Here is a 57671-nt window from a genome sequence, read left to right as displayed (position 1 = left end):
GCATTCACTGGATCAAGGATGGAATGGAGCGTAAGGACTTGAACCTCGAGGCGCTGGTCAAACGCAATCCGGAAGTGGTATTAGTTGACGGGCTTGCCCATCGCAATCGGGAAGGAGCACAGTTTCCGACACGTCTGGATGACATCCAATTTTTGCTGAATCATGGCATCAGCGTAATCACAACCGTCAACGTGTACGAACTCGACGGCGCGACGGAACTGGCGAGAAAATGGACCGGTGTCGTGGTGGAGGAAACCGTCCCGGCAAACACATTGGAGATGGCGGATGAAGTCCAATTGATCGACGTATCGCCGGAAACGATACTGAAACGGCTGGAGGAGGGGCATGTCAACGGTGACTCCTCGCCCATGTTGTTTGAGCGAAGCAACATCGGAAAATTACGGGAGCTGGCTTTGCGGCTAGTGGCGGAAGATGTGAACGATTCCCACGAAAAATACCGCATGGAGCAAGGTTTAACCGGGCCTTCCGGAGTAGCGGAACGCATTCTCGTCTCGGCGCAATACCATTGGAACGGATCCATTCATGTCCGCCGCGGCCAACAAATTGCCAAACGCTTGGGTGGAGATTTGATGATCGTCACATTTGTCCATCCGAAAAAAATGCTGTCTCGCGAAGCAACTGCATTTAAGCGTTCCCTCTTGAAATTGGCCGATAAAATAGGAACTAAATTCGAAGAACTCACCTTGGCAAGTAGACGGAAGCTTCCCGGCATGTTGGCTCGTTACGCAACCTTGCATCAGGTAACGAGAATTGTACTCGGCCATTCCAAGCTAAATCGCTGGCAGGAGCTGTGGCGGGGATCGATTACAAACGGCATCCTTAAAAAATCGAGACATACGGATATCTACTTCGTTGCGGATCGTGCTGAAAAGGAAGGAGAGCGGATACTGCCGACCAAAATGCTGACGGAAGGTCGGTCGGATGATCGCTACCGCAGGCTAAGCGATCAGGAAGTGGAGCGAAAAATAGGGGAAATCCGGAGAGGACGATTCAAGGTGCTCATCGGCGCCGCCCCCGGGGTCGGGAAAACGTATGCGATGCTTCGCGAGGGGAACGATTTGCAGAAGAAAGGCATTGACGTCGTCATCGGACTTCTCGAAACGCATGGACGAAAAGAAACGTTAGCGCAAGTCGGTTCGCTGCAAACGATCCCGCGGGCGAAGTTGGAGTATCGTGGAGCGAATCTGGAAGAACTGGACGTCCAGTCCATCATTCGCCGCAATCCGGAAGTCGTACTCGTGGATGAACTGGCACATACGAACGTGCCCGGCAGTAAAAACAAAAAAAGATTCGAAGATATTGTAGACATTTTGAACGCAGGCATTTCCGTTATTTCGACGATGAACGTACAGCATTTGGAAAGTTTGAACGATGCGGTTGAACAGATTACCGGCGTGCGAGTTCGGGAAACCCTCCCCGACCACGTGTTGCGCATGGCCGATGAAGTCGAGCTCATTGATGTCGATCCAAAAACGCTGCAGCAACGAATGCGGGAAGGAAAAATCTATGCGCTAGATAAAGTGGATCAAGCCTTGAATCATTTCTTCCGAATGGGCAATTTGATTGCTTTGCGTGAATTGGCGCTACGGGAAATCGCTGACGATGTGGACGAACGATTGGAAGCCTGGGAAAGAAACGATTCGCTTCGCGGACCTTGGAGAAAGCAGGAGACGGTCTTCGTCGGGGTAACATTAAGCACCAATGCTGAGCGCTTAATCAGGCGGGGGTTTCGAATTGCTTATCGTTTGAAGGCTGACTGGGTTGTAACGTATGTTCACGATCATGCTGAGGTTGCTGATGAGTTGAAAAAACGCATCAAAGTGCTGGAAGACTTGACAGCGCGGTTGGGCGGTAAGTTTATGATGCTGTTTGCCCGGAGCCGAAGGCAGATTCCATACCTTTTGCTGAATAAAGCCAACGATATCCAAAGTACGCAGATGATTGTCGGGCAATCGAAGCGGACCTTGTGGGAAAAAATATGGAAACGATCCGTAATCAGGCCGATTCTGCGTTATGGACGCCATATGGATGTGTTGGTGATTGCGGATATTGAGGCTTGCTATTATCAAGATGAAGGGTAACATAGCTTATCGTCTCATGAAAAATAATTACGTTTTAGCAGATAGTTAATGGAAAAAAGTTAATAGATGTTAACGAAAAGGAGTTGGGAATGTTGCCACTTTGGAAAGTGAATGGAACTTCGCTATATTATGAAGTTTGTGGTCAAGGAACATCCCTCGTCTTTATTCATAGTCTTGGACTAACACATGAAATGTTTGAAATTCAAAAAAATTATTTTAAACAATCGTATCAAACTGTGTTCCTTGATCTGAGAGGAAACGGACAGTCTGGAAATTTGAAAGTTCCGGTTGGAAGAGTTATAGAAACCCAGTGTGAGGATCTAAGTCTCCTCCTGGGGTATTTGGGAATTAAAAAAGCTGTAATTGTTGGCGTTTCCTATGGTGGAATCATTGCTCAGAAATTCTCGAATTTGTATCCAAACCAAGTAAGCGCAATCGTGATTTCAGACTGCTTGAGTATAAATGTCAGGACAACTATGCTTGGCAAATTCGTCTCCATGATCGATCTCATCAGTTCGCTCTCGTATTATTTGCTAGGTGAATTCTTTTTACGCTCGATGAAGATCACTTATTATAAGTGGGACTTGGCTTATCGTGCAATTCGAAAAGGAATGCTGCAAAAAAGATCTGGAGAATGGTATAAACAGCGTCTGGCGGTCAGGGGGATTGATTTCACCCCGTTCTTGCCGCAAATTAAAGTGCCCGCGCTTTGTATTGCGGGGGACCATTCCTATCCAGTTATCAGGCAAATGAATGAAACTGCAGGGCTGTTGTCCAATGCTCGTTTACAAGTCATTGAGGATTCCTGTAACCCAAGCAACTTGTGCCAACCACAACGATTTAATGAGCTTGTCCAATGCTTTTTAGAGGATAATCATTTGAACAAAGGTGCTAACAATTATATGCAAGGGTATTAAGTCCCCTTTTGAAAGGAGTTTATGCACGGCGCCAAAAAATGTCGTTTTGTAAGTTCAATTTCATCGAACAAATGACCTATAACCGGCTGAGTTCGAGATGAAAAGGAGCGTTTGGACAAAAAACGTATGACAGCACCAACATAAAAACAGACTATCTTTCTTCTCGCAGCGGTGTTGCCATGTGAGATGGAGCTGATATTATGTGCTCTCAGATGCCTGCAATGTCAGGCAGCGGTCTCTTTATGTGTCTGTCCTACTAGTACGGTTTCTAACACATCAACGATGGATATCATTTTCAGACTTAGTCGCAATGGAGTGTTGGAATGCTCTGCGGCAAGGTCTTTTTTGTTTTTCACGAAAAATAAACAAACGTTTGAAATGGAACGTTGGCTGTCGTTCTCCCCCCTCTGTTTTGGTTTGCCAACAAACCAAAATGGAGGGACTTGAATGAAAAAGATGAATTTGCGGAATATGTATCCTTTTTTTAAGACGGATGTATGGGTCGATGTAGATGAAGAAGTTGCCCATGAAATCCGCCGCTTCGACTTGGAAGAAAGCGCCTACAGGCTGCGAACGTATCGCCATCGGGCCTATTTTTCGCTTGATCGCAATGACGGGATTGAGCAGCATGTTTTATTTCTTTCGATTTCACCGGAGGAGTATTACGAGCGCAAACTTTCACGGCAGCAACTTTATGAAGCTATGTGCCAATTGCCGGTGAAATCCGCCAGACGGATCTATGCCCATTATTTCTTGGGCATGAGCAAAGTCGCTATTGCCAGAGCCGAGCATGTCGATGAGCGGGCGGTTCGTAAATCTATCCAAAGAGGCTTGAAACAAATGGAATACTTGCTCAAAAACATGTAATTGTTTCGTCGGAGGGTCCGATTTTCCTGCCAAAATGAACTGTTATATAGAGGACCATGTTCAGTCAGCGGCTGGTTGCAACCAGCCGCTCATTTTCCATGAAAGGGGTTTGTAGCGATGCATTCGATTCGATTTCGAGATGAGGAACACGAGAGATTTTATGTTCAGATGCTGGATGAAAGGAAATGCAACGACGGGTACCATCGGGCACTTTTCTATACATTGGGCATTTCCCGGGAAACCAGAAGTTATATCCGCGATTTGTATGATTTTTCCAATAGCGGCATTAAGCCCGAAGGTCTTTCGGCCCCTTGGCAAACCGGCAGTTCCATTCGAGTGTGTCGGCTCGCCTTTAATTTATGGAACGGCTGGACCGAAGCAGGCGGCGAACGTTACTCCACTCCCCACGAATTATTCGATTGCAGCTATGCCCCCTACTTTTTTGAAGCGATTCGTCTTCGTTATCCCGAATATTGCCGAAGTCACGAGAGAACGATCAATCGGCTGGCCGAACAAATTCGCTGAATGGCTGCCAACGACGGGAGTGGAATGGGACGATGAAGGAAATTAAAACGAGGAGTGTTGTTAAAGACATCAAACGTCTGGACAGATTCCCAAACGTGTTGCATCGTGTAAGGCGTTCAAGCGATCGTGCCAAGCGGCAAGTTGAGAATGACAAGACGACTTCCTCGTCTCCAGTTGAATATGCGCAGCGCCATTCCGCAGCGGCTACGAAAAAAACGATTCGTGCCCAAATGGGGATGAGTCTGCGTATCAACAAGAGATTGATCCGGCACATTCTAAAAAGGCGGCCGTTGCCAGATGGTGATTCTGTCACAAGTCAGAGCCCGATTGATGTTAATGCGGAGTCTTCGATTGCGCGTACACCGCGACTTGCCCGTAGCATACGTCTCCGTAAGCCGGTTAATGGAAAATACGTCTTGTCTTCTGGCTCGCATTCAGGAAAACAACGTTTTATACGGAGCCGGGTCAATGCCCGGCTTCTGCATTGTTCTCGAACAGGCAGCTTTCCTGAACGGATGCAAAAACGGGATATCGGACATCCAAAACCGGCCGGGAAGAAGGAAACATTCTCCGGCGCGGTATCTCGTTCAGCAAATGGACGCGTGAAACCGTTAACCCGAGTCCCCTCTGCTATATCAAAACAATCAGGTTATACGATCAAACGGAAAGTACGAAATTTTAAGACATTATCGCCATTTATAAAAAATGGGCATCGGCTAGAGCACGTTAACAATCATTCGGATGCCCAAACTGAAGGGAAAATGAATGCCGTCAATGAAGCACAGCGGGCTGCGCAGATGGCGATGTCTGCCCACCGATCCATTCAAACCGCGCGAGCCATCGCGAGATTGAATCGCCTTATCATTAAAATGGTTGTAAGAGCCACCGCCTTGCTTGTCAATGGATTGACGGCGCTTTTGGGGATCAGCGGTTCGGTAATTGTAGTTTTGTGCATTGTCATGGTGAGCGCGGCGGTTATTTCCTCTCCTTTCGGTATCTTTGTGTCAGTTGAAAATACGGATGCCGATGTAAAGCCGCTTACCCGAATCGTTCAGGAAATAGACGATGAATTTGCCGCCCGGCTGGCAGAATTACAGCGATCCGCTGGAAATGTAGACCGGGTGGAATTTCATTATCCCGGCAGCGCGGACAACACTCGAATTGATAACTGGATGGACATTATCGCCGTCTTTGCCGTGAAGACCGTCACGGATGCGGAAAACGGAATGGATGTGGCCACGCTTGATGCAACAAGAATCGGTATCATCCGATCGGTGTTTTGGGATATGAATTCGCTGGAATCTCGTGTTGAAACGGTAGAACATAAGGAAACGGTTACGGTAGAACATGAGGACGGGAGCACCAGCGAAGAGACGATTACCCGATATGAGCGCATTTTGCATATTACCGTCACTAGCCATACTGCGGAGCAACAGGCAGATATATACCGCTTTACAAATGAACAGATAGAATTAATGAAGGAAATGCTGTCCGAGGAGTTCCGCCCGCTTATGTTTGCGATACTTGGAAAAGATGCGGATATTGGCTTGACGCCGGAGCAGCTTGATTTGGTTCAACAGCAATTGCCCGAAGGGGAACTGGGCAGTGAAGCCGTCAAGTTGGCGCTGACTCGTCTAGGCGATCCGTACAGCCAACCAAAGGCCGGTCAGGACCACTTTACGGATTGCAGCTATCTCGTCCAATGGGTTTATCGTCAACTGGGTATCAGCTTGCCGCGAACCGCTGCGGAGCAGGCCAGATTTTGCGTGGAGAATGGTCTGACAGTAAGCGCGGCCGACTTGGTTCCAGGTGACCTTGTGTTTTGGAGCTACGAGCGTAATGGCAGATTCATGGATATTACTCATGTCGGCATTTATGCGGGAGACGGCAAAGTAGTGGACGCTTCCTCCACTCGGGGACAAGTGGTTTATCGCGGGCTGTTCGATTCGGATAAACAAGTGCTGTTTGGCAGGCCTCACATTGTAGGCTCAAAATGATTGCCTGGTGGAATCGGCTTGTTATTACTATTGTTAGGAATTCTCCAACCTTGGTACTATAACGAAGTTTATCGAATCATTCGTTGCGCTTCTTCCAAGCGCGGGTTCGTTTTTTAGTGGATAAATTGCAGGAATTTAATTTAAGGCTGTCGAATTTACGTACTTACTCAACTTTCGGTGCCACCAAGCCCAAGTTGTAAAATGTAGAAGCATAGGCAAGGGTTGCTTCATGGATAATTCAGGGGATGACCTTAGCCCCCTCATTGTCGTCGGGGGCAAAATAAATCTGCCCTTAACAGAATTTACGGCGGTTCAGCAGATTAGGAGACAAATAACATGGCAGTGAAAAAGAGCGAACTTTACAGCTCTCTATGGGCGAGTTGTGATAAATTACGGGGCGGCATGGACGCTTCTCAATACAAAGACTATATTCTGACGATCCTGTTCGTAAAGTACGTTTCCGACAGGTTTAAGGGTGTGGCTTATGCGGACATTGAGGTTCCTGAAGGCGGCAGTTTCGATGACATGGTTGCCCTTATAGGTAATAAGAACATCGGCGAGGAAATGGATAAAGTCATTGCCAAACTCGCTGAAGCAAACGGATTGCGCGGAGTTATCGACAACGCTCATTTTAACGATGAGACCAAGCTGGGCAAAGGCCAAGAAATGGTGGACAAACTCAGCGGGCTGATTTCCATATTCCGCAGACCAGAACTGAATTTTTCCAGTAATCGTGCCAACGGCGACGACATCATCGGAGATGCTTATGAATATCTGATGCGCAACTTTGCGACTGAGAGCGGAAAGAGCAAAGGACAATTCTACACGCCCGCTGAGGTTTCACGGATTCTCGCGAAGGTTATTGGCATTGACCGGGCGACAAAAAGAGACACATCCGTATACGACCCGGCATGCGGATCAGGCTCATTGCTTATCAGAGCGGCTGATGAAGCGCCTTTTGAAGTGGCCATCTACGGCCAAGAGAAGGACATCGCTACTGCGGGTCTCGCTAAAATGAACCTTGTGTTGCATAACAAAGCCTCTGGAGAGATTGCCGGCAACTACAGCACTTTTTCCGACCCGCAGTTTTTTGAGGATGATGACGAGAAAACTACGCTTCGCCGTTTTGACTTTGTGGTCGCTAATCCTCCGTTCTCCACAAAGAACTGGACAGACGGACTCAAAGAGTACGGTCGCTTTGACGGATATGGCGACAGGCCTCCGGAGAAAAATGGCGACTTCGCGTGGTTGCTTCATATATTAAAGTCGCTGAAACGTAATGGAAAGGCTGCCGTAATCTTACCCCACGGCGTCCTGTTTCGTGGCAACGCCGAGGCGACAATCCGGCAGTCTATAGTGGACAAGGGATACATTAAAGGAATCATAGGTCTGCCCGCCAACTTGTTTTATGGAACGGGTATTCCTGCTTGCATTATTGTTATTGACAAGGAAGGAGCAGACGAGCGCGATGGCATCTTTATGATTGACGCAAGCCATGACTACATTAAAGATGGCAACAAGAACCGTCTGCGTGAGCGGGATATTTTTCCATCTATAACGAGGTATTATCACAAGGGTCTATTGGGGTTGTTATGGGCTCATTAATAATTTTTTTAATTTAATATGCCTCTAAGACCGATGTTGAAAAAAACCGCACCTACTACTCCTATCGCTGCCAAGAGTGAGGACATCGGAGCTTCAAATGGTCACTCTAGTTTTTTCACGCTTTGGATCATGTTCAAAAAAGCCCGTTTATGAAGGTAGGCTTCCTGAATCTTTAACATGGTTTGTCTGGCGTGAAAGGTGAATACACCTGCTGCCTGAACGATTTCCCTACGAAATCTTTGGATCGTGTAGCTTTTCATCGGAGTTGGGCAATGATCCATCTTAAAAAGCTCAAACAGATTGTACGCAAATAATTTGATCAATAAATCCAGTTCATTGGCTTTGAATGAGCCGGTAGGGATTCGGTTGATAGAGAACCCGTACTTGGCTTCCTTAATGTAATTTTCCATGCAGGCTCTTTGGTTGTAAAACCGCCATATATCAATCGGAGTCCAATCCATCGTATGGACCATTGCTTCATGTTCCCAGATAAAGTCTACAAATTGTACTTGATCCATTTCAAAACGATCAGCTTTTCGGATCACGGAAACACGCCTTGGCTTATTCCAGGAAGTTGCTTGATATTCAATCGTCTTTCCTTCAATGACGATGTCTTCATCGACAAATCGAATCCATGGACCGGGATCTGTATAAACGGCTTTGGCTAAACGGCTCGTCCATTTCAGTTTTCCAACGTAGTCAATCTGCTTTCCTTCCCAAAAGCTATAAAAGTCCTCTCCGGCAAAGCCTTTGTCAAACCGCCCATAAGAGACGGATTGGGACTCAGAGAGCAGATTCAACGTCTCTTTTGCCAGCTCAATGGCATTGTCGGCAGTATGTCGGTTTCCGGGCCGCAGAGCTGCATTCAGGCATAATCGGGTCTTCCCTTCATATACAAGCAAGGGATGGTAGCTTTTACGGCCCGGTTTATGAGAGTTTGGCCCTTTTTTAGCCAGTTCCTGATTTCCATAAACGGTTTCGATGGTTGAGTCAAAATCCAAAATCAAGGATGATGGCAGGGCAGGTTCAATGATATCGTGCATCAGCTCTTTGACATCAAGCTGTACATTGAATTTCGCGAGAGACCTTAAGTCTTTGCCCAGTAAAGTATGATGCGGGCACTTGCCACCCATAAACTGTTGGATCATGGCATCCTTCTGCATGGAACGAAAGTGGAAGAGACGTGTACAGGACGCGACCCATCCAATGATCAGATAGATAATAATCTTACGAAATGGGAATTGCGAATTGCTTTTTTTGATTGGGTCAAAACACCGAAAAGTGTTTTCGATTTCCATTTGTTTCAGGAACTGAAGGAAGGGCAGCAATCCCGCTATATTGGTTGCGTTTTCCAAGTTAAAGTTAACTTTTATATTTGATAGATTTGTGATAAACTTCACCTTAAAGGTGCTCCTTTCTTTGGGATTGTAGTTCTCGCAAACTCAATTATACCAAAGGCTGGAGCCCTTTTTGCATTTAGTAACTAGATTTTACTTTCGTAATTCAGGATAAAAGAAGTTTTTTATATTATAGAAGGGAGCGATTCTTAGTGAGTTTAATAAGAGTTCCAAAATTCCTGAAGTTTTTGGTTAATTTATTGTTTATATCGATTTTCACCTTTGTCGCATATAACTTTTTTGTTAGTGGGAATATTTTTAATGGGGTTATATTTTCAGTAGCAGTTGTAGTAAGTTTTGGCTTTTTAACCAAAGAAGTCGTAGTTAATATCAAAAAGAAAAGCATGTTTAATAAAGAAGTAGTTTTAGATAAGTTTATTATTGAAAGGATAAAAACATCATTAAGTTTATCATATCTCTATTTAATCACTCATTTAAGTATCTCTATTTTTGCATCTAAAGCTAACGATTTTGCTGCATTTAAAGTATCGGTAACGTTTGCTTTGTTAGTGAGTTTTATTATATTTATGTTCTCTCAAATATTTCAAGCGTTTATTTATTCTAGTAAAGATATTCACAGTTAACTGCATTTTTGAAATATAAGCGATTCAATTTCCCTTGTATTCATTCAGTGTATTTGTTACACTGTATGTATATAATTATCATTGAGCTACTCGTTTTGTAGAAGTCGTCACACCTTTGTTTCTTTCTCAAAGGAGATTCGACACAAATTTTTTCGCCTTTGTATTCTTCCAAAAAAGAAATGGAAGGCGGACTCTTAGTGAGTGGGAATTGCATTTTTGCAAACTAAATAAGTTTTGATATTTTCGCGTTTCGGCGCGTCAATATATAAAAAGTCGATTGTTTCCTTCGGGATTCATCGGCTTTTTTGTGTTTTCAAAATTCATGAAAGGAGGATAGGCCCTCTGTATGCAGTTTATACAGAGGGGTCTTCCTTCTGTGTTGCATATACGGCGAACAAAATGACGATTGAATGCAACAATCAGCATGAATGTAAACGAAAACGTGAGCGATGGGAAGAATTGCAACAACGGTTCTGTCCTCTCGGTCAGAAGGAATTGGATCGGTTTCTGGAAAAAATCGAAAAAGGAAAGGCGAAAGTCGTTTTCGACAAGCACTTTCAAAAAAGAAGTCTGGAACGTTCTGTTTCGGAAGTCGATGTGAAAGAAATCATTTCTTACGGTTGGGTGATCGAACGAAATAAGACAACAAAGTCAAAATCCATAGTGCTGCTTGGCTATGTCGGTCGAAATTTTCGCCCCCTTCATGTCGTTTTCGATATGGTAAGCGATGATCTTTGGGTGGCTGTTACAGCATACAATCCGAAGTCACATGCATGGAAATGGAACGATCGATTCAACAAGCGGATATGCTTCTGCAATCCCGAAGACGTGGAATGATGGGAAGAAAAAACAAAAGGAGAAGGTTTCAATGACAGAAAAATACTTGGTCGTGCAACTGGATGAACGGGAAAAGACAATCGCAAAGCTAAAAGCAAGCCTGTATGCTCTCTCGATTGACGAAATGGTAAAGCAATCCGTCAACGACATGCAGGGAAGCGTTCCCACTATTACTTGCTCCTATTGCAATGGACAAACAACCGTTACCCGTAAAAAACCGAAACAACACACCGAAATTGTTTGTGGCAAAGAACAGGTAATCCAAATTATCAATTATCCTCAAAATTACTGTGAAGTTTGTGATGCGGAATATGATGATATGGATGTTTCTATTCATTTGAAGAAACTTATCAAGTTTGAAATTTTAAAATCCATTCGCTTAGAACAGCCACTACCGGAAGAACTCGACTTTGAAGAGCTTCTGAAAATGTAAGCTGACTAATGCAAAGGTAAATAGGTTTGGTATTAAACGTGTTTCAATGGCCCATTGCTATTTGGATACGTTTTTTCTTTTTAAAAATTAATTATGGAGAGGATGGTTTGATATGGCACTTGATTTAGGTAATGTGACTGCGGTTCAAAATGTTGGAGAGGAAGAAATTCTTGGTCACCTGATGTGGTTTTCTGTTGGCAAGCAGCTCGTCAAACGGGATGATTTGCTAACAACCCTTACACAATCGGGCCTAGAAGAAAGTTGGATGCCGAACCCTATACGTTCAAGTGATGCGTTTAGGAGGGCAACTAAAGAGATTGAAACAAAAAAGTCTACGGCGACAGCCAATGTATTTGAAAATTACCTTATCCGCGAAGTGTTTTCCGATAAGGACCAAATACAGCGCAACATCGTTGTCGAAACAGTAGACCAATCAGGAAAACGGTTGGACTATGATAGTCAAGCGGGCGTCATCACGCTGAATAAGAAAGATGATTCACTGACATTCGTCACGTCAAATGACATGGCAAGGGAATTGTCCGAGGAAGCTGAAAAAAAGTTCCAAGTATATAAAGACTATTATTCGGCTCAACAATTACGTGTCATGGTCAGCAAGATCTTGCAATCTCTTGCTCCAACGCCAGTACGTCCAAATGGGGGGATTGTGCGACTTGTTCTGCAATAACTACTAAAAGTAGGAAATGCAGGGGCTGTCTCATCTGACAGTCTAACTTCTAACTCGATGGTTGAAATGAGGAAACCATGTTTTCCGAAGCGACCACACTAAGATTACTGCGTGCGTTCATCATGACAGAAAGATGAAGGTGCGAAGCCAGTTAAAGTCGGTTGAAGGTTACCGTAAATGACAGCAACATCGTCATACGAAATTCCTTTAGCGGTAAAGGATGTAACAGATAGACCGGGTGTCTACAAAATATCTATGGTGAGAATGACCAACGTTGGTCTGACAAAGTTTCGAATGAAAGGGTCTATACCGTTATAGTGTCGAAAGGCATTACTCGTCTTGTGCGAGGTAAGTCGACGAAGAGTAAGATGATTCCTATGAAGTTCGTCCAGCAAACAATGGTGCTGAAAAGACTTACAGGCTCAAAGAAACCACCTACGGATATATGTACAGATAGAGTTAGAGGAACGAGGAAAGCAAAGAACATCATGCGATAAGGGCTGTCACCCTTAGATGGTTGCTATAAGGCATCATTAGCCGAAGTGCATTTATCTTTGTGAGAGTAGGGGCATGAACTGTTGAAGCTGCTGTAATGGCGGTGGAGGAATAGCCCCAAGTCTTTTGAAACTTTACTGATATTCTAAAAAGTTTATTGCAAGGATCGAGTAAGAAAATGGGAAATCATTCCGAGAAAGGAGTGATCCATTATGCAAGCACAATTACGATATTGGGATTACTACGGTATGTCTGATACGTTCGACAGATTGTACAAGGGAAGCAAAAATGGAGAATCTTTTGACCGTCTATATGACGTCATCACATCAAGAGAAAACATCCTTCTTGCTTACCGGACAATCAAAACGAACAAAGGGTCAAAAACGGCAGGTGTAGACGGTAGAACCATTGATGACTTCAAAGGCTTCACAGAAGAAGAAATGGTAGATTTCATCCGAAAACGCCTTTCAAACTACCAACCTATGAAAGTAAGACGAGTTTTCATCCCCAAACCAAATGGTGACAAACGCCCTTTAGGAATTCCGAGCATGAGTGACAGAATCATACAACAAGCCTTCAAACAGGTTCTTGAACCGATATGCGAGGCAAGATTCTACAATCACTCCTATGGATTCCGACCGCTGCGATCTACACACCATGCGGTAGCAAGGGTCAACCACTTAATCACCCATAACAAACTGCATTATGTAGTAGATATCGACATCAAAGGTTTCTTTGATAATGTCAATCACACACTACTAATCAAACAGTTATGGAACATGGGAATAAGGGATAGAAAAGTGTTACGCATTATCAGCAAGATGCTAAAAGCGGAAATTGACAAAGAAGGCGTACCAACCAAAGGAACGCCACAAGGCGGGATACTTTCCCCTCTATTGTCAAATGTCGTCCTAAATGATTTGGACCAATGGGTCGCAAGTCAATGGGAATCCTTTCCTTCAAGAACAAGTTACTGCTCAAAGAGTGCTATGTTCCGTTTCCTAAGAAAAGGGAGACTCAAAGAAGGCTTCATAGTCCGATATGCAGATGACTTCAAGATTCTATGCAAGGACTGGAAATCCGCTCAAAAGTGGTATCACGCTGTTAAACTCTATCTCAAAGACCGGTTGAAACTCGATATATCACCAGAAAAATCACAGGTGGTCAACTTACGAAAAAGGGAATCGGAATTTCTCGGATTCTCAATAAAAGCGGTAGTCAAAGGTAATAAGAGAGTGGCGAACTCCCACATCAGCAAGAAAAAGAAGGAGAAGTACGTCGCGGAAGGAAGGGAAAGAATCAAGAAATTGAAAAATTCCCCTACTGCAAAAAACGCACAACTCTTCAATAGTTGGGTGCTTGGCATTCATAGCTACAGCAGAATTGCCACTCATGTAAGTATAGATTTCAATGAAATCGCACACCGATTAGCCCACACCCTTCGAAAACGTTTGAGAAATAGAGGAAAGTTTGGAAAACCAAAGAATCCTTCCCCAACTTATGAAAGGTACTATAAGAAAACCTATAATACCTTTGAAATAAGTGGTGTCCATCTGTATCCAATAGGGGATATAAAAAACTTTTGGGCTGCAAACTTCAACCCAAAGCTAATTCCCTACGATTCAGAGGGTAGAAAACTAATCTACCGAAAACTGAAAGATGAACTCATGGCAGAAATCAGGAAACTTATGGAGTCCAATATCCCAAACAGAAGCGTGGAATATTTCGACAATAGAATCAGTCGATACAGCATGAAAAATGGTAAATGCGAGATTACAGGTGAGTTTCTGCCTGCCGAACTTGTCCATTGTCACCATTATGTACCTATTAGTTTAGGCGGAACCGATACATTCGGGAACCTAAGAATCCTAAACAAATTTGTACACAAGCTAATCCATGCTAAAAACACTCAAACCATTGATAAATACCGAAGATTAATCAATCCAGATAAAAAGCAGTTAAGACGGATCAACACATATCGTGAAAAGTGTAACTTAGAACCTATCAGATAAAGCCGAGAAAGATGGAGCGCCGTATGAAGGGAAACTTTCACGTACGGTGTGGGCCGGGGGAAAAGGTGGAGATAACCTCAAAACCTTACCTATCGGCATTATTTCATTCCAGATTCCCATACCGAAGGACTGAACAAATTGGTGAAATTCACGTCTTCCCTTGAAAACAGCGAAGGATTCAAAGTGCCAATCGTTAACACTTATGACAATCAACAGATGGTCAATAAGAAGTTAAGCGAGCACTTGGAAAACATTCTATCAGAATGTCGTTCCAGTGAGCACTTGCGGAAATCACAAGTAAAAGACTTAGTGAATCAAGCGAATGCAGTCATTAAAGACTATCGTAACTATAAAAACATCGTTCAAAACGAAGCCGATCAATTTGAGGAAAGAATTCTCCTAATTAAATCGGAAGTGACGAAACTGATCGAAAACATGGAATGAGTTTTCAATTAAAAATTTGATGAAGGAGTTGATTCGAATGAAAACGAGACTCTATTACTTGGAGATCACTCCATATGTAAGAAGGGTGCAAAACTATTTGAAATCTAATGGGATTGCCTATAAGGAGCAATACCTCCCAGGGAAGCCACTTACAAAGGAGCAATTGCATGAGATTCTGCGGTATACGACCAAAGGTGTGGAAGAGATTTTGGCAACCCGTTCGAAGGCGTACCGAGAGTTGGAAACACAAGGATTTGATTTCGAGGGTCTTACGATTAGCGGTTTGATCGAACTGTTCAGGCAGCATCCAACTGTATTAAAGTCCCCAATCCTTGTAGGAAAGCATACAACTATCGTTGGCTATAACGAGGAAGAAATGTCGGTGTTGAAGCCAAGGATGCGTAAGCAAAAAGCCTTTAAAAGCCTTTTACAGCAGGGGTTAGTAAGCTAAAAATAAAAAAGTAAAGGAAGGATCAACATGTCAAATGGACCAGAATTCTATCAGACAAAGTTGGGAAGAAAATTTTATGAAGCGGATTTTCCAAAATTCGTTTCAAAACTTGATTCTATGGTGGAGGAAGTTAAGAGAGCAAATGACCTGAAAGAACGTGAACTGGATCTATTGGAAAAATCAATGGAACTAAAACAAACATCTGAATTGGTTGCATTGACGAAAATCACTTTTGCTGTTGAAAAACTTGCAACGATGCAAGAAGAACTTTTTGAGTATCAACAGAAACAGTCCGCGGCATTGCAAGAGTTGGCTGAATTAAAAAGAGAAAAAGGGATTTGATTAAAAAAGGGAGTGTTCATGAAGCACTTCCTTTTTGTCTTTTTAAAAATACATTTATAAGGGAGATTTATGAAAATGACAAACAACTTCTCAAAATTGATAGATATAAAAAATGCGCTTAATGCGAAATATTTCGAACGGGAGAAGGAAATTGAAGCCATTTTGATTGCACTTCTTTCAAAACAACACATGCTGATGATCGGGTCGCCCGGTACTGCAAAATCGGCATTGGCGGCAGATTTGGCAAAAATCGTTCAGGGTATGGGCTATTTCCAGTGGTTGCTCACTCGTTTCAGTACACCCGAGGAATTATTCGGAGCATTAAGCCTGAAAGACTTGGAGAACGGCGTTTATAAGCGTAACACGGCGAATAAGATGCCAGAAGCGCACATTGCTTTCCTTGATGAGATTTTCAAGTCAAACAGTGCCATTCTAAACAGCTTGCTAACGCTGATTAACGAGCGAGTCTTCTACAACAATGGTCATCCGATTACAGTTCCACTTATGTCCGTTGTCGGCTCTAGTAATGAATACCCGGAGGAAGGCGAAGGACTTGAAGCGTTGTTTGACCGGTTCCTGCTTCGCTTTGAAGTAGACTATATCGGGGACGACAACAACTTCATTTCCATGATGAAAGGTAACGGGCAAAATCAACCGTTGCCATCTCTTACAATGGAGGAATTGGTTAATCTGCAATTCTTCACAGAAATGGTGAGTGTACCGGATGAAGTCTATGTGAAATTGGCGGAAGTCCGATACCATCTGAAAGATGAAGGCATCCGTCCTTCCGACAGACGTTTCAAGCAATCATTATCGGTTTTAAAGGCGAAAGCGTTAATTGCACAACGCCAGCACGTCATCACCGATGATATTGTATTCCTTGAAAACTCCCTTTGGGAATCACCGGATCAGAAAGAATTGACTTCTAATATCGTCCGTACGCTTGCACAAGATACTGTGCTGCGAGCTATCGAAAACGCAGATCAGGAGGCCAAAGAAATTTTGACGAACTTAAATCAAGCACCTTCCACCGAAGCTAGTCTGGAAGCTGTGAAGAAAGTCAAAGTCCTGTTAAGCGAACTTGAAAACCTGAAAGCGAAGAATCCAACCCGTAATGTGCAGATTCAGGAAGCCATTGACCGGGTTACAGTTATCCATAGGGAAATTGCAAGTAGTGTACTTGATCCGATTAACTGATTGTAAATTAAGTTAGAGAGGTTTTTTCCTCTTAATATAACTTAATACGATAGAGATATGATGCAAAAGGTGTTTGGTGAAATCCAAATGCCTTTTGTTGTTAAAAAAGGAGCCATTATCACATGAGAACATTAGGTGAAACTTTAAGGGAAGCACGTATTAAAAAGGACATGACAATAAGGCTATTAGCCAAAGTTTTGAATGTCAGGGAACATTATATTTCTGACATTGAAAGGAATGTAAGAACTCCTGCTGAACTTCTTTTATTTAGGATGTCTGATGTGCTAGAAATAGATATTAACTATCTATTAATGCTACTAATAAATCAAAAGGTTTCTAGCTTAGAAATAGCTTCTTTAAAAAAAAGTAGATACTCAAAAAATTAATTTATATAAACAGCTTCACGAACAACATCTTAATATAGAAAATATATTCGATGTTGATAAAACTTACTATTATAAAGGTATTCGTTTAACTAAAAAAGATATTCAAAAGATGTATAGATTACTAGATGTCCTGTTAGATGTTTCGGAAAACAAAAAACCACAAATTCCAAATTTTGAAGAATTGACGGAAATAGTGGAATCAAAAATAAAGATTAGTTTATTGCAATCCGAAAAAGATGTTTTGATTGAGAAAATAAAAGAATTGACGACGGCGATTGATATTATTGAAAATAAGGAGTGAGTGAGTTGGAAAAAGCTAAATTCAGTCGATATAAAGATGAATCCGTTCTTAATACGGATTCCTTTGACAAAAGACGTTTCAATTCCTTATATGACATGTCGAAAGGATTGCGACAATTAAATGAGAAAGCTGATATGCCAGGATTTGAACAATTGCTTGGAGACATTTGGGCGGGCCTGTATAAAATGAATCCTGTTTTAAAAGAAGAAGTTCCAGATAAGTTGCAACAGAACAAAACCATCATGGAACGGATAATGAATGATGAAAATTTCGAGGATCATCGGGTTCATACAAAATTAGACGATCTGACAGCGGCAGTTGGAACGGTTAAATTTGGTGAGGAAACTTACGAATGGATTGAGGAACAAAAGCGGCAAAACGAGGAAATGCAGAAGTTGATGGAGGAAATTCAAAAGATGCAACAGAATAACCAGAATGGCAAACAGGATGAAAATATCAACCAAGCCATATCTGAATTGAATCAGCATCTTCAAGACGCTTTCAACAACAACGGATATTCTTTCAATCAGGCTATGGCGAAGGCAATGCAACAGACCAATGACATCAAGAACGATGTAAAGTCGTTGTTAGGCGGTACTAGTGCAGGGAATCAAAATGCCGAACTCAAAAAGGTTCCATTGCGCGATCAAATTAGGCTTGCCGAAGCATTGTCGAACGATTTAAGGGTCAAACGGGTTGCGGAATGGGCAGGGCGAATGAAGATGATCGCTCGGAAGAAGCAAAAGTCCAAGCATACCGAATCCATAGATCGTAGCGGTGTAACGTTAGGAAACAGCGTGGAACGACTGCTGCCTGTAGAACTTGGCATGTATATGAATCCGAAAACTAAAAAGGATTTTATGCGCCGATTCGTGGAAGGTGAAACTCTCCAATACGAACAAAAAGGGAATGAGGTGTTAGGCAAGGGTCCAATTGTTCTTTGTTTGGACCAGTCAGGAAGCATGGAAGGTCTGGATATGCAATCAAAAGGATTTGCTCTTGCTTTAATGTCGATTGCTAAAAGACAGAAGCGCGACTTCTGTTTAATCCGATTCTCAACAAGAGTCTATATAGAGGAATATCCAAAAGGAAAAATTTCAATTGATGATATGGTTTCGCTCGCTACCAATTTTTTAGGTGGTGGGACAAACTTTGAAAAACCTTTGAATCAGGCATTATCGACTATCAACAAAAGTCGTTTTGAAAAGGCTGATGTGGTATTTGTCACCGATGGCGAAGCGAGGGTAAGTGATGAATTTCTGGATAGGTTCAACAAATCTAAGAAAGAAAAGAAATTCAATGTGCTGTCGCTTGTTATCGGCAATCCCCGCAAATCGGTCGATGCTTTTTCCGATAAGGTTGTAAATATTGCAGATTTCGAGGACGAAGGTGCGTTTTCAGCGTTTGAAATATAAAAGGGAGGGAAGAGTAAGTCATATAAGACACATTTTGTTAGAAAAGTTGAGTCTTATATGATACAATACGCATACAATGAATATTAAAGAACATAACCTAATAATGATCAATGATGAAAATGGGGAGGACGTTGTTGGGGATTTTTTGAATCATCTTTATCAGAAATCAAAAGAATCTGATGAGGCAAAGCTGCATCTGATGTTTCTCAACAGTGCATTCAACCTATTAAGCGTTCAGCCATTAGACACACTTATAAAAAGAAGGACAGAAATTACAATCACTTTCAATGGGGAGCAAAGGACAAGGCGTTATCATTTAGTCAAGCCGCTTAGGGTCATCCCAATTTATGAGTTACGATATGCCATGAGCGGAAACGAACATTTACGATTCTTGTTTTTCCCTTTTGAGTACAAAGATCAGTCCAATTACGTTTTTGTAAAGTGCTTCATAAAAACACTTGATCCGAACATTGATGAAACGGATCGTATGAGGGATTTAACCTATCAAATGTATGAAAGAGTAAAAGAAAATCCTGAACTCTATTTAGAAGGGATTGAGGAATAATGAAAAAGGCTAAAAATCTTTTAAGCATGACTACTTCTTTATTGAAAGAAGGCCATCCTGATTTAAAGGAATCCCTAGAAGGTCTGTCACCTGTATATGCAAAAATCATTTTTGCTCGTCGGCTACAATGCGGCTATTCTCAACAGGAGCTTGCCAATAAAGCAGATGTCGGTTTAAAAACGGTTTCCCGCGCGGAAGGCGGCTTTGATAATCTTTCGACTGAAACGTATGATAAGATTTTCCGTGCGTTAGACTTGAGTGTTAGAGACGTTGCAGAAGCCATGATTCAGTTGAAAGCAAGTGATGATGAACTTGCTGCTGCATCTATATAAAATTAAAGTTACAATACAGACACGTCACTTCGGTGGCGTGTTTATTTGTTTGGAAAGGAAAGGAACTTAATTCTCTATTAGACGTTCCTATCATTAGAATCAGGTGATTTCAATGACAAAGGAATGGGAGTGGAGAAGTTTGAGGTATTCTATTTATAACGAAGGGTTTCTTGCGTTAATCGGAACGATGGTTGGTCTTTTTTCATTTTTTTTAGCTGTTGTTTTTTCTCTTTTCTTTGTAGTAGCGGTGATTAAAGGGTTTAAGGGCGAAAGATTGTTGCTTTTTATCCTCTTTTTGGTGGCAGGTATCTTCGCCTATACATCATATACTTTGGTGAGTTTCAAAGGAGATGAAACGCAGAGAATGATAGGCAGTAAAGCCATTAATGAATTAGATTCGTCTTTTGTTACCATTTCAGAGGGGAACGGCAACTATTACAATGTAATTGTCAAAGGAAGGAATTACACCTTTGAAGTAAGTGACAAGGGGATGTATATCGTTGCTATATATAAGGATGAATCAAAAATATATGAAGCAACGGAGAAAAATGTTGATGAATGGCTATTGCCTGATGAAAAAGCTGCAACCAAAAAGGTTAGAGAGGTAACAGGAAACGAAGATGCTTTTTATGTAAAATATGAAAATGGATTGATCTTAATCGAATCCAATAACAAGATTTATAAAGTATCGGTTGAATACATGAAAGAACAAGATCAATATGAAGTAATTTCGATTCTCCATAATGATGAATATATCTACAAATCAAACACTTCTCATTGAGGGGTGTTTTTCTTGTAAGAGGATTGTCTTAAAGGAAGAGAGCAGTAACTTATGAAATATTTGAAGCCCCCTCAAAAACACACTAAAAACCACATTAGATTTGAGTGTTAGAGACGTTGCAGAAGCCATGATCCAACTGAAAGCAAGTGATGATGAACTTGCTGCTACCTCTATATAAATTAAATACTATAAGTAAGTAAAAGACGTTCTGTACCTTTGCAGAACGTCTTTTTTATTTCATCCAAATAAATTCGCTTCGGTGGTTGTTTTCTCGATGCCTTCTATCTCTTTATATAGAAAGGAGGGATAAAAGAAATGACATTTTAAAAAAATGATTCAATTGTCATTTGGTCTTTTTACATCTCTTTATTTTATTGAAAAAAACAAACAAAGGAGAGAATGAGTTATGCCAAATTATTTTCTTGAACACGATTTCACGCATACGCTAAACGGGATGGTTAGAAACTTTAATAAGAATAAGAAAATTACACTGGGGCTGAATTCGAAGGCTAACAATGCAGGTGGACGAGCTGATGACTTTGTCGTTCAATTGCAGATTGATACTAAAAGCAATTATGGGTTTATTACAGTAGCTACAGCATCATTTCCAAGAAATGGTTCCAAAACTGTAACATTTGATTATTTACCTAAAGTCGCTCCGCATAGGTTAAGATTTGAAAAATCAACAGATGGTGTCCGAGTAACAGGTACAGGACTCATTTATAACTAAGACAATCCATTTCCAAAGGACAGATTTTTTAAGAAGGTTAAAAATATAATTTGAGGTGAAGTATCATGAAACACGTTGCACTCTTTGTATCAAAAGAAAACTTAGAAAAACATCAAAACCTTTTCAACTCACCAACTTTCACAAAGGTACTAAATGAATTAAATATTGAATCGCTCGGTAGTCCAAAAAGGACTGATATTGTAAGTATTGTGCATCTACCAAATGATGAGTTTGGCGGTATCCCTGTGACAGAAACAACCAAACTCATGGATTTCGGTAGTAAAGCGCAAATAGTATTAAAGCATTATGAAATAGGAACAGATATTGGAGAGGTTGTCCAAATCTGGGCAAAAGAAGAGAACGATGTTGTCTTCAAAGAATACTCCGGAGACAAACTGTTAGTAGAACATATTGAAGAAGAGCTTTATGATGTTTACCAAGATTTTGTAGATGTTTCACAAGTATCAGGCGCTCTGCCTAATTCCTTAATTCAACCTGCTTATAATCCAGCTTCTTGCTTACTGGAAGGGTCTTGCTGCTACTTTGAAGGAAAACGCTACGAACACTGCGGACATAAATGTGGTATTTATGAAGTTGCGGGTGGCGGAACACCTATTAATGCAATTGATTCTTGCTGTAGGACTCACGATATTGAAATCCGTGGTAAAAAAGGTAAGGACAGATGCCAGCCGCATAAAAACTTCATAAAATGTACTAATAATTTAAGTGGACCTGGTTATCATACAATTCGTAATGGTATCCGTATTGATGCTGGAATACATCTTTGTGGCTGGATTGGGTAAATGTCCATATCCTTTAATGTTCAATTATTACAAGTATCAGTGGAAAGACAAGGAAGAAACTTAAAAGAAAAACAGTAATATAAATCGCATGTCCAACCAGCAATGCTTTCCATCCACCTTTAATAATTTGGAAAAGATAATTTGCGAACGTTAATAACAGCAGGAAAATTATCATTGCGCCAGTTACACTGTTTTGTGTGGGGGTAATACCCGCTGACGGATTGGCCGCCGCACCAACAGTAACAACACCAACTACAAACAAGAAAAATAGGTTAGTAGCATGTAATACTACATGATAAAAGATTTTCATGAAAACACCCCTAAAATGTTTAGTTTGAAATTAGGCAGCGCAGAAATAAATCAAACTTTTAAATGACACCCGAAAAAGAAAAATGCTTGTTTTTATACCGACCGTCCATGTTAATCTCAATAACAATATATCTAAACAACTACTAAAAAGCTGCTGATATTCAGAGATATTAAATTTATAAGGGGTAGTCCGGTAAAAGGACACCCCTCTATTTAATTTTTGCCGACTCGGTGGATAAAGCTTTTTGAAGTGGCGTGTTTTTGTTATTCAAGACTGTTATAAACCGTGCCATCTGTATCTTTAACTGACAATATATTGTCATTTTTTAATTTGCTTGCGAAAATGAGGATTGTTGGGTTATTCTCTGTCGATTTGTTTTCAAAAGTTCTAACAGTCACGTCTATTCTTTGTCCTCTTTTTTCTACCCCTACTAATTCTATGTTATTGCCTTTTTTCTCTCCACCAAGTGAAAGGACAATCGCCTTTTCATCTTCATATGAATTGAATATCTTAAACCCTTTTACGTCTGTATTTTCTTGTAAGTGATCATAATATTTATTTATGTCAGGAGAAAAATTTCCATCTTTTGCAGCTACGACGAATTCAGTATTGTTGAATGATGATAGAGCGGTATAAGAGAATACCCCCAATGGAATTAATACGGCCAATACAACAATCGCTTTTCTTACCAGTATTCTTTTACCCGCAATCAATAACAAAAGAGAAAGTGAAAAAATTCCTGCTCCCATCAAGCTAATGGGCATACCCTCAAAGCCACCAATTAATAATCCTCCTAAGATCACTAATATACCGATAACTAATGGTATGGCATTTCTCTTACCGTTATCCATTTCTTTGGAAAAGTAAAACGTTAAAGCAAAAACGACAGTTCCCAATAATAATCCAAGAAAATACACAACTAAAAGATCCAAGTCTAAAAACCTCCCTTTCATTAAAATAACGTTTAACTCTTCTATTTGTTGCAGTATTACTGAACATTTTTCCAAAAAACCTCTTCGAGATTATTACAATTCGTCCAGTTAAGTAACACGATTATTCCATACGTTATCAGGGTAAGGAATTGAGCTATATTTGCAACATCATTAAGCTGTTGAGGATTTTGTTATCAAGGAAATTATATCAAATCATTCCGTTTAATTGCGGAGTCTTTTTACTGGCAAATTTACTTTAAAAGAAGATCCTTCACTTTATCTAATAAGAAGTGAATAACACTTCCCAAAAGAAAAGGAGTGATTATAAATGGATATGGAACTAGGAATTATTGGTATGGGGATTACGTCACAAGATGTGTTAGAAAATAGGATGTCTTTTATTGATTCAAGGTCGTTGTTCCAAGAGATCAAGGTAGCAATAAAAAATTACATTCAAAAAGAATTTGTGTTTACTGAACACAAAGGCATTCACTATGAAATCGAGAATAAAACCAAAGTTGAACTTCACCTGTTGAACGATTCTAATAGTCTTGTTAGCCTAACTTATGGAGTTCTAACTTTTGAAGATGGACGAATTTTAGACTATGCAAAAGCACTTCTTGTTAAACAAGAAGGAGAGCAATCAATTATTAAGCAACTTGAATTTAAACAGGATACTAAGACATTTGAAATTACTAATTATGAAAAAGTTGAGGACAGTCAAATTGTTGCTTGGTCTAGTATTATGGAAAGAAATAATAATGATGGATTGTTGAAAGAATTAGAAACGGCAGGTCAAACTATCGGTACGCAAGCCTTTGGAGATTTTTGTTTACCAGGCGGCTATCAATATTGTGGGAAAAAATGTGGTAATTGCAAAACATGTACTGCGGGTGGTGGCGGAGCAATTAAAAATAAAGTAGATGGTTGCTGCTATATTCATGACGAATGTTACAAAAAGCATTCGACAAAACGTTGTGCTAATTGTGATAGAGCCTTGATTAGTTGTGTTAGCAATCCAATTAACCACAGGGAAGGTCCTATTGCAGCTGATGCAGTTGCTCTATTTTTCATGGGGAAATGCGGATACGTACCATGATAATCACTTCACTATCAACTAAACATTATTTATCTGAATAAGATATTTTACCATTTACACACCGTCTCTTTTGCGGTGTGTTTTTTTGTTTGCAAGGGAACCTATTCCAATGTACTTCGTTCCTATTATTAAACAGTAGGGAAATAGAAAGGACGATTAATATGAATATAACAAGTTTTAAACTCCAAGTGTATTGTACCACCGGATGGGATGCCAATGAAGAAATCGTTGAATTGGAAGTTGACTCATTCAGCGAAGCCCTAAGAATAGCAAATACATTAAAAGTGTATGATTCATTAGTTGCTATTCCAAAGTCTGCATTGTCAGAAGATCAGAAAGAGATTATTACACACTTCAAGGAAATAAGAGAGGAATTGGAGTCAGAAAGTAGCGGTACGATTATGTATGTTGGTGAGGTCGAAGGATTAGTTGCTCGAAAAGAAAGTAAAGATGGTTTGACCGTGGAACTCGTCCTTAATAATAACGAGGGGGTAAGTTCATGGCATAAAATTGATGGTCAGCAATATCATTCTGAATGCCTTGAAAGATTGGAAGAAGCTAAGAGGTTGGCAGCTGAAATCAAACGTTTGTAGCCTGCGGTATCGGTTCGATGAAAAAGGGGGTGTGTAATATGAAAAGAACCTTATTGCTGATAATGATGTTTATACTTCTGTTATCTTTAGGGGGTGGCGGTCCAATATAAATAGTCGTCGTGAGGAACGACTTTATCCTACAAGGTAAAAAGTTGTAATGACAGATGCAATAGGGAATATCGTATAGGGAATGATAAAATGAAACCAGATAATAATTTTTATCCTATGTTGTTGGGTGTTCTTATTTCTACTTTTTTATTAGTCATGCTCAATAAAAAAGAATTTGTGGAGTATCATATTATTTATTTTCTTTTATTGTGTTTTATGGCTCCATCAACAGTTGCTCTAATTATCAATGAGTTAATATTGCATAAAAAGAGAAAAAACCGTTAGAAAAGGTTATATAACACGCCGATCTTGGGTGTGTTTTTTTCGTTTCAGGAACCTTTATTCCTAAAAATCGTTCCTATAAATAAGAAGAGAAAAAAAGTTGGGAGGGGGTTGCCGTGAGGGTTATCACCGTTACTTGCGATTCCTGTGATAAGGAATCCTTTGTTAAAGAAGATGATTTTGCATTATTTTGCCCGTTTTGTGGCAGCCGGTCCAATATATATTATAAGCCGGAAACATGGGTGTTAAAATCGGAGAAATTAAAAGAAGTAGATTTTCGAGCGGAAGAATGAAAGGGATGTAGTGGATTTTCTGACAAAGGTCGGTCTTTGAAAAGTAAATCATTGTGAGACAAACACACTATAATAAGGGGCGTTCTTTGTTTTCCTGTTTTCCTATTAAATGTGTTTCGAATGATCTATAATCAAAGAAAACTAACATAATAAAAAAGCAGGTGTATTCTTTGACAAATATCGTCCGTTTCCGAACACGGGAAGAATGGGAACAGGAAAAGAAGGATAAAATGCTCGCTGAATGGGAAGAGTATTTGGCATTTGAAGAAGAAGCGTTAAGAATGGCCCAACAAAAAGAGACGGTTTGTTTAGACGCAGAGAAAGAAAAATAAAGTGCAACAACATTTCAACAACATATTAAATATTAAACAGTATAAAATGGTATAAGTATTCCTTACTAAAGAATCACAAACTCTTGATTTAACAATGATTATATAGTTTAGTAGAAATATATATAAGCGAGCATGTTAGGGGCGGCATGATGTAAGGAATACTCTAAGCCCTTGATATACCAAGGGTTAGAGCACTTCTCTTCATACCGTGGTCATTTTATTGGTCATAAGCGCCGATGAAATCACTCTAAATATGGAGGTCTCTCATTAATTCACTGAATTTTTGAGAGGCCTCTTTTTCTAATCCTCTTGTTAGATGTCCGTAAATTTCGTCTGTCGTCGCTACTGAAGAATGCCCGAGCCTATGGGAGATAACTTTCATATTAACATTTGCTTCAATTAACAACGAAGCGTGTGTATGCCGAAATGAGTGTGGCGTGATGTCCTTACATAAGTCGGGCATTTTTGCTAGCAGGCGCTGTAGACGGTTGGAAAATTGCTTAATTGTACACGGATAGCCTTCCGAACAAGTGAAAATGAAACCCTGATCTTTGTATAAGCGTTTATTTTTCTTAATAAATTCATTTTGCTTTTCCTTTAGTTCCTTTAATAACTCCATGATGGTTGAATCGATCAGTATCTTTCTCATGGAGCTCCTTGTTTTAGGTGTTTGCAATTCAAATGCACGCTTATTGTTACTTGGGTTATAGTAGGTCTTCGTAATCGAAAGAGACGAATTCCGAAAGTCTAGGTCCTTCCACTGAAGTGAAATGACTTCTCCTATTCGCATGCCGGAATAAGCGAGAAGACTGAAGAACTCATAGTCGTTCGGTAAGCCTTCATCTTTCGCGATTTGCAATCGAATTAAGCGCGCTATCCAAGTTAATCAAGAGCTAATAGAAGAGCAGGGGTTCAATTTTTCTAGGAACAGTTTTTAAATCTAGTCCCATGTAATTTTGTAATTTAAGAGCTGTAAAGCCTGTCATAACAACGGTCATAAGGGTTACAAAACAAATTACATACAAAGAGGTTACTAGAAAAATTACAATCAAAATGTAAGAGGGTTACGAGTGAAATTACAACTTGTAATCCTCTTTTTTGTTGATTTAATGCGGTTTGTGAAGGGGAATTACAAAATTACAGGTTTTATAGCGGAGATGTGTCACATTTCTCTATTAACACTTCCAAATATCTGTCACTGTATTGTGACAAGCTGTCAGCACCGGTATCATTGTAATAGGACTATTTGTATAGCAGAGGAGCTGAAAAAATATTTATGTTGAAAGTGGTAGAATTAACAGTGGACTCTTAGCTATTTCTTAACTAAAAAATACAAACAATACTCTTTGGTAACGGTTTAACAAAACAAAGGGGGAACAAAAATGATTAAAAAGATTGATATATCAAATTTTGGTGCTTTTGAAGAGTATGAATGGAAAAAGCATGTTGGTAATGAAGATGACGCTGTTTTTAAGTCGATGAATATTATTTACGGAAGAAATTACGCAGGCAAGACAACTTTATCACGGATATTTAGATGTTTAGAACTTCAGGAGTTACATAAAGACTTTGAGAGGCCAGGATTTAATATACTGCTTCAAAACGGAAGAGTTATAAACCAAGATAATATAAAGGATCAGTCTAATTTAAAAATACGTGTATATAATACAGATTTTGTGAAGTCGAATTTAAGTTGGTTTTACAACGATGAGGGAACAATTCAGTCATTTGCTGTTTTAGGAGAGCAGAATGTTGAAATTGAAAAGGAAATACTTAAGCTTCGAAATGAGTTAGGTAGTATTGAAACAAAAAAAGGATTATTGTATGAAGAGAGTGTTTTAGATAAAGAATTAGAGTCGCTTATAGATGAGAAAAACAAAAAATGTAGAGAATTAGATGAATATCTGAGAAAAAAAGCACAAGATATAAAGAATGCTAGCAATATATATAATGTTCCTACATATAATATTACCTCAATTAAGCAAGATATTAAAATCATCTCTACTACAGATAAACTAAATGATCAGGACATTGAGATAAGGCGAAAACTTTTGAAAGAGGATGCTAGAAGGGAAATTCATAAAGTTCAACTATTAACGGATGAGTTTCTTGAAATTTCCGATCATGCGAATTTTCTGCTGACTAAAAACATAAATCCTTCGGAACCTATTCTTGATTTGATTAATAATAAAATACTGCAGACTTGGGTAAGAGAAGGAATTGGCTTACATAAGGAGAAGAGAGATAGCTGCGGTTTTTGCGGAAATCTAATTGATAACGAATTATGGGAAAGGCTGGACAAGCATTTTAACCAAGAATCTGAGAAACTTAGAAATGAAATGGATATCTGTGTAAAAAAATTTACTTTGTTAAATGAGAAGATATCTCAATATAGTTTGCCTGATATTAATAATTTTTATTCGGATAGTCGTCAAAAGTATAGTGTAGTTGCAGAAGATTTTGACTGTGTGAAACGAAGTTTTTTAACAGGCATATTAACATTTATACAAGAGTTAAATGAGAGAATAGGTAATATATTTGAAAAAAGATCTGCTCTTGATATTGTAAATTATACTAAAGTTTTCAATGCAGAATTAATAAAAGTTAACCAATTAATAGTGGAGAACAATAACAGGACACTTAATCTATATAATGAACAAGCAAAAGCCAGAGAAGAGTTACTGAAGAATGAAGTTGCTAGATTCTCTGAACTTATTGAGTATACAAAAAATATGACAGAAATAAGCAAGATGGATGCTAAGATTAAGGAATTTAAGCCTAGTGTCGTAACTAAAAAAGATGAAATATCGGAAAAAATATTAAAAATATCTCAATTTGAAGAACAATTAGAGGATGAGAGTAGAGGTGCAGCACTAGTAAATGAGCATCTTTCTAACTTTTTTGGTCATAATGCTTTGATGTTGGTGTCTGAAGGTCAAAATCCCAATATTAAGTTTAAAATATTGCGTGATGGAAGAGAGGCAAAAAATTTAAGCGAGGGAGAATGTAGCTTAATTTCATTTTGTTATTTTATTGCCAGATTAGAAGACGAATTACAATCCGATAAAGACCGATTAATAATATATATTGATGACCCAATCTCTAGCTTAGATGGAAATCATATATATTTTACGTTTAGTTTGATAGAGAGTGTAATAGCCAAAAATAGAGACTATCGTCAATTATTTATTTCGACGCACAATCTAGATTTCTTAAAGTATTTGAAAAGGCTGTCTAAACCTAATGATAAAACAGACATTAATTACTTCTTGATCGAGAGAAGAATGAAGAAGAATATTGCAGGAAGCTTCTTAATAAAAATGCCCAAACACATCAGGGACTATGTGACAGAATTTAATTACCTATTTAATGAACTATATAGTGTATATAAACAAGTGCGTGGGGATAGGAAAAAGTTATTGGAAAACACCTATAATCAATTTTATAATTTGTCAAACAACATAAGAAAGTTTTTAGAGTGTTATTTGTTTTATAAATACCCTAATAATAAAAACCCAATAGATAATCTCCATAGATTATTCGATGAGGGGAATATACCAGCACTTATTAATAGGGTGATAAATGAAGGCTCTCATTTAGTATATATTGACAGAGGTTGGAAGCCTATAGATGTTGAGGAAATGGAGAAATGTGTATGTATTATTATGGAGAAAATTTTAGAGAAAGATCCTGAACAATACAATGCACTTTTGGAAAGCATCGGTCAAATGCCTGTAAGGGCGGTTGAGTTAGTAAATGGTTAGAAAACTAAGTTGCTGTATTTGTGAGCCAGAACAACTATATTGTTAAACAAAATATTATGGGCTTATTAGAAAAGGGCATAAGGAGAAACAGCTATCACTTCTCGTGAAAGATCAGGCAAAGCCTGATGTTTCGGTGATATCAAAATATAAAAGTTAGTCACAACGTTGTGACAGTGAATCATTTATCTGTCACAGGCGTGTGACAACTTTTAAAAATTTGCCCCCATGAAAATATCAGGCTCTGCCTGGTTCCACATGGCGAGTGGGGACAATTTTCCCTTATGCTCTTTCTAACTGAATTTTAATTAACGCTGTCACTATTCACACGTTAAATAGCTGTTTTCATGCAACTAAAGTTGAAAAGTTCTTTTAGTAAATAGACGTATAGTTTAAAGATAGGTCGATCATTTCGATTAATATTGATCTTGCTGAAGTATATACAACCAGTATGGCAAATTGCTTTCGGGGTGATTAAATGAATTTGTGGGAAACGTATGAGAAGTTAGACAAACAACTAAGTGAAAAACTACTTACTATCCCTCCTTATCCTTGCGTTTCGGGAACTAGGGTACATGAATTATTGAACTGCTTAGAGAATCCGGATCCGGCTTGGGGAGGGCTGGATGGCGAAATTTTGAGGATGGTAAAGAATCCATGGCAAAGAGCTTATCAAATTGAATACAGATATATGCCAGCAAACATATTTGATAACTTCATGAAAGTAATTGAAAGTGCTACCTACGATTTAATGATAGGAAATAATGTATGCTCCTACTTGAGTTTGGTGCCGGTTGTAGAAGCGGTATTAAGAAAATGGTCTATTGAAAAGCCTGAAATTAGGTCGAAAAAAAATGGTGATTTCAAAATATCTATATTCACAGGTAGTCTAGTCAATTATTTAAATGAAAGGAATAATGAGTGCAGTTCTAATCTCGAGTTCCAAAAATGGATCAGTAATCAAATTAGGTATTTTGATTTTATGATTAGAGAAGTGTTCTATCTTAATTTCAATCGTTCAAAAGAAGGTGTAAAGAAGGAATTCAATAGAAATCGGACTTTACATCTATTAGATAATATTGAAGATAGTATAGTTTTAAGAGACAACACAATACGTATATTTTTGCTATTAGATATTATCGCTGAACTCTATTTAAGTTGTGATGAAGAACTATATTTACAGAATACCTTTTATGCTGATTGTGAGAATAATATTGACTTGAATTTAAGATGGAAAATATATCTTAAAAATGCTTTGGAATCATTAGATTATACAGACATGACCATAATAGATGCTGCATTTCTTTGGAAAGATAAAGTATATCTTTCAGACGAACAAAAACAGAAGTTTATTGAGCAGAAGGAATTTCAAATAAATTTTATTCAAGCACCTAAGAGAAGGTTATAGTAAACTGCGTATTCCACAAACGGGCCATTTTATGGAAGACTCCTTGTATTCTACATAGCTTTTTATGGTAAAATTTGGATTGATATAACATCCAATTCAGGGTAAGAGTGACTTGGATTTAGTAGTAATTTTATAAGGAGTTTTCATATGTCACAGGATATTATTAACCAGTTTGTAGATGATGTAGAGGGTCTTTTAGAAGAACTTTATCAATTAAATAGTTATTATCTACTAAATAAATATCTTAAGCAAAAAAAGAATCAAAAAGAGAACTTAGATTTGATGAACAAAGCACCTGCTTTTTTCGGCTTAACAATACATTCTTTTCAGTATTCTGCAATTATGGGTTTAGCGAGATTGTTTGAACCAGCCTCTAGAGGTAGTAAAAACATAAATAAGTTTTTAAACTTTATTGAGGGTAATCATAAAAAGATTTTTTCAAACGATCCAATTATTAAGAAGAAACTTGGGCGAATATCAGATATTGATGAATCAACTGTTATTAACGATAGGGAAAGATTAAATGAGGTTGAACCTATAATTAATAATTTAATAGCTTGGAGAGATAAAGCCTTTGCTCACAATGATAAAAAGTTTTTTAAAGATAGAGAAGCATTAGGAAGAGAATTCCCAATTACATATAAAGAAATCGAAAATTTAATTGAGCTTGCAGCTGAAATATTAAATACTTATCAAGTAGGATATAACGGTAATTATACAACGGTTATTCCAACAAACACCTATGATGTTGATAAGGTTATTATGGCATTGAGGATGTTATAGGATTTTTTATTATTCTACAAAAAGGCGCGATTCTGTAACAAGGATTAGCGCTTGTTTTCATTAAAGTGCCATAATGTGGAGCAACTCCTATTAAGAAAATTAAATCTAAATGGTAAATTTTAAAGGAGATCGTGAAAATGTATACATAAAGTAACGGGGCATTTAGTGAAAAAATATTTTACTTGGGAGGCTAGAAGTGTGACATATTGTATTGGATTTAAATCAAAAACAGCAGTGTTTTTAATAGCTGATAGTATGACTTCAAGTGGACGAAATCAAGAAATTGATGAAGCTTTTGGTGAATATACTACTTTTGGTGAATTTGTTATGGAAGAAAATAAAACTATGCAAGATAGAAGGTATAAAGTCTTTAAATTACCTGGTAATGTTTTGGTTACTTTTGCAGGTGATGTTGATAATGCTTTAGAGGTAATTGGAATCTTTACAAAAGAACTTGAAAATGGATTAAAACCAATAACTGCTTTCGAAAGAGTGTTATCAGCTGGTCCATTTTCTCGTATAGAGTTACTAGTGGGTTTTATGGAACAAGATAGGCCTAAGTTGTATTCATATAATTACATGGGTAACGGTCAGTTCAAAGAAGAACATTCATCAATACATCTAGGAAGTGGAAGAGAACACGAATATTTAAGTGATAAAAGCTCACAGTTTGTTGATTTCATAACAAATGATAATTTTGGAGATGGAAAATGTTTAGTTTATGCACTTGCATATTTACAAAATTTCGCCATTAAAAATCCTTTAATGTTGTTTGATGTAGGTGGCTTTTTCTTTGGGGGGTTTGTACATACAGGAGGAGTTCAAAGAATGTGGAATACCACTTATTTAATGTATGCTGTAACTCAAGGTAATGGGGAGAGAAATCTTCATTTAAATTATCAAGTATCATTAACTCGAAGAGATGATTTATTGTTAGTTTCCTCTAGCTTCTTAGATCATGAAAGAATTTATTTGCAAGAAATTAATTTGGAAGAAGAAAGCCCAAAGCTTATTGATTTGGAGAAACGAGTAAATGAATTAAGAGATGATTATTGGGAAGGGCAATTTAAATTTATAGTTTTATTAAACCAATTAAATTACGGGTTTACAGTATGTTATATGGAAAATAAAAATAGATTATCTGAAATAGAGATTGTAACTGATAGAGTTAAAGGGGAAGTGCGCTACCGTTTGTCGCCTGATTTAGTTAAATATCTATTATATTCCCCTAATCTAAAAGAAGAGGATATTGATCCGATATGGGATAGGAATAATCCAGCGCACCTAGAAATCCCTATTAGATGGTTTGCATAAAATTTTATCGGGAGCGTTGGAAACAACAAACGGTACAAACAACTTTATTAAACATTTAGTTGTCAAATTCGGATATATTTTTGCTAATAGAAGGATTGTGAAAATTCATACTTGCCGTAGTGAAACAAGACTTTATGACTTTAAGACTAAGATTTTATTTTAAGTATTCCATTAAAGGGCGCGATTGTGAAGAATGATTAGTGATTTCTGAATTTGGAGAGTGGAATATATACATTGTGTGCGGATTTCTGTTCACAAGCTTTCAAAAATTGAATGTCATAATAAAATACCACGCTCCTGTTTTATAGGAACGTGGTTTTGATTTTTATTTTCGATTTTGAATTGTTGTCTCAACTAATTTGAGACATTGTCTACACAGATCAATTGCTTGTCGAAGTTCCTCATTTTTGTTTTCGATAAGGTTACGTAGCTGTATCAAGTCATGCTGCATTTTATAGGTACAAAATAACTGTCAGCAAATAATTCAAGAGCTTTGTCTATATCGTGATTGACCATTTGTTTAATGTCAGTTGCGGTAAATAAATCGAACTCTTTGTATTTGTACTTCATTTCACTTTCGAGTCCTTTCGCTGTTTCATTTTGGTTATTCTGCTGCGGACAACTTCTTCGGTATGGCAGAGAAATTCAGGCTTGTACATATCCGTTGTAGGAATGTGTTGTACGTTTTGAAGTTCCATATAGCCCTGCAATAATTCAATTAATATTTGCGTGTTCCTGTCCGTGTTATTTGTTCCTAACCGAACTCGGTTCAATTCATTTGAAATTCGATCATTCACAATTTCGGCAACTGTATGGGAGATATACTGGAGATTCCAATTATTCTTATTCAATTCTTTATGTTCTTTTAAAATGTCGTTTAATGCTGCACTTTTAGTTTTGTAATCATTGATGATCATGTAGTCTTCTAAATAGTCGTTGTGGACGGGTCGTAATCTTACACGAAATTGAGGTTCCTTAAAATCTTTGCTCATATTATTCCTTCCTTTCTAAATGAGGATCAAAAGAGTTACTAGAAAAAAGGTGTATCATGTTCTTGATTTCAACTTTTGAATACTTGCCGTACTAGGAATCTCATACGAACTTGGTCTGCGCTTCACTGTATGAGAAGCTGCATGTTGCTGTGTTTCTTGCTCCATGACAGTTCTGTGAGAAGTTTGTTGTGCTGTTTGAAAGTTTACCTGGTCAGTATGCTCTGCGCTCTGTTGGTTCGTAACTGTATAAGTATTGGTTGAATTGTTGTCTTGAACAGCGCTACCGCTGCTAGAACTTACTGTGCGTGTTGCTGTTGCACTGGATTGGTCGATTTCATTCGGTATATCGATGTCTGTTTGCACACTTGGGCGTTGTGCATATTGTAGCTTTTGAGTACTGTCTGGGCCGTTTGATTGTGCGTTACCTGTGTTCTGTTTTAGCGGACTGCTGCCAACTGTTGGAACAATGTTAGAAAGCGTTCCAGTACCTTGTCCTTGCTCGGAAACATCCGATAGCCTAGCATCCATTGAAGAGGGTGGAGCGATCGTTTGTTTTGCCTCACCAAAGAGTGTTCTGCTTTGTGCTGACAAGTTTCTTTCAGCATCATTAGGAGAAGGTGCTCTTTGTTGTTTGCGCTGTCCTGGTGTCTGTTCTTTTTCAGTTTGAGTTGAGATGCTTTTTGGTGCAGCACTTTCAGATCTTCCTGCTGAATCATCAGTTTGATTGTCCATATTGCTAGAGGAAACATTCTTGTTGTCGTTATTTACGTCTGTTGGATTACTCGCATTTGCTTGAAGTCCTTCTTTTGTTGATGCGTTAGGCGAAGATGCTTTTGTATTACTTACTCCTTTACGGTTACGATTTCCAAACTGATTCTTTGCGTCGCTAAGTTTGCCACCCGTCATGAAATCAGCACTTTTTGCGGCAAACTTTCCAGTCTTAGATACTAATTTGCTACCTGCATAAGCTCCGGCGAGTATACCCCATCCATTTTTTAATCCAGCATCAATGCCGAATAGTCTCTTAACAATATTCGGTCCATCAATGACTGCTAAATAGAAGGCGATTAACGCAATGAGATAGGGGAAGGTATCTAACGTTTCTTCCATATATGCTGTGCCAATCATATACACCTTCATTGATAGAAAAATAAGGATAGTGGCGAAAAAAGTGTTTAATATCGCCTGAATAATCTTCTTCGTTTTTTGCCCATCGTGAATGTCGCGCTACTATATAGTTGAAAGTCAGTTCAAAGAACAACTTTGCCAACTTAAGCGAGATGGAGAACAGTGTAAAGGCAATGACGCCTAAAGTGACAAAGATGGTGAACCAGTTAATGGAGTAACGGAAATAGTATTCGTTATTCCATTCCAAACCTGACTGAGCCAGCTTTTCGGCACGGTATTCACCGGCATTAGTAAACGAGAGCGTATGTTTAGAAATTTCTTTTCCTTCGGTAGATATACCTTCGGTGTCTTTTCCGTACTTTTCTCGGACATTAATATTGGTAATTTTGCTAGGTGGTACACTGTTCGGTACGTCCAGTTCAGTCGATGACCAATTGGTTTTATCAATCTCCGAAAGGTCTACAATGTTTCGATGAATAATCGAACCACTCAATGAGGATTCATCAGTTGGATAAAGTGAATTCACCTTTACAGCGTCAATCGCAGCGTCTGTAAACTCGTCAGCCTTGTCCATTCCAGCATTTAGAGCAAGAATGACCATTAGGGCGATAAAAAGGTTGATCGCTATTCCTTCACGATTGAACTTCTTTTGGAAAATCAAGAGATATCCTGTATAAAGCAAAGAAAAGGCGAGCAAGATGTATAGAACTGGTTTGATTGAATCTACAAATGCTACAATTTCAGGGTTATTATAAAAGCTTTTGACCAACAGAATGTCATCTGTCACGGTCTCCAACTTATCGACAATCCAAGCAAGCCCTTTGACGAATACCCATCCTATCCAACGAATAATGTCTGTGAAGATATTAGAAATGCTTAGGTAGTCTTGAAATTCCTCAAGCTTTCGAGCGATTTCTTTATTACTCATTGGTCGCACCTCCAGTCATGGAATCAATAAAGTATCGTAATTCCTCTTCCTGGCGCAGCCCTTCATGAGTTTCTAATTCGTATTCTCCATAGACCTTTCCGTTTTTCAGATAGTAAATCGTATTAACATGCTGCATTTCAAAACGGAAAGGATTTTTACTTAAACCGTCTGGGTTCTCGTTTTTACCGTCATTGCGGAAGACATTGAATTGCAAAGCATATTCCTTTTTTTCTAGTAATGCTTTTTCTGTTTCATCTAAGAATGGAGCACTGGTTTCATTTGTAATGACAACGAAACCGTCTTTTTGGTCATCTAACATCTGCTGTACATCGTCAATGGTGGCTGTCTTTAGTCCGTGGCTCTGGTTACACCCTGTTGCAACCAGTGCTATACTAAAAGCAATAACAGTTGCTCTAAATAGCTTCATGCGATAGCCCTCCTAAATCTGTTTAGTAAGTTGACTCAAGTCCTTTCTGAAAAACTGTGGTCACACACATGGTCATTTTTTTGGTCATTAAAGATTGATTCATCATTTAGGATTGTTTATCGATTTTCTGTGAAAGGTTGATTTAACAGGTTTTCTTTGTGGTTGTTTTAGAGGATTTTGGTGGCAAGCTTATGGGCGGCATGATGTAACGAAAACTCTAAATATATCAAGGGTTAGAGCAACATTCATCAGTAAAAACCCTCATGAAGGTCTCTCAGCAATTCACTGAATTGCTGAGAGACCTTTTCTGTTCCTCTTATTTAGTAATCGATCTGTCTTTCCGCTTTTTAATAAGCTTTTTTTTACAGTTAAGTTGGAAAAAATATTTACTTAGTATATATGGATGTGTGCTTTATCTGTGGATTTAACTTTATTCAGCAGAAGTCTCCCACTTCTGTAAGTGGTGAGATTTAATGCCTATTGGTATTCTATTCAGTGGGGGTCAAACCCCGGCTGAATAAAGTTAAAGCATCCGGCGGATGCCACAGATTTTCAAAGGAAATTTATCGAGCGGAGCTCGATAAAATCTGGGCGCAAATACGCCAAGGCGCATTTGATTAAAGAATAATGCAGATATTTTAGTTATATACATAAAATTTCTTTTGTTTTATATATACTTAGTATATACTAATGGTGAGATTGAACGGGAGGGAACGAGATGATTAAAGTCAGTCAGCTCAAAAAAGAATTTATACAGGGGCAAGAGAAAACACAAGTACTGAAAGGTGTTGATTTGTATATTGAAGAAGGAGAATTCGTGGCTATTATGGGCCCAAGTGGCTCTGGTAAAAGCACTTTACTCCAATTACTAGGAGGGCTTGATGTACCCACCAATGGGGAAATACAAATTGATCATCATTCGATAAACCAAATGAAGGAAAAGGAAAGAACAATATTTCGGAGAAAAAAACTTGGTTTTGTTTTTCAAAATTATCAATTATTACCTAATTTAACTGTTGAAGAAAATATCGCTTTTCCTCTTCATGCAGATGGAAAATTGACAAATGAAAAAAGTAAATGGATCCATGAATTGATCGATTCTGTAGGATTAACGGGTTTAAATCGCAAGCGAGCCAATCTGCTTAGTGGGGGTCAGCAGCAACGTGTGGCTATAGCGCGAGCACTTGTCAATAACCCGACTGTTTTGTTAGCAGATGAACCTACAGGGAATTTAGACAGGGCAAGGGCAGAAGAAATCCTTGGTTTATTGTCAATGTTCCATCGTAATCATAAACAAACCATTGTGATGGTTACACATGATATTTTCGCAGCTGGTTTTGCAGATCGTATCATACTTTTTAGAGATGGGATTATCGATCAAGTTATATCTAGGAAGGATGGTGACTATGCTAAATATTTGGCGAATTTCATGGCGTAATGTAACACAAAACAAAAAAAGGTTTTTCTTTACATTGCTTGCGATAATACTAGGGACGTCCTTTTTAACTTCTATGTTGATAGCTGACAAAACAACCAATGACGTTTTTGACTACTATGAGCAAATGTATGTCGCTAATGCAGATTATTGGGTTTTAAGTGATGAACATACCTATCCAGAAAATATGGTCTCATCTATTCAAAAGGATCCCGCTGTTACTCATACACTGCTTGCCCTTGATAAGCAAGCTTTCTTTAAGCTTGAAGGCGATCACTCTTTGAATGAAAGATCTGTACGAATTACAGGAGTAAATGATCAAAACAGCCCTTTGCTGGAGCTGCCGGTTATTGAAGGCAGCTTAGATAATGAGGGAATAGTCATACCAGATGCTGTTGCCAATTTATTAGGGGTAGGGGTTGGAGATTGGGTTGAGTTTACCAATATGGGAGAAGCAAAGGTATCGGCCATTGTTGAGTATACGCAATTGCTTGCAAGTCCTAGTAATTGGGAACGTGCTGAATCAACAAGTTTTCGCATTATGGCACCGCTAGAAATGTTAAGAGAGTGGACAGGGAAGAATGATGAGATTTCCTATATGCGTTTTCAAGTCAAAGGTGATGGCACGAAGCTCTTTCACTCTTTTCAACAGAAGTTTAGTGGGGCTAGTGTGTACATAGAACCCGTTGTAGCAGATGATCTCCAAAGCAACGATATAGGTGGCCTTTACACCTTTTTCTACTTAATAGCTGGGTTGTCAATGTTTATCAGTGGGTTTATTGTTTTTAATATGATTTATACAAGTGTTATAGAAAGAAAAAAAGAATTTGCTATAATGAAAAGCCTGGGTTATACACAAAGTTCTGTTTCTAAGCTCGTTCTTATTGAAATGATACTTTTGGCATTGATTGGTACAATTGTTGGGGTACCGATTGGTATATGGCTTGGAGACCTGTTTATGAAAGCTCTGTTAAGTGTATTTGAATTTGATATGGTCTACACATTAAATTGGAAGCTGCCAACGATGATGGCGATCATCATAGGTTTGTTATTCCCTGTAGTCTTTTCATTATTTCCTATTTATAGTGCAGGTAAAACGTCCATTTTATTGTCATTAAAAATGCCGAATAAAACGGACACATCATCCAGGTGGTATCTTCTTAGAGCCATTGTTGGTGCGATACTTTTATGCTTTGTGTTTATAGATCATCCAGTTTCATATGCTGCTATATTAATAGGGGTTATTTTATTATTCCCTCTACTATTATCGGGTTTAAGTAAAATGATAAAGCCTATTTTTAAATCTCTGTTTAATTACCCCGGCACTATGGCTACAAAAAATCTCTTGCAGCAATTAAACCGTAATGCTAATACAGCTGCTATTCTAGCTGTTGGAATATCGGTTATATTGTTACTGGGGGCGGCTGTAGAATCGGCTCCCGAAGAGTATGAAAAAGAGATTAGAAATACGTATGGGGGAGATATGAGAGTTACTTCTGAGGTACCATGGTCTTCCGAAGACATTGCAAAAATATCTTCTTATAATGCTGTTACAAGTGTTGAAATGTTAACCGAAGCAACCCCGATTACTTGGGAAACAAGTAATGGAAGAAGTAGACAATTTTCCGTTATTTCTGTAAGCGAAAATGGCCCCTCATTATTTGCAGAACATCGCGAAAATGATGTATATAAAAAGTTAAAACAGAAGCCTTCTGTGTTACTTGGTGAACGCGCATTTGAAGAGTGGGGTGGAAATGTTGGACAAAGTATTCTAATGAATACTCCAAATGGTGAACAACGATTTGAAGTTATTGGCGTTGTTAAGACATCACATTATTCTGGCTATGTCGCATTTATGGATCAGGTATATTTGAATGACGATTTTGGATGGAAGAATAGCTTTGATCTGCTGCTATCTTTAAATAATAAAGCGGATGATTCAATCCGTGACCAGCTGTGGTCAGATTTTGGTGAACATATTTCAAAGGTTCAAACGGTCGAAGATGAAATTGAATCCACTACATCCGCCATTTCAGGTATGAATAAACTTATTCTAATTTTATTGTTTATGATTATCGGATTAGCTAGTATTGGTACAGCCAATACGCTCTTGATGAATACTTTAGAACGCATACCCGAAATTGGAACAATGCGAGCACTCGGTTTTACGAAACAACAGGTTACAAATATGATATTAGCAGAGGGGATGCTCATTGGCTTTTCAGGAGTAATCGGAGGCATTGTAACAGGTATCATTTTAATATATGCAACAAGTAAATCTCAGCTAATGGAAGGGTTTATGTCTTTCCAATTACCTTTCAGTAATATGATATCAGCAATAATTGCAGGTGTTTTGCTAAGTCTCTGTGCAGCCTGCATTTCCAGTAAAAGTGCGAGTAGAATAGATATTCAATCATCGCTCAAAGAAGGTTGATAAGTTGTCAGTAAAATATGGAATCTTAACGTTATTATTCCGTCAAAAACATCATGGATACGAATTGAAATTAGAATTGGATTCTTTGCTTGGAATTAAGGGGAAAATTAATCCCGGTCAGATTTATACCACTTTAGACCGCTTGGTACGTGATCAACTTGTCACATCTCCAGGATTAGATGATCAAGAAAGAAAATTGTTTGAGTTAAAACCCCAAGGGAAAAAAGAATTAGAAAAATGGTTACTGGAACCTGTGCCCTATTACACAACAAAAGAGGATTTTTTCTTTAAATGGAGCTGTGCCCGTAAAATTTCTTTTGCCCAGGAAAAGCAAATGCTTGAACAACAAAAAACAATGATTATTAATGAAGTGATGGAATTAACTAAATTAAAGACCGAATTATTATTGCAGGGTGACGAAAATGAATATTTATTAATTACGGGGTTATTGCTGCATTTAGAAGCGGATTTAAACTGGATAAATCAAGTTGAAAATCGAAGCAGTTAAAGTAATTGTCGCTATATATAAGTTAGACAGAGGATCCTCAACTCTAAAAAAAGCCTCTGCTGTAAGCCTGCTGACATAAGAAAACTTGAAGAAACCTTATAAAATAAACGTTTTTAGGCAGTGCTCAAGTGGAATTTGTACAAAATAAAATATATTCAGTATGAAGAGATATTGCAAAGAGCAGTATCTCTTTTTTTGTGTCCACGATATTTACGGATATAGAAGTCTTGTCAGAAATCAAGCATATCGAAAGTTTCAATAAACCTTTTCTTAAAATATCGATTCCTATTGAACACGTTTTTTGTGAGTTAACAATGGAAAGGAACGTGGTTTCTGTGGAAGAAGCTAAAATATATGAAGAAAAAGTAATGGAATGGATTGAAGATCATTTTGTGTTAAATGAGATAGAAATAGAAGATTATCCGTTTTTTTCTTATGGGAAATTGGTGTGTGATAAACAAGGGGAATCCATGATTGTTTATTGGTGCGTCATTTATGGGTGTGTCGATAATCGTTTTCAGAACGCATAGGAAATAGGTAAACATACTCGCTAAAGGTTGCACAGCGCTGCGGCGGCGAAGCGAAAGCCGCTGTGCTGAGTTAAGCCTGCGTGGCGACAGCCACGCCTTAACCCCCGAGGGGGAAAAAACATTAGGAAGCAGTTCCAAAAGTGCCTTGAAGCCTGTAGGCACGACGGTTTGGAGCATATCACAAAAATGTCAGATTTTTAACGCTAGTTGACATCATTTTTAATGAGGAGGAATGTACATGAATCAAGCGCTTTAGTATCAAGAATTAAATAAAAAATGTTTAGCGTATGGCGGGCGATGGATTTTATATCATTATCTAAAGCAAAACGGGAATCTTCCATATTTTCTTTGTCAAAAAGTTTTTAACTTCATTCAGCAGAAATCTCCCACTTCTATAAGGTGAGATGAATGCTATTGGTATTCCATTCAGTGGGGGGTCAAACCCCGGCTGAATAAAGTCAAAGCCTCCGGCGGATGCCACAGATTTTCAGAGGAAATTTATCGAGCGGAGCTCGATAAAATCTGGGGCAAATACGCCAAGGCGCATTTGATTAGGGATGGTAATTCCTGCTAAAGACGCTCCAGGATCAATACCAGCACAATACCCACCAATAAATTTATCTTAAACGAACAATAAAATTTGGGAGCCACCCTTTTGAACGATAATTTCAATCCTTTCTTGTGCGCATATTATAATGATTGGTCGTCGATTTTCAAACCTACTTCGGGCTTAAATTTTCTGTATTGAATCCATAAATACAATGCAACTACTGTAAATGATATAAGGTCAGCGATAGGAGTAGCCAACCATACTCCCAGTAAACCAAGGAACTTCGGCAAAATATAAACAAGCGGGATCAGCAGGATTAGCTGTCTTAGTGAGCTTAGGAAAATTGCTTTCCGAGCGTCTCCTATATACTGAAAGAAGTTGGAGCCTATCATTTGAACACCAACGATCGGTACCATACAGCAGAAGATGCGCATACCAAACGTTGCAGTATCCAACAGTTCAGGATCGGTGCTCCCACCAAATGCTGAAATAATATAGCTACTAAAAATCTCAATTAACAGGAACATGAATATGCAAAAAAACAGAACGTACTTTATTGCATATTTCATAGTTTCCTTTACCCGATCTATTGCCGCATGACCATAGCTGTATCCGATAATAGGCTGAATCCCTTGACCGAGACCTATTATTGGCATATATACTAGCATAGCGATGGTATATATCACGCCATAAGCGGCAAGCCCCGTGTTTCCTCCATATGCGTATGATACTCTATTGAATATCAAAGAAACCAAGCTTAAAGATATTTGTCCAATAAAGCCGGAAAATCCAACAGATAGAATTTGCTTTACTTCATCGAGATAAAAGCGCATGTATTTGTGATGTAGCATAATACCGATATTGTTTTTAAATAGGAATTGCAAGGTCAATGCTGCACTAACAAGGCTTGCAATTACGCTTGCAAGAGCAGCACCACCAACGCCAAGACCTAAAACAAAGATGAAAATAGGGTCAAGAATTATATTCACAAGTATTGCAACAATAAAATTGATGAATGCTCTTTTTGCAAAACCCATGCTGCGGATGATACTATTCATTGATTGTGAAATAACAAAGAATACAGATCCCACAAGAAAATAGGTTGAATACTCAACAGCATAATCAATATTTCCACTATTGGCTCCATATAAGTAAAGTACAGGCTTAAGGAATATTATCCCCAACACAGCAATTAATAAAGACAGCGTCAATGATAAAACGAACGATGTACCTACAATTTTTTTTGCCCGTTCATTATCGTTTTTTCCCAGTACAATTGATAGATTTGCACCTGCCCCAGACCCAATTAACTGGGCCAGCGACTGCATAACAAGATACAAGCCAAAAGCCACGGTTACAGCTGAGATTGCTAGCGTATTGACGCCCTTAGCTATGAAGATACGGTCAATTGCCATGTTGATTGAATTTACCAATAAGGCAATGATGGCAGGTGTGGAAAAATTCCTAATTAACTTTGGTACTGGCATGGCCTCAAGCTTATTCATAATATCACCCCAAAATTTCATGACATAACATGAGCAATTACTCGTGTTTTTCAAGCATACTTTTTCTTATTCGTGTTGTCAACGAAATATGAGTAAATACTCACCTTCGCATTGACAATTCAATAAAATAGCTTTACAATACTACTTTTAATGGAAAGGGATGATAATATATTGGGAAGCAATTTAAATGTAACAAAGCGTCGAATTCCCAAACAAAACAGGAGCATACAAAACCGGGACAAAATATTGGATGCCGGCTTAAAATTATTCAGTGAAAAAGGTTATTACGACACAACGACAAATGAAATAGCAAAAGTTGCTGGCGTATCAATAGGGAGCTTATATTCATATTTCAAGGATAAAGATGCAATATTTCTTAGTATATTGGACAACTACCATAAGAGGTTTCTCTCATTTTTCCATGAAAAAGACGAGGATTTAAGCTATGAGCTATATGCCCGTGATATTAAGCAATGGTTAAAAAACCTTATGGTCAAGTTACTTGATATACATGAATCTGTGAAGACGTTGAATAGAGAAATGAACATAATGTATCACTCAAAACCACAAGTAGCACGTATCATGGACACACAAACAGAGCGAATACGTACAATGACTATGAGTTTTATTGCTCGATCTGAGAGCAGTGTTTATGATATTGAGGCAACGTCTGCGGTTATAGTCGACTTCATTTCTACAGTAATTGATAGGATTCTTTATAAAGAAAACGATAATTTGGATAAAGATAATATCATTGAAGCTGCTGTGGACATTCTTGCAAATTATTTATCTTAGAAACCGAATAGTAAAAAAAGGTCGCATAAGTACTTATGCGACCTTTTTTAGACATAGTATAGAAATATATAATGTGAGCATCAACTCAATAAGAGGCCTGCATCTTGTCTGTTAAATCGGATTTGATACGTGGACACATCGATACCATAATTTTTAAGTATTTGAAAGATGGCGATAGTTATGGCTGAATGCGATTTTCATTTCGTGGGTCGGTCGTGATATTGAACACTTTCGCAGTTCTTTATATTATGCCAAGGGATTGTGTTTTTGGTTGGCGCAATCTTTGCCATTAGATTGTATCGAAGCAATTTTAAGTAATCCCAAAATACTTGGGTTATTCTATAATCGGGCGCAATTGTCGAACAGATAAATACGAAATCAGCGTAAGAGAACGACAATAAAATAATTTACAAAAGAGGTGCGAATTTGCACCCATTTTCAACTTGGCCTAGTGCCTGCAAAGCTCATGAGATGTGATAAAGGGATGTTGCCCCTATGTTAACTTCATTCAGCAGTAGTCTCCCACTTCTGTAAGTGGTGAGATGAAAGCATATTGGTATTCCATTCAGTAGGCGTTCAAACCCCGGCTGAATAAAGTTAAAGCCTCCGGCGGATGCCACAGATTTTCAGCGGAAATTTATCGAGCGGAGCTCGATAAAATCTGGGCGCAAATACGCCAAGGCGCATTTGATTATACAAGAATTGATTAAAATTTGACTTGGGTTTGTTTCCTAAGACTGCAACACCTGGCTTTTTACATATTACACTTTTTCACGCAACGGCATAGTTTTGAAAAGCTTAGGCTTCGTTTCTGATATCAAGATAGCTAGTAGGATCAAGGCTGCTCCAACAGCCATTTTGAATGTGATAACTTCACCTAACACTGCAATGGATAAAAGCATTCCCCAAAATGATTCCGTTGAGAGAATGATGGCCGCTTTCGTTTCCGAAATGAATTTTTGCGCCACCGTTTGCAATAGAAAGGCAGCAGCTGTACCGAAGATTCCGAGATAAACCAATGAGAAAACAGCTCCGTTCACTACAGGTACAGCGGCCTCTCCTCTGACTAGCAGGATAATAAATCCCAGAACAGCAGCAGTAAGAAGTTGAACAACTGTTAATTGAATTGGATTTTCATTTTTTACAAACTTTGCTGTATAAATGATATGAAATGCAAACACAATCGCGCAGAGGAAAGAAAGAATGTCCCCGATATTCAGTTCCGCTGAGACTCTCAGCGACAAAAGCGCGATCCCCAACATGGCCAATACCGCTCCAGTGACTTCGAATTTATCCAGCCGCTTTTTATAGATAGCCCAGCCTAACAATGGTACAATCACCACATTGACTGCTGTCAAAAAAGCATTTTTAGAAGGCGTAGTGAACTCCAGACCCACTGTTTGCAAGGCGAAGGCTACATATAAAATACTGCCCAGAAGAGCTCCTTTAAAGATCGTTTCTTTTTTGACGCCCTTCATTTTTTTATAAAAAACCAGCCCTAATATGACACCGCCAATCAAAAATCTGATCGCCATATTCTGATAAGCCGAATAGTAATCCAATGAAATGGATGTGACGACAAAGCCGCTTCCCCAAATGAAGGCTGTAAAAATAAGAGCAATTTCTCCAATATATTTACGCATAAATTTCCTCCAAAAACCAAATGTTCAAAAAATAAAATACAGCCTCCGTCCAGTGGATGGAAGCTGTCTTTAACAATAAAGACCTATCTCATATCGTATTATAAATATAAAAGAAAAAAAAGCCCTTTAACCATTTTTTATTGAGCAGAGGTACACTTTTACACTAAAAAACAATATAAAAATCAGTCCTGCTGCAAAGTAGATCAACCCTGTAATTGTCACGCCCATTCCTTCCCATCCCGTTACGATGGCAAATCCAGCAACAAACATCCATAGTCCAAGTAAAAGAAGGAAGACAGAAATGGATAAGGCAATGCATTTTTTATCAAGGACAAGGGCGAGCGCGAAAAATATTGTCAGAACAATCATGATTAGCAGTCGCAGATCAACCAGAACAGTCATAGTGCCACCCCTTTTAACTTCATTCAGCAGAAGTCTCCCACTTCTATAAGTGGTGAGATGAATGTATATTGGTATTCCATTCAGTGGGGGTTCACCCCGGCTGAATAAAGTTAAAGCCTCCGGCGGATGCCACAGATTTTCAGAGGAAATTTATCGAGCGGAGCTCGATAAAATCTGGGCGCAAATACGCCAAGGCGCATTTGATGTACTGCTATCTCCATTATATCGGGTTATTGGCTTATAATTGCCAAACGACCCGCATATACTACGAAATGGTGATGAATATGGCATGCCGTACAAAGAAAGAATTGAAAGAGCTTGTGAAAGAAGCGAGGAAATGTATAGCGCACGGAAAAGTGGCAGATTATATCCCCGCCTTAGGGAAAGCCAATCCAAAGGATTTAGCGATTGCCATCCAATACCCTGATGGAAAATGTATCTCCGCGGGTGACATCGAAAGGAAAATCACACTTCAAAGTATTTCAAAGGTGATCAGCCTAGCTCTCGTGCTAATGGATAGAGGAACAGATGAAGTATTCGGGAAAGTAGGAATGGAGCCGACTGGTGATCCGTTCAATTCCATTGCCAAATTGGAAACGATGACACCTGCCAAACCGCTTAATCCGATGATTAATGCTGGAGCGTTAGTTGTGACACAAATGATTCGGGGAGATCATGTTGAAGAACGTACCCATCGCTTACTTTCATTTATTAGAGAGCTGACAAACAATTCCTTTATCGGAATTAACGAGGAGGCGGCTCGGTCAGAATTTGAAACCTCCCAATTAAACAGAGCTCTATGTTATTTTTTAAAACATCATAAAATCATTGAGGAAGACGTTGAGACTTTGATGGATTTATATACGAGGCAGTGTGCAATCGAAATGAACTGTCTGGAATTGGCTAGAATGGGAATGATCTTTGCAATGAATGGCCTTGATCCTGACAGCGGTAAACAAATCATTCCCGAAAATATCGCCCGCATTTGTAAAACATTTATGGTCACATGCGGCATGTACAACGCATCAGGTGAATTTGCCATCAAAATTGGAATCCCGGCAAAAAGCGGGGTTTCCGGCGGAATCATGGGAGCTGTTCCTCAAAAGTTCGGCATTGGAATATTCGGCCCGGCTTTGGACCAAAAAGGGAACAGCATCGCTGGAATGAAATTATTGGAACTGTTATCTGAGACTTATCAACTGAGTATGTTTTAGGGGCCTCATGCATAATATTGCGATATCATTGGCTTTTCAGATCTCTCAATAAAAATCAGTTGAAAATAATCGAAAAGAAGTTCCATTATTTTGTTGACTTGTTCTTTATAAAGAACTACAATGTGTTTAACAGAGATGGATTTGGTTAATGGAGTATTTTTTTATTTGCTATGTTCTTAATAAGAAACGAAATAAAAGATAAGGTGGTCTTTATGAATCGATTCGATCATACAACAGGAAAAGAAATGAATCTTAAAGAGCTTTTGAAAATTGTAAGAAAGCGATTATGGTTAATTGCACTTATCACAGTGAGTGTGACAGCAGCCGGTTGGATTTTTACCACCTTTGATCATACGTCTCCAAAGTATCAGGCATCGACCAACATTATTATTGATGCAGAAACTGAATATCGGAATACACTTCAAGTGGTGATTAAAGATACCACAGTTCTGGAAGCGGTTGTTAATGAACTGGATCTTGCCCAATCGCCTGAAGCTTTGGCTAAGCAGGTATATGTCGAAAGCATAGATGATACACAAGTGGTGAAGATCAGTGTGGTAGATTCAGACCCAACACTCGCAGCAAGTATAGCCAATACAACAGCAAAGGTTTTTAAAAGGAAAGTTCCAAGCATAGTGGATATTAATGGTGTAAGGGTATTATCGAAGGCAAAAACAAATGTTACACCAATGAAGACTAACGAGACTAAAATATTGCTTGCATCGTTTATTTTGGGAATTGTTTCTGGTCTAGGTCTAGTATTTATCATGGATTATTTTGATGACTCCATTAAGTCTGAACGTGATATTGAAAAACTGCTTGGAATGCAAGTGCTGGGCACTGTCTCTAAAAAGAAAAAAACAAATAAAAAAATAAGAAAGAGAAGAAGAAGAAGAGAACTGAAATTCAGGGGGGAAACAATTGGAATTGATTAAACAGCCAACTTCTCGGTTTAAAAAGAGAGTTGATATTACAAATGAAGAATTAATTATTGCAGAGCAATATCGTACGATAGGAACCAATATTCAATTCATTATCGAAGGAGAAAAAAACACTATTTTGATCACATCTCCGGGTAGAGGGGAAGGCAAATCTGTCACTACTGCCAATATAGCTCTCTCGATTGCCCAGCAGGGTGAAGAAGTGTTGCTAATAGATGCAAATTTTAGAAATCCGTCATTGCATAAAACCTTTAATGTTCCAAACATTCATGGCTTTACGGATGTTCTTGCTGGAAAAATTACCTTTAAAGAAGCTGTGGTCTCTTCTCAGGTGGAAGGGATTCACATTCTGACGAGCGGCACTTTCCCTTTGAATCTGTTGACCCAAAAGGTGAAGCAGCTATTGGAGAGTATAAAGCAATCATACAATATGGTTTTGATTGATTCGCGGCCAATTCTCGAAGCGAATGATACAAAGATTTTAGCGAACATTTGTGACGGAGTGGTGTTAGTAGTCAGGCAAGATGATACAAGCATGGAAAATGCCTTTGAATCGAAGAAAATACTCGAATATGCTCAAGCCAAAATGATCGGAGTAGTTTTAAACGAAAAAAGGTAGAACATAATTTTTTTTTAGTATCTCATTCGTTATTAAGAACAAATCTTTGGTTGAAAAGCACAAACTGGAAATGTCTCCTTTCCACTATCAATGGAGGTACTCGATCATGCTGTGGGTTAATGAACCTTAGACGCCAGTCGTCAGTGGTGTGGTGTGAGGAAGGGTTAGATGCCCGTATAATAAAGATTTTAATTATGGAGTTTATTTGTTTTTTTTTTTTCTATATTTCATCAACATTTTAAAAACTCTATAATTAAGACCTTTATTACTTTATAAAAAAGCAACTAAAAGAGGGGATTCATATGACTTATCGAAATAGGATATCCTTGTTTATCGTTGTAGATTCATGCATTGTTCTCACAGCTATTTTATTCAGCAGTTTTTTGGTAAACGGGGGCCTCGAAACCTTTACTGTTCCAATATTGATCAGTTCTGTTTCCATTCTGGCCAGTCATCATGTATTTTCGTTCATCTTCAGAGTTTATAAAAAAGCCTGGGAATATGCGAGTGTTGGAGAATTTATCATCATTTTTAAAGTGGTGACATTATCTATTCTGACTGCCGGCATTCTTCAACAAATCACCTTGAATACAGTATATTTTAGACTTTTGGTGGTCACTTGGCTGCTTCACATGTTGTTAATAGGCTATTCACGATTTTGTTGGCGGGTCTACAGAGATCATGATTTGAGTAAGACAACTAATAAGAAAAGAACACTAATCATTGGGGCAGGGTCAGCGGGAACCATGGTAGCAAGGCAATTATTAAAGACTAATGATGCCGAATTGCTGCCGGTCGCATTTATTGATGACAATGATAAAAAACACCGTTTGGAGATTCTAGGTGTTCCTGTATACGGTGATGTAAAGAATATAGAGAAGGCTGTCCGGGATTTAAGTATAGTAAATATTATTATTGCGATCCCTTCATTATCTAAAAAGAGATTAAATAGAATTTTTCAGGAATGTGCGAAAACAAAAGCTAAAACGCAAATCCTCCCAATGCTGGAAGATCTTGTGACAGGAAAAGTTTCCGTTAACCAATTTCGTGACGTGGAAGTGGAGGACCTGTTGGGAAGAGAGCCGATAGATTTGGATATTGAGAGCATTTCGGAATATGTGATGGATAAAACAGTATTGGTGACCGGGGCGGGAGGGTCGATCGGATCTGAGATCTGTCGTCAGATCTGTCATTTCAAACCGGGAAAATTAATTTTGCTTGGGCATGGGGAAAACAGCATCCATGCAATAGAAATGGAGCTGAAAGAAAGGTTCGGGCATATACCTATACAAATTTTAACCGAAATAGCAGATTTGAAGGATGCAAAAAAAATGCGCTCTGTCATGGGTACATATCGTCCTGATGTTGTTTACCATGCCGCTGCACATAAACATGTGCCATTAATGGAAAGAAATCCCGAAGAAGCCGTAAAAAATAACATTATCGGAACAAAAAATGTGGCAGAAGCAGCCAGTTGGTCTGGTGTAGGAATATTTGTGATGATTTCAACAGATAAAGCCGTTAACCCGACGAGCGTGATGGGGGCGACAAAGCGACTTGCTGAAATGGTTGTCCAGCATATGGATCAAAAAAGCGAAACCAAATTTGTAGCTGTGCGCTTTGGAAATGTATTGGGAAGCCGTGGCAGTGTCGTGCCAATTTTTAAGAAGCAGATCGAAAAAGGGGGCCCTGTTACTGTCACCCATCCGGAAATGGTGCGTTATTTCATGACTATACCTGAAGCTTCAAGGTTAGTTATCCAGGCCGGTGCTCTGGCACAAGGCGGAGAGATCTTTGTTTTGGATATGGGGGATCCGGTGAAGATTGTTGACCTAGCTAAAAACCTGATCAAATTATCAGGTTTTTCTACTGAAGAAATTGGAATTGAATTTACCGGGATCAGGCCGGGTGAAAAGCTTTTTGAAGAATTATTAAAGGATGATGAAGTGCATGAACAACAAGTGTATCCCAATATTTACATAGGGAAGACATCGGCACTTTTCCTTGATGAAATTAACGAAATGATCGAAGTTTACGGCACTTTGGAAAAAGATGTTTTAAGGAATATGCTTATTCATATGGCTAATAAGCAGGTAAATACAATACCTGAACTACTAATATCAGCTTCAGGATGAAGGAGAGGGAAAGTAATGAAGGTAAGAAAAGCAATCATCCCGGCAGCAGGGTTGGGGACAAGGTTTCTGCCGGCCACAAAGGCAATGCCGAAGGAAATGTTGCCAATCGTTGATAAACCGACGATCCAGTATATTGTAGAAGAAGCGATCGATTCAGGAATTGAGGATATTATCATTGTGACGGGAAAAGGAAAGCGCGCGATTGAGGACCATTTTGACCATTCTTTTGAACTTGAGCAGAATCTGATAGATAAAGGGAAGTTTGACTTGTTGGACCAGGTTCAAAAATCATCAAAGATGGTAGATATTCACTATATTCGACAAAAAGAGCCAAAGGGATTGGGCCATGCGGTTTGGTGTGCCCGGAAATTCATAGGAAATGAACCGTTCGCAGTGTTATTGGGCGATGACATTGTTAGAGCGGAGAAGCCTTGTCTAAAGCAGATGATGGAACAATACGAACGCTATAATGCAACTATCCTTGGAGTTCAAACCGTCAAAGAAGAGGAAGTTTCAAGGTATGGAATAATGGATGGAAATACAATTAATGACCGTTTTTACAGTGTTAATAACCTGGTAGAAAAGCCAAAACAGGAGGAAGCTCCTTCCAACCTGGCAATCATGGGAAGGTATATTCTTAGCTCGAGGATTTTTGAAATATTGGCTGAACAAGCGCCGGGTGCAGGAGGAGAAATTCAGTTGACGGATGCAATCGCGGAATTAAATCGCTTTGAAGCGGTCTATGCCTTTGACTTTGAAGGCGTTCGTTATGATGTGGGTGAAAAAATGGGCTTTATTCAAACAACAATTGAGTTGGCTTTGCAAAGGGAAGATATAGGAAATGAGTTAATGGAGTATCTGTCTTCAGTTGTTGACAGGCAATTCATCAGGTAAAGGACATGGTAAGGAAAGTATTATTTTGTGCGACCGTAGATACTCATTTTAGTTCTTTTCATTTGCCGTATTTACAGTGGTTTAAGCAACAGGGCTGGGAAGTTCATGTAGCTGCTGCGGGCAATGAGATTCTGCCTTACGTTGACAAAAAGTTCAATATTCCAATTGGACGATCCCCGTTTAGCAGAAGTAACAGAGGGGCTTATAAAGAATTGCGTTCAATTATAGAGGAGAATCAGTACGCCATCATTCACTGTCATACCCCTATGGGCGGCGTGTTATCCAGACTGGCAGCCCGAAAATCCAGAAGGCGGGGGACCAAGGTGATTTACACAGCACACGGATTTCACTTCTTTAAAGGTGCCCCTTTGATCAACTGGCTTATATACTACCCGATTGAAAAAATGCTCGCTCATTATACAGATTACTTAATTACCATTAATATAGAAGACTTTACAAGGGCTGTAAAAAATCGATTTAAGGCAAATATGATTGAGCATGTACACGGAGTTGGAGTCAATACGGATTTTTATACCCCTGTAAAAAAAATTCATAAAGCAAAACTAAGGGAAAAGTATCATTATTCTGATGATGCTTTTTTAATGTTTAATGCGGCCGAGTTCAATAAAAATAAAAACCAAAAAGTGTTGATTAAAGCGTTGGCTCTTATAAAAGAACAAGTGCCACATGCACGACTGTTACTGGCTGGGGAAGGTCCGCTTTTTAATGAATGTAAGCATCTTTCAATTGAACTGGGTGTGGAAAAAATGGTCGACTTTCTGGGTTATAGAAATGACATACAATCACTGTTAAACATGAGTGATATAGCAGTGGCTTCAAGCCTGCGTGAAGGCTTGCCGGTAAATGTTATGGAAGCGATGGCATGCAGTTTGCCCATTATAGCCTCAGATAATAGAGGCCATAGGGAACTTGTGGTCAATGATCAGAATGGCTGGCTTTTTAACAATAATCCAGTGGAGTTTTCGGAAAAAATTACACTCCTTTATAAAGATAAACACTTAAGGAGCCATTTCGGAAAACAGGGGAGAAAAATCATACTTGAAAAATATGACTTAAGCAAAGTCATGGAAGAAAAGAAAAAAATTTATCTGAACGTTATGGATGAAGTGGAGGAGGAACAGTGGGTAAGCCATTAAGAGTCTTGCACGTTGTAGTAAATATGAACTTTGTGAAGTGAAGCCGTAAAGTAGGGTGAAAAAATCGAAAAAGGTGTTGAGATGGAGTATAAAATAAATCAGGATGAGACGTTATTTTTTGAGAAATTTTTAATTCTAGTTATGGTTCTATTTTTTGGGTTCACATCACTGAGATTTGGAATGGTAGGAATTGGTGAAGTTATATTATTATTTTTTTGTGTTTCACAGATACTACGACAAGAATCTATTTTAATCTCATTACAAGACCACATCTTTTCAGTTTTTTGGATACTTTTTCTATATATGGTCACACTAGGGTTTATTATAAACAGCATATTTGATATTTCACTGCAATCAGTTTCCTTTGATTATAAAGCATATATAGTGATACTTTTTCTATGTTTTACTTTTGAATCAATATTTAAGAAGAGAAGCTCTTTGAATCTAAATGGATTATTACGATTTATTTTTTTTGGTGGATTAATAGTAGTTGGAATCCTATACCTATTTTATGTACAGGGAATATATCAAATATTCGGATACTATTTAACTTATGGCGGTGCAGAAATCTTTTCACCATTTGCCAATGATTACCATCAATTTGCATATTTTCTTTCTCCACTGCCATTTGTTGGTCTCTATATAATAAAAAATGAAAACAGATATGGTATGAAGTTTATTGCAGCCTTGGGTATAGTCTTATACATTAGCGCGGGGATAGCGACCTCATCAAATACCTTAGTTTCCTCGTGGGTTAATACAACCCTTATTTTTTTTATTTTGATGATTTGGGGTAAATTAAAGAGGCAATATAAATCAACAAATCTAATTTTATTATTTGTTTGTTTTGTACTATTGGCATTGCTTTTTAGTTATGAGGGAATTATTGCAATAGTAAAGCAATTTTTTGAAGATAGCTCCAATGGTGAACATAGAATCTTACTTTGGATCAACGCCTTAAAAGCATGGAAATACTCTCCCATTGTCGGGTTAGGTCCTGGTTCTTATACAGGTAATGTAGTATTTGGAGGATATGAAGCTCATAATACTTTTTTACAGATATTGACGCAAGGCGGAATATTAGCTGCCTTAGCATATTTAGTTTTCATTTTTAGATTAATAAAGGTTACACGTTTAAATCTCTATATATTATGTGCGACTGTTACATTAATCATGTACGGTTTTGGAATTAATGATTTACGACGGACTGTACTCTGGTTTTATTTTATTTTATTTTATTTTCTGTGTATGAATACAGAAAAAGAGAAAGCGCAAAGAGGTGCATGATATGGCAGCTGTTACAATAGGCATTCCATTCTACAATAATGAAGAAACCCTAAAGTATGCAATTCAATCCGTCATTAACCAAACATATGTAGATTGGCATCTCTACCTAATAAATGATGGTTCAACAGATCGCTCTTTGGAAATTGCCAGACAGTTTGAGTCCTCTAAGATAAAGATTATTGATGATGGAGAAAATAAGGGGTTAATAAGTCGATTAAATCAATTGATTGATATAAGTGAGTCGGAATACTTTGTTAGGATGGATGCAGATGACATCATGGTTCCAGAAAGAATTGAGAGGCAAATTTCATTGCTTGAAGCACGGCCTGAAATAGATTTGGCTGGGGCAAGTGCGTATATCATAAATAACAATAACAGTGTAACGGGAATAAGAATCGCTTCAATAAGGGGAGGCGGACCGAGTGGTATTTTAAAAAATGGGCTGTTTATACATCCAACTGTAACAGGTAGAACGAGATGGTTTAAAAAATATAAATATAAAGAAGGATTTTATCGTGCAGAAGATCTTGAATTATGGTGTAGATCTAGTGAGACATCGAATTTCGCAATTATAAAAGAACCTCTATTATTTTATAGAGATTCTTCGCTTATGAATTTGGCTAAGTATAAAGAAAGTAGTAAAACAGTTAGGAAAATTATTAAATTATATGCAAATAGTTCAAAACAAAAAGTAATATTGTTATTTAAAGAAAATTTTAAAATCAGTGTTTATACTATACTTGATTTGCTTCGTTTTACTAAAGTTGCAAATAGGCGAAGGAATAGCAGTATTGACCAGCTACAAGCTGAAAAAGCGTTGGCTGTTTTACGAAGTAGTATTAATTAAANGTTTTACTAAAGTTGCAAATAGGCGAAGGAATAGCAGTATTGACCAGCTACAAGCTGAAAAAGCGTTGGCTGTTTTACGAAGTAGTATTAATTAAATTTAACTTCATTCAGCAGAAGCCTCCCACTTCTGTAAGTGGTGAGATGAATGCATATAGGTTTCCATTTAGTGGGGGTTCAAACCCCGGCTGAATAAAATTAAAACCTCCTTAGGGTGCCACAGATTTTCAGAGGAATTTATCGAGCGGAGCTCGATAAAATCTGGGCGCAAACACGCCAAGGCGCATTTGATTTAATATCATACAGGCCCGCTAAAGTATGCGAGCTTTTATTTATTCTAAAAGACTTTGAGAAAGTCGATTCGGGCTGAGAATACTTTATAAGGGAAATGATAATGAAAATTAGTATTATCGTAGCTGCATATAACGTTGAAGACTATATTGAGAAGTGTCTGGAATCAATTACTACGCAAACATATAAAAATTTGGAGATCATCGTTGTGAATGATGGATCAACAGATAACACGCTTGGTGTTGTTGAAAGTATTTCTAGAAAAGATGAAAGAGTTACCATTATCGATAAAATCAATGGAGGACTGAGTTCTGCTCGAAATGCAGGGTTAGGAGAGGCTACCGGTGATTTCATTGGTTTTATCGATGGAGATGATTATATTGCTGAGGATATGTATGAAACGCTCTTGGAGGAAATGGTTAAAAATAACTGTGATATTGCCATGTGTGCAATATCAAGGGTATTTAAGAATCATACAGAATCGGACTGTATGATTGAACAATCAAAAGTTCTGAATAGGGAAGAAGCAATAAAAGCTTTGATTGAAGAGGAATATGTGAAGCACTATGCTTGGAATAAACTATATAAATCATCACTGTTTTTAAATATCAGGTACCCTGAAGGTAAATTGTATGAAGATATATTTACCACCTATAAACTGTTTTCGCAAGCCAATAAACTGACATATTCTAATAAAATCGGATACTACTATATGCAAAGACAAGGAAGCATTTTAAGATCAAAATTTAATATAAGAAAGCTGGATAGTATTCAAGCTTTTCACGAATTCAAGGCTTATGTAGATATTCAATACCCTAGCCTAAGTGATCAAATATTATGGAGGGCAAATTTATCAGTCATCAACTCGTTATTGGATATGCTTAAATCAGAAGCAGTGTTTGATAATTGTCAATTTCATGTGGAAGGCTCAAAACTTATAAAAGCGGTTCGAAAAAACATTTATTTTTACACTGTGGGATCAAATATTCCTCTTACCTTCAGGCTGCTCGCCATCTTGTCTCTGAGTAATTATTCTTTTATGAGGCTTTTGTTTAAAACGCCTATGGTTAAGAATATTGTGATGAACAAGTCAGTGAAATTATTGTAAATACGAAGGAGTATTATGAATACCCAAGCGCGGACTCACTTGTCACTTAAAAATCTAAGTTTTGCCCTGGTTGGGCAATTTCTAAGCATCATTATCAGTGTCATTGCCCGGATTGTTTTCGTTAGAACTTTGTCCACAGAATACTTGGGTTTAGATGGACTATTCACAAATGTAATATCAATTTTATCATTAGTGGAACTGGGAATCGGACCAGCGTTAGTTTATAGCCTGTATAAGCCAATTGCTGAAAAAGATATAGAATTAATAAAATCTCTCATGAAACTATATCAAAAGGCTTATTTAATCATTGGTTCCTTAATACTATTGTTTGGAATAACTGTTACACCATTTATACAGTTCTTTATAAAAGATATACCAGATATTCCATATCTCCATTTTATATTTTTGTTATTTGTCTGTAATGCAGCTATTACTTATTTTTATTCTTACAAAAGATCTTTAATTATTGCAGATCAAAGAAAGT

At 38.3% G+C, this 57671-nt stretch carries 60 protein-coding genes and 1 pseudogene (2 of these 61 cut by a window edge); 50 read left to right on the top strand and 11 right to left on the bottom strand.

The genetic code is table 11. The features are described from left to right. From D5F11_RS08635 to D5F11_RS08610, 6 genes are all read left to right on the top strand, one after another. Positions 1-2102: the 3' portion of a histidine kinase gene (locus D5F11_RS08635; RefSeq protein WP_120117241.1), read on the top strand. The gene continues 235 nt to the left of window position 1, outside the view; 2102 of the gene's 2337 nt are visible here — the last part of the coding sequence; the start codon falls outside the window, past its left edge; the stop codon is at positions 2100-2102. An 89-nt stretch (positions 2103-2191) separates the two neighbouring features. Beyond that, positions 2192-3019 carry an alpha/beta fold hydrolase gene (locus tag D5F11_RS08630; RefSeq protein ID WP_120117242.1) on the top strand — a complete coding sequence of 276 codons (828 nt, stop codon included), beginning with the start codon at positions 2192-2194 and terminating at the stop codon, positions 3017-3019. A gap of 447 nt (positions 3020-3466) precedes the next feature. Beyond that, the gene (locus tag D5F11_RS08625) at positions 3467-3886 is read left to right on the top strand and encodes a sigma factor-like helix-turn-helix DNA-binding protein (RefSeq protein ID WP_120117243.1); all 420 of its coding nucleotides are present in this window, start codon (positions 3467-3469) and stop codon (positions 3884-3886) included. 117 nt (positions 3887-4003) lie between these two features. After that, entirely contained in the window at positions 4004-4411 is a 408-nt protein-coding gene (locus tag D5F11_RS08620; protein WP_081105551.1) for a DUF6075 family protein, read from the top strand. Beyond that, positions 4360-6408, top strand: coding sequence for a C40 family peptidase (locus tag D5F11_RS27175; RefSeq protein WP_221768447.1), 2049 nt, complete (start codon positions 4360-4362; stop codon positions 6406-6408). Before D5F11_RS08620 ends, D5F11_RS27175 begins: the two co-directional genes overlap by 52 nt. Before the next feature lie 336 nt (positions 6409-6744). Then, positions 6745-8013, top strand: coding sequence for a type I restriction-modification system subunit M (locus D5F11_RS08610; protein ID WP_245998152.1), 1269 nt, complete (start codon positions 6745-6747; stop codon positions 8011-8013). A gap of 101 nt (positions 8014-8114) precedes the next feature. Here the strand turns inward: D5F11_RS08610 and D5F11_RS08600 are convergent, their stop codons facing one another. Next, on the bottom strand, positions 8115-9413 hold the full coding sequence (locus D5F11_RS08600; RefSeq protein ID WP_120117244.1) for an IS1380 family transposase: 1299 nt from the start codon (positions 9411-9413) through the stop codon (positions 8115-8117). A gap of 149 nt (positions 9414-9562) precedes the next feature. Here D5F11_RS08600 and D5F11_RS08595 point away from each other — a divergent pair, with 149 nt between their 5' ends. The 17 genes from D5F11_RS08595 to D5F11_RS08515 all read left to right on the top strand — a co-directional run bounded on the left by D5F11_RS08595 (position 9563) and on the right by D5F11_RS08515 (position 22203). Further along, the gene (locus tag D5F11_RS08595; protein WP_120117245.1) at positions 9563-9994 is read left to right on the top strand and encodes a hypothetical protein; all 432 of its coding nucleotides are present in this window, start codon (positions 9563-9565) and stop codon (positions 9992-9994) included. A gap of 399 nt (positions 9995-10393) precedes the next feature. Then, on the top strand, positions 10394-10831 hold the full coding sequence (locus tag D5F11_RS08590; RefSeq protein ID WP_120117246.1) for a DUF4258 domain-containing protein: 438 nt from the start codon (positions 10394-10396) through the stop codon (positions 10829-10831). A 31-nt stretch (positions 10832-10862) separates the two neighbouring features. Then, complete coding sequence (locus D5F11_RS08585) at positions 10863-11264, top strand: hypothetical protein (protein WP_120117247.1); 402 nt, start codon at positions 10863-10865, stop codon at positions 11262-11264. Between the two features lie 112 nt (positions 11265-11376). After that, positions 11377-11949, top strand: coding sequence for a DUF6744 family protein (locus D5F11_RS08580; protein ID WP_120117248.1), 573 nt, complete (start codon positions 11377-11379; stop codon positions 11947-11949). Between the two features lie 707 nt (positions 11950-12656). Further along, a complete protein-coding gene (gene ltrA, locus D5F11_RS08575) occupies positions 12657-14456 on the top strand; it encodes a group II intron reverse transcriptase/maturase (protein WP_120117249.1) in 1800 nt (599 codons plus the stop codon). Between the two features lie 105 nt (positions 14457-14561). Further along, the gene (locus D5F11_RS08570) at positions 14562-14900 is read left to right on the top strand and encodes a DUF6744 family protein (RefSeq protein WP_459208645.1); all 339 of its coding nucleotides are present in this window, start codon (positions 14562-14564) and stop codon (positions 14898-14900) included. A gap of 37 nt (positions 14901-14937) precedes the next feature. After that, positions 14938-15351 carry a Spx/MgsR family RNA polymerase-binding regulatory protein gene (locus D5F11_RS08565; RefSeq protein ID WP_185830589.1) on the top strand — a complete coding sequence of 138 codons (414 nt, stop codon included), beginning with the start codon at positions 14938-14940 and terminating at the stop codon, positions 15349-15351. A gap of 27 nt (positions 15352-15378) precedes the next feature. Then, the gene (locus D5F11_RS08560) at positions 15379-15693 is read left to right on the top strand and encodes a hypothetical protein (RefSeq protein ID WP_120117252.1); all 315 of its coding nucleotides are present in this window, start codon (positions 15379-15381) and stop codon (positions 15691-15693) included. Between the two features lie 75 nt (positions 15694-15768). Continuing rightward, positions 15769-16890, top strand: coding sequence for an AAA family ATPase (locus D5F11_RS08555; protein ID WP_120117253.1), 1122 nt, complete (start codon positions 15769-15771; stop codon positions 16888-16890). A 122-nt stretch (positions 16891-17012) separates the two neighbouring features. Beyond that, entirely contained in the window at positions 17013-17276 is a 264-nt protein-coding gene (locus tag D5F11_RS08550) for a helix-turn-helix domain-containing protein (protein WP_126646534.1), read from the top strand. 109 nt (positions 17277-17385) lie between these two features. Next, positions 17386-17577: a hypothetical protein gene (locus tag D5F11_RS08545; protein WP_126646533.1), complete on the top strand. Its 192-nt coding sequence runs from the start codon at positions 17386-17388 to the stop codon at positions 17575-17577. 5 nt (positions 17578-17582) lie between these two features. After that, positions 17583-18992 carry a vWA domain-containing protein gene (locus D5F11_RS08540; protein WP_411815360.1) on the top strand — a complete coding sequence of 470 codons (1410 nt, stop codon included), beginning with the start codon at positions 17583-17585 and terminating at the stop codon, positions 18990-18992. 76 nt (positions 18993-19068) lie between these two features. Then, complete coding sequence (locus D5F11_RS08535) at positions 19069-19557, top strand: hypothetical protein (RefSeq protein WP_126646532.1); 489 nt, start codon at positions 19069-19071, stop codon at positions 19555-19557. Continuing rightward, positions 19557-19889 (top strand): helix-turn-helix transcriptional regulator, encoded by a 333-nt coding sequence (locus tag D5F11_RS08530; protein WP_120117257.1) that lies wholly within the window; start codon positions 19557-19559, stop codon positions 19887-19889. The genes D5F11_RS08535 and D5F11_RS08530 overlap by 1 nt, the downstream gene beginning before the upstream one ends. Before the next feature lie 112 nt (positions 19890-20001). Next, on the top strand, positions 20002-20670 hold the full coding sequence (locus tag D5F11_RS08525; RefSeq protein WP_120117258.1) for a hypothetical protein: 669 nt from the start codon (positions 20002-20004) through the stop codon (positions 20668-20670). A 406-nt stretch (positions 20671-21076) separates the two neighbouring features. Further along, positions 21077-21400 (top strand): hypothetical protein, encoded by a 324-nt coding sequence (locus D5F11_RS08520; protein ID WP_120117259.1) that lies wholly within the window; start codon positions 21077-21079, stop codon positions 21398-21400. Between the two features lie 65 nt (positions 21401-21465). After that, a complete protein-coding gene (locus D5F11_RS08515; protein WP_120117260.1) occupies positions 21466-22203 on the top strand; it encodes a phospholipase A2 family protein in 738 nt (245 codons plus the stop codon). 13 nt (positions 22204-22216) lie between these two features. On the opposite strand, the gene D5F11_RS08510 is transcribed toward D5F11_RS08515, so the two are convergent. Further along, a complete protein-coding gene (locus tag D5F11_RS08510; protein ID WP_120117261.1) occupies positions 22217-22513 on the bottom strand; it encodes a hypothetical protein in 297 nt (98 codons plus the stop codon). 263 nt (positions 22514-22776) lie between these two features. Continuing rightward, entirely contained in the window at positions 22777-23520 is a 744-nt protein-coding gene (locus D5F11_RS08505; protein WP_126646531.1) for a hypothetical protein, read from the bottom strand. A gap of 253 nt (positions 23521-23773) precedes the next feature. Between D5F11_RS08505 and D5F11_RS08500 the strand changes: the two genes are divergently transcribed. The 5 genes from D5F11_RS08500 to D5F11_RS26200 all read left to right on the top strand — a co-directional run bounded on the left by D5F11_RS08500 (position 23774) and on the right by D5F11_RS26200 (position 26152). Further along, on the top strand, positions 23774-24544 hold the full coding sequence (locus tag D5F11_RS08500) for a phospholipase A2 family protein (protein WP_120117263.1): 771 nt from the start codon (positions 23774-23776) through the stop codon (positions 24542-24544). A gap of 161 nt (positions 24545-24705) precedes the next feature. Then, positions 24706-25137 carry a hypothetical protein gene (locus D5F11_RS08495; RefSeq protein WP_120117264.1) on the top strand — a complete coding sequence of 144 codons (432 nt, stop codon included), beginning with the start codon at positions 24706-24708 and terminating at the stop codon, positions 25135-25137. A gap of 198 nt (positions 25138-25335) precedes the next feature. After that, entirely contained in the window at positions 25336-25530 is a 195-nt protein-coding gene (locus tag D5F11_RS08490; protein WP_120117265.1) for a hypothetical protein, read from the top strand. A gap of 113 nt (positions 25531-25643) precedes the next feature. Further along, positions 25644-25820 carry a hypothetical protein gene (locus D5F11_RS26205; protein ID WP_185830588.1) on the top strand — a complete coding sequence of 59 codons (177 nt, stop codon included), beginning with the start codon at positions 25644-25646 and terminating at the stop codon, positions 25818-25820. A 170-nt stretch (positions 25821-25990) separates the two neighbouring features. Continuing rightward, the gene (locus D5F11_RS26200; protein ID WP_185830587.1) at positions 25991-26152 is read left to right on the top strand and encodes a hypothetical protein; all 162 of its coding nucleotides are present in this window, start codon (positions 25991-25993) and stop codon (positions 26150-26152) included. A 247-nt stretch (positions 26153-26399) separates the two neighbouring features. On the opposite strand, the gene D5F11_RS08485 is transcribed toward D5F11_RS26200, so the two are convergent. Next, on the bottom strand, positions 26400-27011 hold the full coding sequence (locus D5F11_RS08485) for a site-specific integrase (RefSeq protein ID WP_120117266.1): 612 nt from the start codon (positions 27009-27011) through the stop codon (positions 26400-26402). Between the two features lie 523 nt (positions 27012-27534). On the opposite strand from D5F11_RS08485, the gene D5F11_RS08480 reads away from it, so the two are divergent. From D5F11_RS08480 to D5F11_RS08465, 4 genes are all read left to right on the top strand, one after another. Then, entirely contained in the window at positions 27535-29916 is a 2382-nt protein-coding gene (locus D5F11_RS08480; RefSeq protein ID WP_120117267.1) for an AAA family ATPase, read from the top strand. Positions 29917-30391: 475 nt separating this feature from the next. Continuing rightward, entirely contained in the window at positions 30392-31321 is a 930-nt protein-coding gene (locus tag D5F11_RS08475) for a hypothetical protein (RefSeq protein ID WP_120117268.1), read from the top strand. A gap of 147 nt (positions 31322-31468) precedes the next feature. After that, positions 31469-32104, top strand: a complete 636-nt coding sequence (locus D5F11_RS08470) for an AbiU2 domain-containing protein (protein WP_120117269.1) — start codon at positions 31469-31471, stop codon at positions 32102-32104. 165 nt (positions 32105-32269) lie between these two features. Beyond that, positions 32270-33418, top strand: coding sequence for a hypothetical protein (locus D5F11_RS08465; RefSeq protein ID WP_245998150.1), 1149 nt, complete (start codon positions 32270-32272; stop codon positions 33416-33418). 566 nt (positions 33419-33984) lie between these two features. Here D5F11_RS08465 and D5F11_RS08460 read toward each other — a convergent pair. The 4 genes and pseudogenes from D5F11_RS08460 to D5F11_RS08445 all read right to left on the bottom strand — a co-directional run bounded on the left by D5F11_RS08460 (position 33985) and on the right by D5F11_RS08445 (position 36893). Continuing rightward, entirely contained in the window at positions 33985-34410 is a 426-nt protein-coding gene (locus tag D5F11_RS08460) for a hypothetical protein (protein ID WP_120117271.1), read from the bottom strand. A gap of 54 nt (positions 34411-34464) precedes the next feature. Beyond that, a complete protein-coding gene (locus D5F11_RS08455; protein WP_484385942.1) occupies positions 34465-35592 on the bottom strand; it encodes a DUF8208 domain-containing protein in 1128 nt (375 codons plus the stop codon). A 55-nt stretch (positions 35593-35647) separates the two neighbouring features. Beyond that, a pseudogene (locus D5F11_RS08450) lies at positions 35648-36466 on the bottom strand (pLS20_p028 family conjugation system transmembrane protein); the annotation flags it as partial. Further along, a complete protein-coding gene (locus D5F11_RS08445; protein WP_120117274.1) occupies positions 36459-36893 on the bottom strand; it encodes a hypothetical protein in 435 nt (144 codons plus the stop codon). The gene D5F11_RS08445 and the pseudogene D5F11_RS08450, both read right to left, overlap by 8 nt. Positions 36894-37373: 480 nt before the next feature. On the opposite strand from D5F11_RS08445, the gene D5F11_RS26195 reads away from it, so the two are divergent. The 5 genes from D5F11_RS26195 (at position 37374) to D5F11_RS08425 (ending at position 41800) form a co-directional block, all read left to right on the top strand. After that, positions 37374-37514: a hypothetical protein gene (locus D5F11_RS26195; RefSeq protein ID WP_185830586.1), complete on the top strand. Its 141-nt coding sequence runs from the start codon at positions 37374-37376 to the stop codon at positions 37512-37514. A gap of 97 nt (positions 37515-37611) precedes the next feature. Then, on the top strand, positions 37612-38331 hold the full coding sequence (locus D5F11_RS08440; RefSeq protein ID WP_120117275.1) for an ABC transporter ATP-binding protein: 720 nt from the start codon (positions 37612-37614) through the stop codon (positions 38329-38331). Next, on the top strand, positions 38300-40762 hold the full coding sequence (locus D5F11_RS08435) for an ABC transporter permease (RefSeq protein ID WP_120117276.1): 2463 nt from the start codon (positions 38300-38302) through the stop codon (positions 40760-40762). The genes D5F11_RS08440 and D5F11_RS08435 overlap by 32 nt, the downstream gene beginning before the upstream one ends. Before the next feature lie 4 nt (positions 40763-40766). Further along, positions 40767-41270: a PadR family transcriptional regulator gene (locus tag D5F11_RS08430; protein WP_120117277.1), complete on the top strand. Its 504-nt coding sequence runs from the start codon at positions 40767-40769 to the stop codon at positions 41268-41270. Positions 41271-41584: 314 nt separating this feature from the next. Beyond that, complete coding sequence (locus D5F11_RS08425) at positions 41585-41800, top strand: hypothetical protein (protein WP_120117283.1); 216 nt, start codon at positions 41585-41587, stop codon at positions 41798-41800. A 690-nt stretch (positions 41801-42490) separates the two neighbouring features. On the opposite strand, the gene D5F11_RS08420 is transcribed toward D5F11_RS08425, so the two are convergent. Continuing rightward, positions 42491-43855, bottom strand: a complete 1365-nt coding sequence (locus D5F11_RS08420; protein ID WP_185830585.1) for an MATE family efflux transporter — start codon at positions 43853-43855, stop codon at positions 42491-42493. A 171-nt stretch (positions 43856-44026) separates the two neighbouring features. Between D5F11_RS08420 and D5F11_RS08415 the strand changes: the two genes are divergently transcribed. Then, positions 44027-44650, top strand: a complete 624-nt coding sequence (locus D5F11_RS08415) for a TetR/AcrR family transcriptional regulator (protein ID WP_185830584.1) — start codon at positions 44027-44029, stop codon at positions 44648-44650. Between the two features lie 761 nt (positions 44651-45411). Here the strand turns inward: D5F11_RS08415 and D5F11_RS08410 are convergent. Together D5F11_RS08410 and D5F11_RS08405 are read right to left on the bottom strand one after the other, a co-directional pair. Then, a complete protein-coding gene (locus D5F11_RS08410; protein ID WP_120119038.1) occupies positions 45412-46293 on the bottom strand; it encodes a DMT family transporter in 882 nt (293 codons plus the stop codon). Positions 46294-46419: 126 nt separating this feature from the next. Continuing rightward, the gene (locus D5F11_RS08405) at positions 46420-46695 is read right to left on the bottom strand and encodes a hypothetical protein (protein ID WP_120119037.1); all 276 of its coding nucleotides are present in this window, start codon (positions 46693-46695) and stop codon (positions 46420-46422) included. Positions 46696-46756: 61 nt separating this feature from the next. Between D5F11_RS08405 and D5F11_RS08400 the strand changes: the two genes are divergently transcribed. The 12 genes from D5F11_RS08400 to D5F11_RS08350 form a co-directional block, all read left to right on the top strand. Beyond that, complete coding sequence (locus tag D5F11_RS08400) at positions 46757-46939, top strand: hypothetical protein (RefSeq protein ID WP_120119036.1); 183 nt, start codon at positions 46757-46759, stop codon at positions 46937-46939. Between the two features lie 40 nt (positions 46940-46979). After that, the gene (gene glsA / locus D5F11_RS08395; protein ID WP_120119035.1) at positions 46980-47909 is read left to right on the top strand and encodes a glutaminase A; all 930 of its coding nucleotides are present in this window, start codon (positions 46980-46982) and stop codon (positions 47907-47909) included. A gap of 212 nt (positions 47910-48121) precedes the next feature. Next, positions 48122-48844 (top strand): YveK family protein, encoded by a 723-nt coding sequence (locus D5F11_RS08390; RefSeq protein WP_120119034.1) that lies wholly within the window; start codon positions 48122-48124, stop codon positions 48842-48844. Next, on the top strand, positions 48831-49469 hold the full coding sequence (locus tag D5F11_RS08385) for a CpsD/CapB family tyrosine-protein kinase (RefSeq protein ID WP_120119033.1): 639 nt from the start codon (positions 48831-48833) through the stop codon (positions 49467-49469). Before D5F11_RS08390 ends, D5F11_RS08385 begins: the two co-directional genes overlap by 14 nt. A gap of 302 nt (positions 49470-49771) precedes the next feature. Next, the gene (locus D5F11_RS08380) at positions 49772-51604 is read left to right on the top strand and encodes a polysaccharide biosynthesis protein (protein ID WP_120119032.1); all 1833 of its coding nucleotides are present in this window, start codon (positions 49772-49774) and stop codon (positions 51602-51604) included. Positions 51605-51619: 15 nt separating this feature from the next. Next, the gene (galU, locus tag D5F11_RS08375; RefSeq protein ID WP_120119031.1) at positions 51620-52498 is read left to right on the top strand and encodes a UTP--glucose-1-phosphate uridylyltransferase GalU; all 879 of its coding nucleotides are present in this window, start codon (positions 51620-51622) and stop codon (positions 52496-52498) included. A 5-nt stretch (positions 52499-52503) separates the two neighbouring features. Then, on the top strand, positions 52504-53655 hold the full coding sequence (locus tag D5F11_RS08370; RefSeq protein WP_120119030.1) for a glycosyltransferase family 4 protein: 1152 nt from the start codon (positions 52504-52506) through the stop codon (positions 53653-53655). A gap of 81 nt (positions 53656-53736) precedes the next feature. Next, the gene (locus tag D5F11_RS08365; RefSeq protein WP_120119029.1) at positions 53737-54942 is read left to right on the top strand and encodes an O-antigen ligase family protein; all 1206 of its coding nucleotides are present in this window, start codon (positions 53737-53739) and stop codon (positions 54940-54942) included. A 1-nt stretch (position 54943) separates the two neighbouring features. After that, the gene (locus D5F11_RS08360; RefSeq protein ID WP_120119028.1) at positions 54944-55789 is read left to right on the top strand and encodes a glycosyltransferase family 2 protein; all 846 of its coding nucleotides are present in this window, start codon (positions 54944-54946) and stop codon (positions 55787-55789) included. A gap of 213 nt (positions 55790-56002) precedes the next feature. Next, positions 56003-56158 carry a hypothetical protein gene (locus D5F11_RS26190; RefSeq protein WP_185830583.1) on the top strand — a complete coding sequence of 52 codons (156 nt, stop codon included), beginning with the start codon at positions 56003-56005 and terminating at the stop codon, positions 56156-56158. Positions 56159-56182: 24 nt separating this feature from the next. After that, positions 56183-57187 carry a glycosyltransferase family 2 protein gene (locus tag D5F11_RS08355; RefSeq protein ID WP_185830582.1) on the top strand — a complete coding sequence of 335 codons (1005 nt, stop codon included), beginning with the start codon at positions 56183-56185 and terminating at the stop codon, positions 57185-57187. A gap of 15 nt (positions 57188-57202) precedes the next feature. Next, a protein-coding gene (locus D5F11_RS08350; protein WP_120119026.1) for a lipopolysaccharide biosynthesis protein crosses the window boundary here: on the top strand, positions 57203-57671 show its beginning. It continues 1100 nt past the right edge of the window; 469 of the gene's 1569 nt are visible here — the first part of the coding sequence; the start codon lies at positions 57203-57205; its stop codon lies off the right edge, out of view.

It is taken from the genome of Siminovitchia terrae, from assembly GCF_003605405.2.
In the GTDB taxonomy this organism is placed as follows: Bacteria; Bacillota; Bacilli; order Bacillales; family Bacillaceae_C; genus Siminovitchia; species Siminovitchia terrae.
This window is presented reverse-complemented; position numbering and strand designations above follow the sequence as displayed.

Bases quoted from the DNA above. Each gene is read 5' to 3' on its own strand.
- D5F11_RS08535 (WP_126646532.1), top strand. From the start codon at position 19,069: ATGAATATTAAAGAACATAACCTAATAATGATCAATGATGAAAATGGG.
- D5F11_RS08460 (WP_120117271.1), bottom strand. From the start codon at position 34,410: ATGAGCAAAGATTTTAAGGAACCTCAATTTCGTGTAAGATTACGACCC.
- D5F11_RS08390 (WP_120119034.1), top strand. From the start codon at position 48,122: ATGAATCGATTCGATCATACAACAGGAAAAGAAATGAATCTTAAAGAG.
- D5F11_RS08580 (WP_120117248.1), top strand. From the start codon at position 11,377: ATGGCACTTGATTTAGGTAATGTGACTGCGGTTCAAAATGTTGGAGAG.
- D5F11_RS08550 (WP_126646534.1), top strand. From the start codon at position 17,013: ATGAGAACATTAGGTGAAACTTTAAGGGAAGCACGTATTAAAAAGGAC.
- D5F11_RS08440 (WP_120117275.1), top strand. From the start codon at position 37,612: ATGATTAAAGTCAGTCAGCTCAAAAAAGAATTTATACAGGGGCAAGAG.
- D5F11_RS08490 (WP_120117265.1), top strand. From the start codon at position 25,336: ATGAAACCAGATAATAATTTTTATCCTATGTTGTTGGGTGTTCTTATT.
- D5F11_RS08365 (WP_120119029.1), top strand. From the start codon at position 53,737: ATGGAGTATAAAATAAATCAGGATGAGACGTTATTTTTTGAGAAATTT.
- D5F11_RS08555 (WP_120117253.1), top strand. From the start codon at position 15,769: ATGACAAACAACTTCTCAAAATTGATAGATATAAAAAATGCGCTTAAT.
- D5F11_RS08435 (WP_120117276.1), top strand. From the start codon at position 38,300: ATGCTAAATATTTGGCGAATTTCATGGCGTAATGTAACACAAAACAAA.
- D5F11_RS08610 (WP_245998152.1), top strand. From the start codon at position 6,745: ATGGCAGTGAAAAAGAGCGAACTTTACAGCTCTCTATGGGCGAGTTGT.
- D5F11_RS08370 (WP_120119030.1), top strand. From the start codon at position 52,504: ATGGTAAGGAAAGTATTATTTTGTGCGACCGTAGATACTCATTTTAGT.
- D5F11_RS08525 (WP_120117258.1), top strand. From the start codon at position 20,002: ATGACAAAGGAATGGGAGTGGAGAAGTTTGAGGTATTCTATTTATAAC.
- D5F11_RS08355 (WP_185830582.1), top strand. From the start codon at position 56,183: ATGAAAATTAGTATTATCGTAGCTGCATATAACGTTGAAGACTATATT.
- D5F11_RS08560 (WP_120117252.1), top strand. From the start codon at position 15,379: ATGTCAAATGGACCAGAATTCTATCAGACAAAGTTGGGAAGAAAATTT.
- D5F11_RS08470 (WP_120117269.1), top strand. From the start codon at position 31,469: ATGTCACAGGATATTATTAACCAGTTTGTAGATGATGTAGAGGGTCTT.
- D5F11_RS08380 (WP_120119032.1), top strand. From the start codon at position 49,772: ATGACTTATCGAAATAGGATATCCTTGTTTATCGTTGTAGATTCATGC.
- D5F11_RS08500 (WP_120117263.1), top strand. From the start codon at position 23,774: ATGGATATGGAACTAGGAATTATTGGTATGGGGATTACGTCACAAGAT.
- D5F11_RS08480 (WP_120117267.1), top strand. From the start codon at position 27,535: ATGATTAAAAAGATTGATATATCAAATTTTGGTGCTTTTGAAGAGTAT.
- D5F11_RS08405 (WP_120119037.1), bottom strand. From the start codon at position 46,695: ATGACTGTTCTGGTTGATCTGCGACTGCTAATCATGATTGTTCTGACA.
- D5F11_RS08410 (WP_120119038.1), bottom strand. From the start codon at position 46,293: ATGCGTAAATATATTGGAGAAATTGCTCTTATTTTTACAGCCTTCATT.
- D5F11_RS08360 (WP_120119028.1), top strand. From the start codon at position 54,944: ATGGCAGCTGTTACAATAGGCATTCCATTCTACAATAATGAAGAAACC.
- D5F11_RS08590 (WP_120117246.1), top strand. From the start codon at position 10,394: ATGACGATTGAATGCAACAATCAGCATGAATGTAAACGAAAACGTGAG.
- D5F11_RS08620 (WP_081105551.1), top strand. From the start codon at position 4,004: ATGCATTCGATTCGATTTCGAGATGAGGAACACGAGAGATTTTATGTT.
- D5F11_RS08565 (WP_185830589.1), top strand. From the start codon at position 14,938: ATGAAAACGAGACTCTATTACTTGGAGATCACTCCATATGTAAGAAGG.
- D5F11_RS08475 (WP_120117268.1), top strand. From the start codon at position 30,392: ATGAATTTGTGGGAAACGTATGAGAAGTTAGACAAACAACTAAGTGAA.
- D5F11_RS08520 (WP_120117259.1), top strand. From the start codon at position 21,077: ATGCCAAATTATTTTCTTGAACACGATTTCACGCATACGCTAAACGGG.
- D5F11_RS08630 (WP_120117242.1), top strand. From the start codon at position 2,192: ATGTTGCCACTTTGGAAAGTGAATGGAACTTCGCTATATTATGAAGTT.
- D5F11_RS08420 (WP_185830585.1), bottom strand. From the start codon at position 43,855: ATGAATAAGCTTGAGGCCATGCCAGTACCAAAGTTAATTAGGAATTTT.
- D5F11_RS08515 (WP_120117260.1), top strand. From the start codon at position 21,466: ATGAAACACGTTGCACTCTTTGTATCAAAAGAAAACTTAGAAAAACAT.
- D5F11_RS08425 (WP_120117283.1), top strand. From the start codon at position 41,585: ATGGAAAGGAACGTGGTTTCTGTGGAAGAAGCTAAAATATATGAAGAA.
- D5F11_RS08545 (WP_126646533.1), top strand. From the start codon at position 17,386: ATGTATAGATTACTAGATGTCCTGTTAGATGTTTCGGAAAACAAAAAA.
- D5F11_RS08400 (WP_120119036.1), top strand. From the start codon at position 46,757: ATGTATATTGGTATTCCATTCAGTGGGGGTTCACCCCGGCTGAATAAA.
- D5F11_RS08495 (WP_120117264.1), top strand. From the start codon at position 24,706: ATGAATATAACAAGTTTTAAACTCCAAGTGTATTGTACCACCGGATGG.
- galU (WP_120119031.1), top strand. From the start codon at position 51,620: ATGAAGGTAAGAAAAGCAATCATCCCGGCAGCAGGGTTGGGGACAAGG.
- glsA (WP_120119035.1), top strand. From the start codon at position 46,980: ATGGCATGCCGTACAAAGAAAGAATTGAAAGAGCTTGTGAAAGAAGCG.
- D5F11_RS08510 (WP_120117261.1), bottom strand. From the start codon at position 22,513: ATGAAAATCTTTTATCATGTAGTATTACATGCTACTAACCTATTTTTC.
- D5F11_RS08585 (WP_120117247.1), top strand. From the start codon at position 10,863: ATGACAGAAAAATACTTGGTCGTGCAACTGGATGAACGGGAAAAGACA.
- D5F11_RS08530 (WP_120117257.1), top strand. From the start codon at position 19,557: ATGAAAAAGGCTAAAAATCTTTTAAGCATGACTACTTCTTTATTGAAA.
- D5F11_RS08625 (WP_120117243.1), top strand. From the start codon at position 3,467: ATGAAAAAGATGAATTTGCGGAATATGTATCCTTTTTTTAAGACGGAT.
- D5F11_RS08445 (WP_120117274.1), bottom strand. From the start codon at position 36,893: ATGAAGCTATTTAGAGCAACTGTTATTGCTTTTAGTATAGCACTGGTT.
- ltrA (WP_120117249.1), top strand. From the start codon at position 12,657: ATGCAAGCACAATTACGATATTGGGATTACTACGGTATGTCTGATACG.